The 51890-nt window shown below is 67.1% G+C and carries 67 protein-coding genes, 3 tRNA genes and 1 CRISPR repeat array (2 of these 71 only partly in view); of the genes, 17 read left to right on the top strand and 53 right to left on the bottom strand.

The features are described from left to right. Positions 1–1340 carry the 3' portion of a 2,3-bisphosphoglycerate-independent phosphoglycerate mutase gene (gene gpmI / locus NDI65_RS06420; protein WP_089781375.1) on the top strand. 235 nt of this gene lie to the left of the window's left edge, so the window shows 1340 of its 1575 coding nt (coding positions 236–1575); its start codon lies beyond the left edge, outside the window; the stop codon is at positions 1338–1340. A gap of 45 nt (positions 1341–1385) precedes the next feature. Here gpmI and NDI65_RS06425 read toward each other — a convergent pair whose 3' ends face one another. After that, positions 1386–2018: a VTT domain-containing protein gene (locus NDI65_RS06425; protein WP_089781373.1), complete on the bottom strand. Its 633-nt coding sequence runs from the start codon at positions 2016–2018 to the stop codon at positions 1386–1388. A gap of 90 nt (positions 2019–2108) precedes the next feature. On the opposite strand from NDI65_RS06425, the gene NDI65_RS06430 reads away from it, so the two are divergent. Beyond that, positions 2109–2480 carry a DUF5830 family protein gene (locus NDI65_RS06430; RefSeq protein WP_089781372.1) on the top strand — a complete coding sequence of 124 codons (372 nt, stop codon included), beginning with the start codon at positions 2109–2111 and terminating at the stop codon, positions 2478–2480. 40 nt (positions 2481–2520) lie between these two features. Here NDI65_RS06430 and NDI65_RS06435 read toward each other — a convergent pair whose 3' ends face one another. Continuing rightward, positions 2521–3660, bottom strand: a complete 1140-nt coding sequence (locus NDI65_RS06435) for a hypothetical protein (protein WP_089781371.1) — start codon at positions 3658–3660, stop codon at positions 2521–2523. A 128-nt stretch (positions 3661–3788) separates the two neighbouring features. On the opposite strand from NDI65_RS06435, the gene NDI65_RS06440 reads away from it, so the two are divergent. Continuing rightward, positions 3789–3937, top strand: a tRNA-Met gene (locus NDI65_RS06440). A 66-nt stretch (positions 3938–4003) separates the two neighbouring features. Beyond that, positions 4004–6471: a CRISPR direct-repeat array (repeat unit 30 nt; unit sequence GCTTCAATCCCACAAGGGTTCGTCTGAAAC). A gap of 213 nt (positions 6472–6684) precedes the next feature. On the opposite strand, the gene NDI65_RS06445 is transcribed toward NDI65_RS06440, so the two are convergent. Continuing rightward, positions 6685–7746 (bottom strand): hemolysin family protein, encoded by a 1062-nt coding sequence (locus tag NDI65_RS06445; RefSeq protein ID WP_089781369.1) that lies wholly within the window; start codon positions 7744–7746, stop codon positions 6685–6687. A gap of 165 nt (positions 7747–7911) precedes the next feature. On the opposite strand from NDI65_RS06445, the gene NDI65_RS06450 reads away from it, so the two are divergent. Beyond that, positions 7912–8385, top strand: coding sequence for an Lrp/AsnC family transcriptional regulator (locus NDI65_RS06450; protein WP_089781368.1), 474 nt, complete (start codon positions 7912–7914; stop codon positions 8383–8385). Positions 8386–8883: 498 nt separating this feature from the next. Here NDI65_RS06450 and NDI65_RS06455 read toward each other — a convergent pair whose 3' ends face one another. The 3 genes from NDI65_RS06455 to NDI65_RS06465 form a co-directional block, all read right to left on the bottom strand. Beyond that, positions 8884–9672, bottom strand: coding sequence for a spondin domain-containing protein (locus tag NDI65_RS06455; protein ID WP_089781366.1), 789 nt, complete (start codon positions 9670–9672; stop codon positions 8884–8886). Between the two features lie 165 nt (positions 9673–9837). Next, entirely contained in the window at positions 9838–10134 is a 297-nt protein-coding gene (locus tag NDI65_RS06460; RefSeq protein ID WP_089781364.1) for a hypothetical protein, read from the bottom strand. Between the two features lie 2 nt (positions 10135–10136). Continuing rightward, entirely contained in the window at positions 10137–10412 is a 276-nt protein-coding gene (locus tag NDI65_RS06465) for a winged helix-turn-helix domain-containing protein (protein WP_089781362.1), read from the bottom strand. Between the two features lie 237 nt (positions 10413–10649). On the opposite strand from NDI65_RS06465, the gene NDI65_RS06470 reads away from it, so the two are divergent. The 4 genes from NDI65_RS06470 (at position 10650) to NDI65_RS06485 (ending at position 13907) form a co-directional block, all read left to right on the top strand. Then, a complete protein-coding gene (locus tag NDI65_RS06470; RefSeq protein ID WP_004042510.1) occupies positions 10650–10802 on the top strand; it encodes an HVO_2523 family zinc finger protein in 153 nt (50 codons plus the stop codon). A 168-nt stretch (positions 10803–10970) separates the two neighbouring features. Beyond that, positions 10971–11990, top strand: coding sequence for a phytoene/squalene synthase family protein (locus NDI65_RS06475; RefSeq protein WP_089781736.1), 1020 nt, complete (start codon positions 10971–10973; stop codon positions 11988–11990). A 60-nt stretch (positions 11991–12050) separates the two neighbouring features. Next, entirely contained in the window at positions 12051–12788 is a 738-nt protein-coding gene (locus tag NDI65_RS06480) for a helix-turn-helix domain-containing protein (RefSeq protein ID WP_089781734.1), read from the top strand. A gap of 171 nt (positions 12789–12959) precedes the next feature. Continuing rightward, positions 12960–13907, top strand: coding sequence for a DMT family transporter (locus NDI65_RS06485; RefSeq protein ID WP_089781360.1), 948 nt, complete (start codon positions 12960–12962; stop codon positions 13905–13907). A gap of 32 nt (positions 13908–13939) precedes the next feature. Here NDI65_RS06485 and cruF read toward each other — a convergent pair whose 3' ends face one another. Genes cruF through crtI form a run of 3 tightly spaced genes read right to left on the bottom strand, consistent with a single transcriptional unit; the run spans position 13940 to position 17265 of the window. After that, positions 13940–14821: a bisanhydrobacterioruberin hydratase gene (gene cruF / locus NDI65_RS06490; RefSeq protein WP_089781358.1), complete on the bottom strand. Its 882-nt coding sequence runs from the start codon at positions 14819–14821 to the stop codon at positions 13940–13942. Between the two features lie 24 nt (positions 14822–14845). Continuing rightward, positions 14846–15766 (bottom strand): prenyltransferase, encoded by a 921-nt coding sequence (locus tag NDI65_RS06495; RefSeq protein ID WP_089781356.1) that lies wholly within the window; start codon positions 15764–15766, stop codon positions 14846–14848. Continuing rightward, complete coding sequence (gene crtI, locus NDI65_RS06500; protein ID WP_089781354.1) at positions 15763–17265, bottom strand: phytoene desaturase family protein; 1503 nt, start codon at positions 17263–17265, stop codon at positions 15763–15765. The genes NDI65_RS06495 and crtI overlap by 4 nt, the downstream gene beginning before the upstream one ends. 95 nt (positions 17266–17360) lie before the next feature. On the opposite strand from crtI, the gene NDI65_RS06505 reads away from it, so the two are divergent. Together NDI65_RS06505 and NDI65_RS06510 are read left to right on the top strand one after the other, a co-directional pair. Continuing rightward, positions 17361–18053 carry an SDR family oxidoreductase gene (locus tag NDI65_RS06505; protein ID WP_310893489.1) on the top strand — a complete coding sequence of 231 codons (693 nt, stop codon included), beginning with the start codon at positions 17361–17363 and terminating at the stop codon, positions 18051–18053. Between the two features lie 75 nt (positions 18054–18128). Then, complete coding sequence (locus tag NDI65_RS06510) at positions 18129–18950, top strand: ZIP family metal transporter (protein ID WP_310893490.1); 822 nt, start codon at positions 18129–18131, stop codon at positions 18948–18950. Between the two features lie 19 nt (positions 18951–18969). Here the strand turns inward: NDI65_RS06510 and NDI65_RS06515 are convergent, their stop codons facing one another. The 3 genes from NDI65_RS06515 to NDI65_RS06525 all read right to left on the bottom strand — a co-directional run bounded on the left by NDI65_RS06515 (position 18970) and on the right by NDI65_RS06525 (position 21711). After that, on the bottom strand, positions 18970–20280 hold the full coding sequence (locus NDI65_RS06515; RefSeq protein ID WP_089781350.1) for a phosphoribosylamine--glycine ligase: 1311 nt from the start codon (positions 20278–20280) through the stop codon (positions 18970–18972). Between the two features lie 61 nt (positions 20281–20341). Further along, positions 20342–20713 carry a hypothetical protein gene (locus tag NDI65_RS06520; RefSeq protein WP_089781347.1) on the bottom strand — a complete coding sequence of 124 codons (372 nt, stop codon included), beginning with the start codon at positions 20711–20713 and terminating at the stop codon, positions 20342–20344. Further along, the gene (locus NDI65_RS06525) at positions 20701–21711 is read right to left on the bottom strand and encodes a PGF-CTERM sorting domain-containing protein (protein WP_089781345.1); all 1011 of its coding nucleotides are present in this window, start codon (positions 21709–21711) and stop codon (positions 20701–20703) included. Before NDI65_RS06525 ends, NDI65_RS06520 begins: the two co-directional genes overlap by 13 nt. Positions 21712–21874: 163 nt before the next feature. Between NDI65_RS06525 and NDI65_RS06530 the strand changes: the two genes are divergently transcribed. After that, positions 21875–22033: a DUF1059 domain-containing protein gene (locus NDI65_RS06530; protein WP_089781343.1), complete on the top strand. Its 159-nt coding sequence runs from the start codon at positions 21875–21877 to the stop codon at positions 22031–22033. A 50-nt stretch (positions 22034–22083) separates the two neighbouring features. After that, positions 22084–22485 carry a universal stress protein gene (locus NDI65_RS06535; RefSeq protein ID WP_089781340.1) on the top strand — a complete coding sequence of 134 codons (402 nt, stop codon included), beginning with the start codon at positions 22084–22086 and terminating at the stop codon, positions 22483–22485. A 30-nt stretch (positions 22486–22515) separates the two neighbouring features. Here the strand turns inward: NDI65_RS06535 and NDI65_RS06540 are convergent, their stop codons facing one another. The 31 genes from NDI65_RS06540 to NDI65_RS06690 all read right to left on the bottom strand — a co-directional run bounded on the left by NDI65_RS06540 (position 22516) and on the right by NDI65_RS06690 (position 41779). Continuing rightward, entirely contained in the window at positions 22516–23208 is a 693-nt protein-coding gene (locus tag NDI65_RS06540) for a hypothetical protein (protein WP_089781733.1), read from the bottom strand. Positions 23209–23309: 101 nt separating this feature from the next. Beyond that, entirely contained in the window at positions 23310–24551 is a 1242-nt protein-coding gene (locus NDI65_RS06545) for a TIGR00300 family protein (RefSeq protein ID WP_089781338.1), read from the bottom strand. Between the two features lie 93 nt (positions 24552–24644). Continuing rightward, a complete protein-coding gene (locus NDI65_RS06550) occupies positions 24645–25136 on the bottom strand; it encodes a hypothetical protein (RefSeq protein WP_089781336.1) in 492 nt (163 codons plus the stop codon). Between the two features lie 69 nt (positions 25137–25205). Then, complete coding sequence (locus tag NDI65_RS06555; protein ID WP_310893491.1) at positions 25206–26147, bottom strand: alpha/beta fold hydrolase; 942 nt, start codon at positions 26145–26147, stop codon at positions 25206–25208. Continuing rightward, entirely contained in the window at positions 26144–26500 is a 357-nt protein-coding gene (locus NDI65_RS06560) for a hypothetical protein (RefSeq protein WP_089781332.1), read from the bottom strand. Before NDI65_RS06560 ends, NDI65_RS06555 begins: the two co-directional genes overlap by 4 nt. Before the next feature lie 88 nt (positions 26501–26588). Beyond that, positions 26589–27323: a hypothetical protein gene (locus NDI65_RS06565; protein WP_089781330.1), complete on the bottom strand. Its 735-nt coding sequence runs from the start codon at positions 27321–27323 to the stop codon at positions 26589–26591. 168 nt (positions 27324–27491) lie between these two features. Continuing rightward, entirely contained in the window at positions 27492–28961 is a 1470-nt protein-coding gene (gene secY / locus NDI65_RS06570; RefSeq protein ID WP_089781328.1) for a preprotein translocase subunit SecY, read from the bottom strand. Between the two features lie 3 nt (positions 28962–28964). Beyond that, positions 28965–29462 carry an uL15m family ribosomal protein gene (locus tag NDI65_RS06575; RefSeq protein WP_089781326.1) on the bottom strand — a complete coding sequence of 166 codons (498 nt, stop codon included), beginning with the start codon at positions 29460–29462 and terminating at the stop codon, positions 28965–28967. Next, positions 29459–29923 (bottom strand): 50S ribosomal protein L30, encoded by a 465-nt coding sequence (locus tag NDI65_RS06580; protein ID WP_089781324.1) that lies wholly within the window; start codon positions 29921–29923, stop codon positions 29459–29461. The genes NDI65_RS06575 and NDI65_RS06580 overlap by 4 nt, the downstream gene beginning before the upstream one ends. Beyond that, positions 29923–30567 (bottom strand): 30S ribosomal protein S5, encoded by a 645-nt coding sequence (locus tag NDI65_RS06585; RefSeq protein WP_049920563.1) that lies wholly within the window; start codon positions 30565–30567, stop codon positions 29923–29925. Before NDI65_RS06585 ends, NDI65_RS06580 begins: the two co-directional genes overlap by 1 nt. After that, positions 30564–31118, bottom strand: coding sequence for a 50S ribosomal protein L18 (locus NDI65_RS06590; protein ID WP_089781322.1), 555 nt, complete (start codon positions 31116–31118; stop codon positions 30564–30566). Before NDI65_RS06590 ends, NDI65_RS06585 begins: the two co-directional genes overlap by 4 nt. Beyond that, on the bottom strand, positions 31118–31573 hold the full coding sequence (locus NDI65_RS06595) for a 50S ribosomal protein L19e (RefSeq protein WP_008095301.1): 456 nt from the start codon (positions 31571–31573) through the stop codon (positions 31118–31120). The genes NDI65_RS06590 and NDI65_RS06595 overlap by 1 nt, the downstream gene beginning before the upstream one ends. Further along, positions 31573–32280 carry a 50S ribosomal protein L32e gene (locus NDI65_RS06600; protein WP_089781320.1) on the bottom strand — a complete coding sequence of 236 codons (708 nt, stop codon included), beginning with the start codon at positions 32278–32280 and terminating at the stop codon, positions 31573–31575. Before NDI65_RS06600 ends, NDI65_RS06595 begins: the two co-directional genes overlap by 1 nt. Next, complete coding sequence (locus NDI65_RS06605; RefSeq protein WP_004974940.1) at positions 32280–32816, bottom strand: 50S ribosomal protein L6; 537 nt, start codon at positions 32814–32816, stop codon at positions 32280–32282. Before NDI65_RS06605 ends, NDI65_RS06600 begins: the two co-directional genes overlap by 1 nt. 4 nt (positions 32817–32820) lie before the next feature. Beyond that, the gene (locus NDI65_RS06610) at positions 32821–33213 is read right to left on the bottom strand and encodes a 30S ribosomal protein S8 (RefSeq protein WP_004042581.1); all 393 of its coding nucleotides are present in this window, start codon (positions 33211–33213) and stop codon (positions 32821–32823) included. 3 nt (positions 33214–33216) lie between these two features. Further along, positions 33217–33393 (bottom strand): 30S ribosomal protein S14, encoded by a 177-nt coding sequence (locus tag NDI65_RS06615; RefSeq protein WP_004042587.1) that lies wholly within the window; start codon positions 33391–33393, stop codon positions 33217–33219. Then, positions 33390–33908: a 50S ribosomal protein L5 gene (locus tag NDI65_RS06620; RefSeq protein ID WP_004969589.1), complete on the bottom strand. Its 519-nt coding sequence runs from the start codon at positions 33906–33908 to the stop codon at positions 33390–33392. The genes NDI65_RS06615 and NDI65_RS06620 overlap by 4 nt, the downstream gene beginning before the upstream one ends. After that, positions 33905–34648 (bottom strand): 30S ribosomal protein S4e, encoded by a 744-nt coding sequence (locus NDI65_RS06625; RefSeq protein WP_089781318.1) that lies wholly within the window; start codon positions 34646–34648, stop codon positions 33905–33907. The genes NDI65_RS06620 and NDI65_RS06625 overlap by 4 nt, the downstream gene beginning before the upstream one ends. Further along, positions 34645–35001, bottom strand: a complete 357-nt coding sequence (gene rplX, locus NDI65_RS06630) for a 50S ribosomal protein L24 (protein ID WP_042663563.1) — start codon at positions 34999–35001, stop codon at positions 34645–34647. Before rplX ends, NDI65_RS06625 begins: the two co-directional genes overlap by 4 nt. A 1-nt stretch (position 35002) precedes the next feature. Next, a complete protein-coding gene (locus NDI65_RS06635; RefSeq protein ID WP_004042597.1) occupies positions 35003–35401 on the bottom strand; it encodes a 50S ribosomal protein L14 in 399 nt (132 codons plus the stop codon). Further along, on the bottom strand, positions 35401–35745 hold the full coding sequence (locus NDI65_RS06640) for a 30S ribosomal protein S17 (protein ID WP_042663561.1): 345 nt from the start codon (positions 35743–35745) through the stop codon (positions 35401–35403). Before NDI65_RS06640 ends, NDI65_RS06635 begins: the two co-directional genes overlap by 1 nt. Then, entirely contained in the window at positions 35736–36167 is a 432-nt protein-coding gene (locus tag NDI65_RS06645) for a ribonuclease P protein component 1 (RefSeq protein ID WP_042663560.1), read from the bottom strand. Before NDI65_RS06645 ends, NDI65_RS06640 begins: the two co-directional genes overlap by 10 nt. Continuing rightward, the gene (rpmC, locus tag NDI65_RS06650) at positions 36167–36379 is read right to left on the bottom strand and encodes a 50S ribosomal protein L29 (RefSeq protein ID WP_004062417.1); all 213 of its coding nucleotides are present in this window, start codon (positions 36377–36379) and stop codon (positions 36167–36169) included. Before rpmC ends, NDI65_RS06645 begins: the two co-directional genes overlap by 1 nt. Continuing rightward, positions 36380–37300, bottom strand: coding sequence for a 30S ribosomal protein S3 (locus NDI65_RS06655; RefSeq protein ID WP_089781315.1), 921 nt, complete (start codon positions 37298–37300; stop codon positions 36380–36382). Beyond that, positions 37300–37761 carry a 50S ribosomal protein L22 gene (locus tag NDI65_RS06660; RefSeq protein WP_004042608.1) on the bottom strand — a complete coding sequence of 154 codons (462 nt, stop codon included), beginning with the start codon at positions 37759–37761 and terminating at the stop codon, positions 37300–37302. Before NDI65_RS06660 ends, NDI65_RS06655 begins: the two co-directional genes overlap by 1 nt. Positions 37762–37764: 3 nt before the next feature. After that, positions 37765–38187 (bottom strand): 30S ribosomal protein S19, encoded by a 423-nt coding sequence (locus tag NDI65_RS06665; RefSeq protein ID WP_004042610.1) that lies wholly within the window; start codon positions 38185–38187, stop codon positions 37765–37767. A gap of 2 nt (positions 38188–38189) precedes the next feature. Then, positions 38190–38915, bottom strand: coding sequence for a 50S ribosomal protein L2 (locus tag NDI65_RS06670; RefSeq protein WP_042663556.1), 726 nt, complete (start codon positions 38913–38915; stop codon positions 38190–38192). A 2-nt stretch (positions 38916–38917) separates the two neighbouring features. Continuing rightward, complete coding sequence (locus NDI65_RS06675) at positions 38918–39169, bottom strand: 50S ribosomal protein L23 (protein ID WP_004974911.1); 252 nt, start codon at positions 39167–39169, stop codon at positions 38918–38920. Continuing rightward, the gene (gene rpl4p, locus NDI65_RS06680) at positions 39166–39912 is read right to left on the bottom strand and encodes a 50S ribosomal protein L4 (RefSeq protein ID WP_089781313.1); all 747 of its coding nucleotides are present in this window, start codon (positions 39910–39912) and stop codon (positions 39166–39168) included. The genes NDI65_RS06675 and rpl4p overlap by 4 nt, the downstream gene beginning before the upstream one ends. A 3-nt stretch (positions 39913–39915) precedes the next feature. Beyond that, positions 39916–40932, bottom strand: a complete 1017-nt coding sequence (locus NDI65_RS06685) for a 50S ribosomal protein L3 (RefSeq protein WP_089781311.1) — start codon at positions 40930–40932, stop codon at positions 39916–39918. Between the two features lie 4 nt (positions 40933–40936). Next, the gene (locus tag NDI65_RS06690) at positions 40937–41779 is read right to left on the bottom strand and encodes an RNA methyltransferase (RefSeq protein WP_042663552.1); all 843 of its coding nucleotides are present in this window, start codon (positions 41777–41779) and stop codon (positions 40937–40939) included. 289 nt (positions 41780–42068) lie between these two features. Here NDI65_RS06690 and NDI65_RS06695 point away from each other — a divergent pair. Then, positions 42069–42139, top strand: a tRNA-Gly gene (locus tag NDI65_RS06695). 12 nt (positions 42140–42151) lie between these two features. Beyond that, positions 42152–42222, top strand: a tRNA-Gly gene (locus NDI65_RS06700). Positions 42223–42468: 246 nt separating this feature from the next. On the opposite strand, the gene NDI65_RS06705 is transcribed toward NDI65_RS06700, so the two are convergent. From NDI65_RS06705 to NDI65_RS06725, 5 genes are all read right to left on the bottom strand, one after another. Continuing rightward, positions 42469–42759: a hypothetical protein gene (locus NDI65_RS06705; RefSeq protein WP_089781309.1), complete on the bottom strand. Its 291-nt coding sequence runs from the start codon at positions 42757–42759 to the stop codon at positions 42469–42471. A gap of 170 nt (positions 42760–42929) precedes the next feature. After that, positions 42930–43184 (bottom strand): hypothetical protein, encoded by a 255-nt coding sequence (locus tag NDI65_RS06710; RefSeq protein ID WP_089781307.1) that lies wholly within the window; start codon positions 43182–43184, stop codon positions 42930–42932. A 71-nt stretch (positions 43185–43255) separates the two neighbouring features. Then, a complete protein-coding gene (locus NDI65_RS06715; protein WP_042663550.1) occupies positions 43256–43540 on the bottom strand; it encodes a hypothetical protein in 285 nt (94 codons plus the stop codon). Between the two features lie 38 nt (positions 43541–43578). Beyond that, complete coding sequence (locus tag NDI65_RS06720) at positions 43579–44637, bottom strand: YhjD/YihY/BrkB family envelope integrity protein (RefSeq protein ID WP_042663549.1); 1059 nt, start codon at positions 44635–44637, stop codon at positions 43579–43581. Between the two features lie 59 nt (positions 44638–44696). Beyond that, positions 44697–44864: a hypothetical protein gene (locus NDI65_RS06725; RefSeq protein ID WP_157837735.1), complete on the bottom strand. Its 168-nt coding sequence runs from the start codon at positions 44862–44864 to the stop codon at positions 44697–44699. A 111-nt stretch (positions 44865–44975) separates the two neighbouring features. Between NDI65_RS06725 and NDI65_RS06730 the strand changes: the two genes are divergently transcribed. From NDI65_RS06730 to NDI65_RS06740, 3 genes are all read left to right on the top strand, one after another. Beyond that, the gene (locus tag NDI65_RS06730) at positions 44976–45290 is read left to right on the top strand and encodes an MTH1187 family thiamine-binding protein (protein WP_042663548.1); all 315 of its coding nucleotides are present in this window, start codon (positions 44976–44978) and stop codon (positions 45288–45290) included. A gap of 120 nt (positions 45291–45410) precedes the next feature. Beyond that, positions 45411–46343: a methenyltetrahydromethanopterin cyclohydrolase gene (gene mch / locus NDI65_RS06735; RefSeq protein WP_310893492.1), complete on the top strand. Its 933-nt coding sequence runs from the start codon at positions 45411–45413 to the stop codon at positions 46341–46343. Then, positions 46340–46831, top strand: a complete 492-nt coding sequence (locus NDI65_RS06740; RefSeq protein WP_089781302.1) for a hypothetical protein — start codon at positions 46340–46342, stop codon at positions 46829–46831. The genes mch and NDI65_RS06740 overlap by 4 nt, the downstream gene beginning before the upstream one ends. Positions 46832–46870: 39 nt before the next feature. On the opposite strand, the gene NDI65_RS06745 is transcribed toward NDI65_RS06740, so the two are convergent. From NDI65_RS06745 to NDI65_RS06765, 5 genes are all read right to left on the bottom strand, one after another. Further along, on the bottom strand, positions 46871–48475 hold the full coding sequence (locus NDI65_RS06745) for a GTP-binding protein (protein WP_089781300.1): 1605 nt from the start codon (positions 48473–48475) through the stop codon (positions 46871–46873). A gap of 143 nt (positions 48476–48618) precedes the next feature. Continuing rightward, positions 48619–49200, bottom strand: a complete 582-nt coding sequence (locus tag NDI65_RS06750; RefSeq protein ID WP_310893493.1) for a J domain-containing protein — start codon at positions 49198–49200, stop codon at positions 48619–48621. A gap of 90 nt (positions 49201–49290) precedes the next feature. Then, positions 49291–50088, bottom strand: a complete 798-nt coding sequence (pyrF, locus tag NDI65_RS06755; protein ID WP_089781726.1) for an orotidine-5'-phosphate decarboxylase — start codon at positions 50086–50088, stop codon at positions 49291–49293. 72 nt (positions 50089–50160) lie between these two features. Next, the gene (locus tag NDI65_RS06760) at positions 50161–51093 is read right to left on the bottom strand and encodes a hypothetical protein (RefSeq protein WP_089781728.1); all 933 of its coding nucleotides are present in this window, start codon (positions 51091–51093) and stop codon (positions 50161–50163) included. A 39-nt stretch (positions 51094–51132) separates the two neighbouring features. Beyond that, on the bottom strand, positions 51133–51890 hold the 3' portion of the coding sequence (locus tag NDI65_RS06765; protein WP_089781730.1) for an MFS transporter. Its footprint extends 436 nt past the window's final position; 758 of the gene's 1194 nt are visible here — the last part of the coding sequence; the start codon falls outside the window, past its right edge; it ends in the stop codon at positions 51133–51135.

A 51890-nucleotide genomic window follows, 5' to 3' on the forward strand; every position in this document is an offset into this window, starting at 1 on the left:
TCGGCGACAGCATCGACGACGGCTCGTTCTTCGAGAACGAGGCCATCGCGGCCGCCTACGACCACGCCGACGAACACGACGGGCGCGTCCACCTCATGGGCCTCGTCTCCGACGGCGGCGTCCACTCCGACCAACAACACCTCCACGCGCTCATCGAACTCGCCGCCGAGCGCGGCGTCGAGGCCGTCACCCACGCGTTCACGGACGGCCGCGACACCAGCCCCACCGGCGGCGAGGCGTACCTCTCTGACCTCGAAGCCGTCGCCGACGAGCAGGGCACCGGCGGCGTCGCCACCGTCTCCGGGCGCTACTACGCCATGGACCGCGACCAGAACTGGGAGCGCACCAAGCGCGCCTACGACGCCATCGTGGAGCGCGAGGCCGAGTGGACCGCCGACACCGCCGTCGACGCCGTCACCGAGTCGTACGACCGCGGCGACACCGACGAGTTCGTCGAGCCGACCGTCGTCGACGACGCGCCCGCGCTCGAAGACGGCGACTCGGTCGTCTTCTTCAACTTCCGCGCCGACCGCGCGCGACAGCTCGTGCGGATGCTCTGCGACATCGAACCCGTCTGGGAGTTCGAGACGACGCCGCCGGAGATTCTCATGACGACGATGACGCAGTACGACAAGACGTTCGACGTCTCTGTCGCCTACCCGCCGGAACAGCCCGAGGACACGCTCGGCGAGGTGCTCGCCGAGGAACACATGACGCAGCTTCGCATGGCCGAATCGGAGAAGTACCCCCACGTCACCTACTTCCTCAACGGCGGCCGCGAGGTCGAGTTCGACGGCGAGATTCGGGAAATCGTCGAGAGCCCCGACGTGCCGACCTACGACCTCCAGCCCGAGATGTCCGCGAGAGAGCTCACCGACACGGCCATCGGTATCATCGAGTCCGACGACCCGAACGTGATGGTGCTCAACTACGCCAACCCCGACATGGTCGGCCACACCGGCGACTACGAGGCCGCCATCGAAGCGGTCGAGGCCGTCGACGAACAGCTCGGGCGGCTCGTCGAGAGCGTCCGCGCCCACGGCGGCCACGTATGTATCACGGCCGACCACGGCAACGCCGACGACATGGGCACCGAAGACGACCCTCACACGGCCCACACGTTCAACCCCGTCCCGTTCGTCTACCTCGCGGCCGACCGCGACGACGAGGCGACCGCGGAAAACGACGCCGAGGGCGAGCACGCCGACCCCGACCACCCGCTTTCGGGCGGCCGGACCGTCCGCGAGGGCGGCTCGCTGTGCGACATCGCGCCGACTATCCTCGAACTCGTCGGCGTCGACCAGCCGACCGCGATGACCGGCGAGTCGCTGTTAGAATAGGTCGCCGTCGCTCGCGGACTCTCCGTTCTCTCTTTCCGAGTCACCCTACGCGCCCGAGCCGCTTCGATAGCGACGGTACGCGGTCGGCACGAGCATCGACACGCCCGCGACGGCGGCGAGGACGACGAACTCCGGGCGGACGGCCGCGGCCAGCGACTCGGTCGTGAGCGTCTCGACCGACGCGCCGGCGACGACGCCCGCGACGGCCCACGGGAGTTCGCCGACGGCGGTTCCGAGCGCGAACGCGCCGAGTCGGACGTTGGCGACGCCCGCCGCCACCGACACCACGTCGGAGGGAATCGGAAGCAGACGGCTCGCGGCCACGCCCCGCACCGAGCCCGTCTGTTCGACCGTTCGCTCGCCGACGTCGGCGAGTCCGGTCGCCCCGCGGTAGCGCCGCGCGAAGAGGAACGGCGGGACGCTCGTGAGGACGATGAGCGCCAGCGCGAACGGCACGCCGACCGGGCCGAGGCCGTAGCCGACGACGAGCGCGAGGAGCGTCGTCGGCCACGCGAGAAGGGGTCTCACGAGCGCGAGCGCGCTCGCGACGACGACGAGTCGCACGGGGTCGGCGGCGACCCACGCCGCGCGAGCGATGACGGCGTCTGGCGACGCGAACAGCAGGCCGGCGACGACGGCCGCGAGCGCGAGGCCGGCGGCGAGACGCGGACGGGGCACGGAAGCTCTGGAGTCGGTCGTCGCGCCGCGACCAAACGCTTTGTGCTTCGGAGGGCTTTAGCCCGACCCCGTTCGATTGGCTCCCGAACCGTGACCGAGCCCACACGCGACGAGCGCGTCGAACTCGCGCTCGACCTCCTCGCGCACCTCGAAGCCGACGAACTCTCCCTCGCCGAGGTCGTCGACCGCATCGAGACGGTCACCACGGACCCGACGCTCACGCGCGACATCCTCGACGCGGCGGAGCTTCGGGGCATCATCGAGCGCGACGGCGGCCGCATCCGTCACAACCGCGGCGGCACGTTCGTCCGGTTCGAGAGTCAGGTCGTCCAGCGCGAGGGCGACTTCGACTGCCGCCGCTGTGGCGCGTCCATCTCGACGGGCCACTTCGTGCGGTTCGAGTCGGGCGAACTCGGGCCGTTCGGCTCGTCGTGCGTCAGAAAAGTGCTCGGTCGGGAGTGACTCGCGGGGGGCCGCGACCGGCCGGTGGCCGGGGGTCGCGTTACCGCCCGCGGCGGAGTTCTTCGATGAGCTGTTCGACCAGCTCCTGCTGGTAGCGAATCTGCTCGCTTTGGGCCTCGACGACCTCGCGGAGCGACTCGATTTCGGCGGCGAGTTCGGCGTAATCGGCGTCCGAACCGGCGCCTCCGGCCGCCTCGGACTCGGCGGCCGACTCGAATCCCGACCCCTCGAACCCGAGGTCGCCGGCGTCGGCGACGTTGTCGGCCGACTGCTCAGTGGCCGGCGATTCGGTGGCCGACTGGGTCGTCGCGGCCTCGGCCGCCTTCGCTTCCGCCACCGCGCCGGTCGCGGACGTGGCTTCGACCGACTGGTTCCGGGCGGCCCGCTGGGCCGGTTCGGCTGGCGCGTCGCCCTCGGAGCGGGTGGCGTTCGCCGGCTCGTCGGACAGCTCGCCGGGGTTCGCGCTCAGCGGGTCGGGGCCCGCGCCGAAGTCGGTGTTGTCGCGCTCCGTGTCGGAGGATTCGGCGTTCGCCTGCGCTTTTTCCATCTGGACGCGGAACTCTTCGAGGCTGCCGACGCCGTGGTAGTCACACAGCGCCCGCGCGAGTTTCTCGCGGACGAGCCGCGCCTGCTCGTTGGGAATCTTGAACCGCTCTTGGCGACCGTCGACGGTGAGCACGACCGTCGTGGCGACGCTCCCCGACTCGAATTCGAGGTCGGTCACGTCGGCGAAGCGGTACGACTCGTAGTCCTCGTCCCAGACCGCGCTCCCGATGTGCCGGACGACGCGGGCGTCGGTGATGACGAACGTGAGTTCGCTGAACCGGAACGCCTGAACGAGGCGCTCGCCGTCCTCGTCGGTCACGCCGGCGGCCGCGAGGACGCCCTCGACGATTGGCTGGAGCGCGTCGTCGAGGCGCTTCGTCGACAGCGAGAACGTCTCGCTCCCGTCGAGGCCGTAGTCCAGCGATATCTTCGCTTTTCGTCGCCCCTCCTTGACGGACAGTCGCTCGGCGGCGTGCGAGAATTCGTCGACGGACTCGTCCGAAAGGAGGCCTTCGGCCCGATAGACGAGCGTCCGCGTCGGAGTTACAAACAGTTCGTCCTCGCCCCCGAGGTGGACGCGGGTCACCACGTCTTCCTCTCCGAGGACGGACTGGACGATCTCCGGTTGGCTCATGCGTGTGTGCATCCGGTGTTGGGACATAAATCCGCGGGTGATGACTCGAATCGAGTGGCGTGGTGACTCGCCCCGCGGTCGTCGAAGATGAGAAGCTTAAATACAACCAGCACACAACGGGAAGTTGAGCCCGGGTGGCTTAGCTGGACATAGCGCCGCACTCATAGGGTTTCACAATCGGTGCGGAACGCCTTGGAAGCCTCCGCCCCCCGCGAGGTCATGCCGGCCTCGCACCTGGGACATGCGGAGATCGTGGGTTCGGAGCCCACCCCGGGCATTCTTCGATTCTGGTACGCGGTCGACTGATACGAGAGTCGTAACGTCGTCTCCCGACGTTTCACTCGTTTTAACCCCATACGGGTTCGTCTGAAACGTGCGGTGCAAAGTGCACCTCTCCACACGAGTCACAGCTTCAATCCCACAAGGGCTCGTCTGAAACCGCCGCCTCGTGTTCGATGCGCGCGAGTCGGGACTCCGGGCTTCAATCCCACAAGGGTTCGTCTGAAACCCCTGCATACAATGAGCATGATATCGGGGAAAAGTTCGCTTCAATCCCACAAGGGTTCGTCTGAAACCCGTAGAGTGCTACCTCAACGACGACGTCTCCACGCGGCTTCAATCCCACAAGGGTTCGTCTGAAACGCCAGCGACATCGTCGGTCGACGCGTCGGGACCGATGCTTCAATCCCACAAGGGTTCGTCTGAAACCCGGCAGACGACGTCGGAGCGGACCGACCGCGAGCAGCTTCAATCCCACAAGGGTTCGTCTGAAACTCGACGCAATCGACGCCCGTCTCGACGAGCTGGAGGGGGCTTCAATCCCACAAGGGTTCGTCTGAAACCGTGCCCGACGAGCGCGCCCGCGAGACGCTTCGCGAGCTTCAATCCCACAAGGGTTCGTCTGAAACGACGTGGCGCGCATCTGGAAGGCCCTCACCGGCGGGCTTCAATCCCACAAGGGTTCGTCTGAAACTCGACGGACACGTCGTAGAAGTACGCGAGCACTTCGCTTCAATCCCACAAGGGTTCGTCTGAAACAGTAGTGCTCTCCACCGACGTAGGGCGGGTCCATGTAGCTTCAATCCCACAAGGGTTCGTCTGAAACCATTGACTCGGCGCGCTCGACGATGACCTCCGGCTTCAATCCCACAAGGGTTCGTCTGAAACATGTCGGCGTCCTCGAAGTCGAGGGATGCAACGAGGCTTCAATCCCACAAGGGTTCGTCTGAAACACGCGAGCGTCTCGAACGCGACGACGACGACCGGGGGCTTCAATCCCACAAGGGTTCGTCTGAAACGTTTGAACGAGAGGTACAGCTCTCGTTCGCCGAAGTCGCTTCAATCCCACAAGGGTTCGTCTGAAACGTCGTCTCGACGACGACCGTGGAGGTCACGACGCCCGCTTCAATCCCACAAGGGTTCGTCTGAAACCTGAGCTTCGCCGGCAGTTCGACGCGCTCGTCTGTGCTTCAATCCCACAAGGGTTCGTCTGAAACCTTGTCGACCATGTCGCCGAGCCAGCGCCCGAATGGCTTCAATCCCACAAGGGTTCGTCTGAAACCAGTGTTCATTGACTGTCGTTGTGATATTCCCATCGCTTCAATCCCACAAGGGTTCGTCTGAAACTCTCCGTCCCGGCATTCAGAACACCCCCAAGAGGCGGGCTTCAATCCCACAAGGGTTCGTCTGAAACTCGGCTTAGCACGACGTACGATTAACCGCACGATTCGCTTCAATCCCACAAGGGTTCGTCTGAAACTTGGGAGTTCGCCTTCTACAGTCGCCGCTTCTTCGAGCTTCAATCCCACAAGGGTTCGTCTGAAACCGAATGCTATCAGGGTCAATCGCTTGCAATCTGTCCGCTTCAATCCCACAAGGGTTCGTCTGAAACTAGAAGCCGGGAAAACGATTGAGACGTACCACTCCGAGCTTCAATCCCACAAGGGTTCGTCTGAAACCATACTCGGTTTGACCTCCCGATGGTTCGTAGGGGCGGCTTCAATCCCACAAGGGTTCGTCTGAAACGACGCGGCCGAAGAGCGACCGCTGGCGATGTCGGCTTCAATCCCACAAGGGTTCGTCTGAAACACGTCTCTTGCCACGTCTCGCCCGCATAGTCCGCCGCTTCAATCCCACAAGGGTTCGTCTGAAACTAAAGGCACCGCGTCGGTTCCAGACAGACTCTTAGGGGCTTCAATCCCACAAGGGTTCGTCTGAAACGAGAGTCAGCTGACGCTCAGCGGTCAGAGGTCACGAGCTTCAATCCCACAAGGGTTCGTCTGAAACACCAATAGCCGTGTCTGTCCAATTGCACACTTGTAAGCTTCAATCCCACAAGGGTTCGTCTGAAACACGACCTGACGCCAATCGACGCTTCGGTCGAAGACGCTTCAATCCCACAAGGGTTCGTCTGAAACGCGTCCTGTTGGGGCTGGTCTGCCCCGCGGAGGACGCTTCAATCCCACAAGGGTTCGTCTGAAACTCGGACGGGTCGGATGTGTCGACCGTCGTGTCCACGCTTCAATCCCACAAGGGTTCGTCTGAAACCTTCAGCGCCCGCGTTCCGTTCTCGTTCTCCCCGAGGTAGCTTCAATCCCACAAGGGTTCGTCTGAAACCCCTTGACCATCTCCGAGGTCTGCATCGTCATCAGCGGCTTCAATCCCACAAGGGTTCGTCTGAAACGCGTCCACGTCGAGAGCGTCCCCGAGGGCTGGTCGCTTCAATCCCACAAGGGTTCGTCTGAAACGCCGCTGGGAGGCAGGCGACCAGATTGACTACGAGCTTCAATCCCACAAGGGTTCGTCTGAAACCCGTCCGAATTCACGGGGGTAGGCGGCTGTACATGGCGAACTCACATCAACGTTTCCGTCGACCCCCAATTCCCCCGAACCCCCCGGGGGGTCGACGGAACGACGGTTCAGCACCGGCGGTTGAGAGCCACTTCCGCGGATATGCGTCATGCGTCCGTCTCGTCAGTGAGCCTCGGCCGAACGCTGAAAAAACCGAAGGCGGAGTCGACGGCGCTAGTCCAGCGGGTCGTCGAGTTCGCCCATGACCGCTTCGAGGGCGTCGGTGGCGGTGAGGAGGCCGACGACCTCGCCGTCTCGCAGGACGAGTGCGAGTTCCTGGTCTTCGGCTTGGAACTGGTCGAACGCGTCGCTGACGTTGGTGTCGGCGGCGAGCGTCATCGTCGGCGCGGCGATTTCCTCGAACGAGCGCTCGCCGGCGCGGAGCGCCTCGAAGTTGTCGATGATGGAGGGCGCGTAGACGACGCCGCGGAAGTCGGTGAGCGAGTCGCCGACCAGCGGGAAGCGGGTGTGGGGGGTGTTTCGAATCCGGTCGAAGTTCTCGCCGGGCGTCGCCGTCGTCGAGAGCGAGACGATGTCGTTGCTGGGAATCATAATCTCGCTGATGGAGAGCTCGTCCACGTCGAGCGCGTTGAGCACCTCGTCGCGGCGCTCCTCGGGGAGTTCGCCCTCTTCGAGCAGGGAGTGCAGGCGCTCGCGGAGTTGACCGCGGGACTCGATGACGTCGGTCTCGGTTTCGAGCCACGCGCCCGACATCTCGATGCCGAAGAGCTTGAGCGTCCACTTGGCGACCCAGTCGCCGAACTTGATGATGGGCGAGATGGCGACGTAGAACCAGTGGAGCGGCGTCGCGCCGTAGCGACAGACCATCCGGGAGCGCTCGACGCCGAGGTACGTCGGCGTCTGCTCACCGTGGGTGAGGTGCAGGAGGTTGATAATCAGGTAGGCGATGAGCGCGCCGGCTCCGATGGTCGCGAGCGTCGTCCCGGCGAAAAGCGGTTCGAGTAGCGGTTCGAACAGCGCCGCCAGCGCGGGCTCGGCGACGATACCGACGGCGATGCTCGACGCCGTGATCCCGACCTGACAGGTCGTGAGATACAGTTCGAGTTCTTGGGTCATCTCCCACGCGCGTTCGAGTCGGGAGTCGCCGTCGACGAACTCGGATTCGGTGAACTGCCGCGCACGGGTCAGCGCGAACTCGATAGCGACGAAGAAACCGTTCGTGAGGATGAGTAACGCCCCCGCGACGAGGCGTATACCGATCTCTGTTGGGTTCATCTGTGTCGGTGTCCCGTTCGTTCGGGTTCGACCCGTTAGAAAGCATCGGCCGTCCGGAAATACATAAGTTACTTTATCGGGAGTTGCGTTTTATCTGGATTTAATTGCGGTTCTGATGAAGACGAGCGAGAAAGTTAATGCCGCAGCGGACACAGGAGCAACTGAATGACGAGTCGAGAACTCGACGCGCTGGACAGGCAGATACTGTACACCCTGCAGGCGGAGGCGCGCCGCACGTCGTCGACCGACATCGCCGACGAACTCGACGCCTCGGCGAGCACCGTCCGGAACCGCATCCAGCGGCTCGAAGCCGACGGGGTGCTCCGCGGCTATCACGCCGACGTGGACTACGAGCGGGCGGGCTACCAGCTGTACACGCTCATCGTCTGTACGGCACCGATTCCGGAGCGCGAGGAACTGGCCGAGGCCGCCGCCGCGGTCCCCGGCGTCGTCGAGGTACAGGAGGTGATGACCGGCGAGCGGAACGTCATGGTCCGGGCCATCGGCGTCGACGGCGACGACCTCAGCCGAATCGGCGAGGAGTTGGACGAACTGGGGCTTCGCGTCTCCGACGAGGACCTGATTCGGAACACCCACCGCCGGCCGTACGCGAAGTTCGGCGACGGGGGCGGCGAGTAAACCGGCCGGGGGGCCGACGCGCGAAACGCCGCCACTCGGGTTCGATACCGGTCCCCAATCGTTCGGTAGACGAAACGAGCCCACGGGCCGTGACACGCCGTCTCAGTGGCGAATGCGCTCTCATCGATACCCGATAACGCGGTTCCCGAACCACCGGTACAGCTTTGACAGGTGATAACGAACTGGTAATCGCCGTTGTCAGAGACCCTCCCGTTCGCGTCGGTCTCTCGCCGACCGGACGCCCCCCACCCCCACCACCATCACCACCAGAGCGGTTCAACGCGCTCCGACAACGGGTAGTCGCAGCTGAAACAGCATCGCGCGGCCGAGTCTCCCGCACTCGCCGCGTGGTACGCTACGTGGTTTCGCCGGACGGCCGCCCCCGGTCGTTCGCTTCCGACGGCGTCCACGACTCAGTTTTCCGTGCTCCGCTGTACTCGTGAGCCGTGAGCGACGCGCCCACGGCGGCCGACGAGGGTTGTGCAGGCCGCGACCGGCTCAGTCGAGTCGCTCGACCTGAATCAGCGCGACAGGGTCGTCCCAGCCGTAGACGGTCGGGTCGAGGTCGCCGTCGCCGACGATGCCGGCGTGGGGCGTGACGACCCCGTCCTCGGCGAGGTCCGGGTCGCTCGTTCCGGTTCCCTCGGTCCCGGAGTCGATGCCGTAGAGGGCCTGCGCAGGGGGGACCATGTCGCCGTACGCCTCGGTGTTGACTTCGGTTCCGGCGTCGTAGCTGGCCGCGAAGTACGACCGCGACTCGTTGACTCGCTCCGGGAGCGGCACGGTGTCGAGGCCGGCGAAGCCGTCGTTCGTGCCGATGAGCATGCTGACGAACGAGAGGTACGCGCCGCTGGCGTCGGTCTCCAGTTCGAGCGTCGCGGTCGCGGGGAACATCTCGCTCGCCGGGAGTTCCTCGGGGACGAGCGGCGCGTCACCGACCGCGATGCCACGAACGTCGTCGGCTTCCTCGGCCAACTCGCCGAGCGGGCCGAGATTGCCGTTCTCGGCGACTTCCCTGATGGCGTCGCTCGCCGGGTCGCCGACGGCGAACAGCTCCACGCTTGCGCGGTGGGCGACCACCGCCGGCGGGGTGAACGGCTGTCCGGTCGTGAGGTTCGCCACCGTCACGCGGTAGGTCCGCGCGGACTGGGCGTTTCCGTTCCCGTTTCCGGCCGATTGGCCCGGGAGGCTCGCGCTACCCAGACAGCCGGCGAGGGCGGCCAGCACGCCCGCGCCGGTCAGTCCGAGTACGGTTCGTCGCGTCGTCGGAGTCGTCGTGTCTCTCATTGGTCTCACGTGTGGTCGGTGCCACGAGAACGAAGACGCGAGACCGGCTAAAGGCGGTTTTTCGAGATTCGGGGAGACTCCGTGACGAATCGGGGTCGAGTCAGTACCAAATTCGGGCGGGGTGCGAGCGGGACGGGTCTGGCGCGTGCGATACCGCCGGGGTGCTCACCGGACCGTCACGTAGGTCAGGAACGCCAGCGCGACGAGTTGGAGGCCGCGGAGGACCAACACGGCCTGCTGGACGTGGGGGTCCCCGGAGTAGAGGCTCTGCATCGTGAAAAAGAAGTAGAGCGCGACGGCGTTCTCGACGAGCATGACGACGGCGAACGCGAGCAGGCCGAGGACGAGCGAGGTGCGGAACGTCCGGTAGTTGCGAATCCACACGGCGGTCAGCGCCGCGAGGAGGAGGATGTTCACGCCCGAGAGGGCGCTCGCCGCCACGATTTGGGTGTCCATTGCCATGATCAATCGAGCTGTGTCGCGATCTCTTCGAAGGTGTCGCGGTACCGTTCGAACTGGTCGGTGAGGAAGTACAGTCGCCCGTACTTGTCGCCGCCGGCCTCGACGACGCCGTGGGATTCGAGAGCGTCGAGGTGGTGTCTGACGGTCTTGTAGCCCACGTCGAGTTCGTCGGCGAGGCGGTTCGCGTTCTGCGGGCGCTCCGAGAGGACGCGGATGATGCGGACGCGGTTCTCGCCGCCGCGGGTCGCCGTGAGCAGATACCAGAGCGCCTTTTCCATCGACTGTTCGTTTGGTTGATTGGTCGAGCGCGGTATTATTCTCGCGGGTGCCGTTCGACGCGACGAGTTCGACTCGGCGACGACCGCACATGAGCGTTGTTCCAGTTCCGTACCAAATTCGGGTGGAGTCCGGACGCATCGAGGCCGCCTCGCCACTGGGCCGAGCGAGGCCGGGCCGACTGAGGACCCCGACGACGGCAGTAAGGGATATGTCGGTCGCGTCCTACGAAAACTCGTATGGACGACGACGCCGGACGGAACGCGTGCGCCATCGAGTCCCCGAAGGGCAGACCCTGCCCCTTCTGCGGCACGTCGATGGACCACCGCCACTGCAAGTACGTCTGCCCGGAACACGGGGTCGTCTACGACTGCAGCGACACGTTCTGGTAACGAATCCTGACAGGAGACGCTCGAAACGGGGCCGCCGCGAAGTCGGCGGGTTCGCGGGTTGATTTCACGACGGCACGAAGCGTTATGTCGGCGGCGACCGAACTAATGACTGTCCTCCCCGGTCAGCTCAGTTGGTCCCGAGACGGGCGCGGCCACGAACACGAAACGATGCTCAACGAATCACAGGTCGAGGCGGGAAAAGACATCCAACAGCGGACGGGAAAGACGTTCTACTTCGCGACGCGCCTCCTTCCGGAACGCGTCAGACACGCCACGTACGTCCTGTACGCGTTCTTTCGCGTCGCCGACGAGGTCGTCGACGCCGAGCAGACCGCGCCGCCGGCAACACAGCGCGAGCGCCTCGAACGCCTCCGCGCCGAGGCGCTCGGCGAGACGGAGACCGACGACCCCGTCCTGTCGGCGTTCGCCGAGCTCAGAGAGCGCTACGGCATCGACCCCGACGACGTGAACGTCTTCATCGACGCGATGGAGTCGGACATCGAGAAGGACCGCTACGAGACCTACGAGGAGTTAGAGACGTACATGGACGGGTCGGCGTCGGCGGTCGGCCGGATGATGACCGCAGTCATGCGGCCCGACGACCCCGAGGCGGCGCTCCCGCACGCGACGGCGCTCGGGCAGGCGTTCCAGATGTCGAACTTTCTCCGCGACGTGGGCGAAGACGTGGTCGAACGCGACCGAGTCTACCTGCCGCGGACGACGCTGGACCGCCACGGCGTCGATACCGAACAGATTCTCGCGCTGGAGTTCGACGAGCGCGTCGCCGACGTGATGCGCGACGAACTCCGCCGAACGGAGTCGCTGTACCGCGACGGCGTCGCCGGCATCGAGTACCTCCCGGCGGACTGCCAGTTCCCGGTGTTGCTCTCGGCGGTGCTGTACGCCGACCACCACCGGTCGATTCGAAAGCTCGGCTACGACACGCTCACGACGACGCCCGAACTGAGCTTCGGGCGAAAGCTCGCGCTCCTCGCGAAGACCGCGGCGTACTGGGCCGTCTGGCGCGACCCCGTGGCCGTGTTCAAGGCCGTCAGCGTCGTCCCCTACCCCGACGACGACGAACTCGACGCGGAGTTCGGCCCCGGTTCGACGCCGGCCACCCGCGCTCGGCGGAGCGGGCGCGTCTCTGGGTGGCTCCGGTCGCTGAGCCGCTGGGGCTCCGACTGAGCCACGCGCGATTTTTCCGCGACTGAAACGATTTACTGGATGGCCGACAGAGCCCACGGCATGCATCGCGTCACCCTCGACACCCGGTTAGACGACTGTCCGCTGGGACGGGTGACCGCCGCGCACGACGTGACGCTGACCACGCCGTACTGGAATCTCTCGCCCGAGACGGGACGGTGCGACCTCTGGGTCGAAGCCTCGTCGCCGGGGCGGGCCCAGTTGGAGTCCGGCATGCGCGCGCTCAGAGACGCCGACGGCGTCGCCCGCTTCGAACTGAAGCGGAAGCGCGGGTCGAACGCGACGGCTCACGTCGTACTCGAAGAGACGGTCGCCATCGAGACGGTCATGGCCAACGGCGGCGCGGTCATCGCTCCGTTCCGCGACAGAGACGGCTGGGAGCGGTGGCATCTCGGCTTCGCCGAACCCCGCGCCGCGGCCGCGACCCTCGACTCGCTCGACCGCCGCTACGAACTCGCCGTCGTCGAGCAGGCCCCGCTCGGCGGGTCGGCCGCGGCCGACGTCTTCCGGAACTTCGACGAGGCCGCGACGCTCCTCGACGGCTGTGCCCGGCTCACCGAGGCCGAGTCGCGGGTGCTCCGCACGGCGGTCGAACACGGCTACTACGAGACGCCGCGAGGGGAGTCGCTCGCGTCTCTCGGCGAACGGTGCGGCGTCTCCGACGTGGCCATCTCGAAGACGCTCCGGCGCGCGGAGCGAAAGCTCCTCGGGGCCGCCGTCTCCGCGCTCGCCGACCTCGACACCGACCGGCTGAACGTCGGGGGCGGCGACGGACGTTAGCATACTAACCGTCGGCTACTCCGGGGTCGCGGGCGTTCGTTTCGGTAATGAGCGCACACGCCGACGCGCCGCGTTCGACCGTGGACCGGACGTCGCCGGCCCCCGACGTACCGCCGCGAACGACCGCAATCGACGCCGCCACGCCTCCGTCTCGCGGGTTGACGCGCCACCATGGTCGGTGAGTCGCCTCTCGCCGGTCGGTACCGAGACGCCGCCCTGTTCGTGTTCTTGGCGGCGATATGGGGCGGGACCTACCCCGCGGTGACGGTCGGGCTGGAGTCGTTCCCGCCGATTCTGTACGCCGCGCTCCGGCTCGACCTCGGCGCGGCTCTCCTGTTGCTGTACGCGGGGTGGCGCACCGACTACTGGCGGCCCCGCACGCGACGCGACTGGGCGGTCGTCGCGGCGGCCGGTCTCCTGACGCTCGGCGGGTACGGCGTCCTCCAGAACATCGGCCAGCAGACCGTCCCGAGCGCGGTCGCGTCGGTGCTCGCGGGGCTGATTCCGATACTGACTATCGGGTTCGCGAAACTGTGGCTCCCCGACGAGCGGTTCGGCCCGGTCGAACTGCTCGGCGTCGCCGTCGGCTTCCTCGGACTCGTCGTCATCACCGACCCGGACCCGTCGAACCTCCTCGGGGGGAACGCCGTCGGACAGGCGATACTGGTGCTGGCCGCGGCGTCCTTCGCGCTCGGCGGCGTGCTCACCCAGCGAATCGAGAGCGAGATGCCGTTCGCCGCGCAGACCGCGTGGGCGATGGTCGTCGGCGCCGCCTTGAGCCACCTCGCCAGCGCCGCGAGTCCGACGGAGTCGCTGGCGCAGGTTGACGTGTCGCTCGCGGGCGTCGCCGGCCTCGTCTACCTCGGCGTGTTCGTGAGCGCGGTCGGCTACCTGCTGTACTTCTCGCTTCTCCCCAGACTCGGCTCCGTCGAACTCAACCTCATCACCTACGTCATCGCCGGATTCGGAACCGTCTACAGCTGGTTCCTGTTCACCGAACCCGTGACCGCGACCACGCTTCTCGGGTTCGGCCTCGTCCTCCTCGGCTTCGCCTTGCTCAAGTGGGAGCGAATCGGGGCCGCCTACCGAGGGCGTCGGCGCGGCGTCGAATCGGACTGAAAACAGCCGCTTGAGAACACCGACGCTCAGGATCAGGACCGCCACGGCAACCGCCGCGGAAGCCGCAGGAGCCGCGAGTCGAACCGGTCCGTCTTGAGCAGTCCGACGCCGAACAGCGCCGCGACCGCGACGGGAACCCAGTTGCCGAACCACGCGTTGATGCCGCCCCAGAGGATGACGAAGCTCACGAGGTCGTCGAGCATGAACTCCGTGCGGTCGAGGCGGGCGAGAAGCGCCTCGCGGTCGAACGACCAGTCGAGCGCGACGACGGCGACGGTCGCGCTGACGACCCAGCCGGCGTAGTTCGAAAGCGGGACGCCGTAGAACAGGTGCGCGTCGTCGGCGAGGCGGTAGTACTCCCAGAAGCCGAGCGCGACCGCGCCGGGGTCGAGCACCACGTCCATGGCGAGGACGGCTGCGATGACGACGCCGAGGCGGACGGCCCCGTTGCGGGCGCGGTCGCCCAGCAGGAGCAGACACAGCAGGTAGGCGTTCATCACGAGCGGAATGAAAAACACCGGCAGGCCGACCGGGACCCCGGCGACCGTCGGCCCGAGGTCGACGCCGTAGTGGAACCAGCCGTAGGGCCAGCCCGTGGTGACGCCGGTGTACTCGATGGCGTAGGCGTAGGCGGTGAGCGCGCCGACGCCGAGTGCGGCCCGCCGCGTCACGAGCGGGAGGACGCCCACGACGAGCGGCGAGCGCATCACGAGCGTCCCGAGGAGGATGAGAAACGCGTTGAACGCCAGCGGGTCGGGGAGCCAGCCCATCGCGCTGGCGACGAGGAGCACCGCGCCGTTCAGCGGGAAGAACACCGAGATGGTAAAGCGGTTGTCGCGCACCAGCCGGTCGAGCGCGTCCTCGGCCTCGTCCCGGGTGGACGGCAGGCGCGCTCGCAGGTCGCTCTCGCTCACGGACGCACCTCCGGGGACTCGCCTTCACCCATAGACGAGCCTCCAGAGCGCCCCGAGGGTGATGAGCATACCGACGACGGTGTTGATGACGGGGTACCACCAGTACGCCCGGTCCACGTCGACGCCGGCGGCGACGATGCCGAAGACGACGACCGGATAGGCCGCCAAGAGCGCGCCGAGGCGGGGGTCGACCGCGGCGAAGGCGACGGCGGCGAGCGCCCACGTCGCGGCGCAGTACCAGTAGGTCCGGCGCTCGCCCAGGGCCGTCGCAGTCGTCCGAATCCCGGCCTCGCGGTCGGGTTCGATGTCGGGAATCGCGGAGAACGTGTGCATCCCCATCGTCCAGAGCCACGCGCCCGCGACGGCGAGCATCGGGGGGTTCGACCCCGAGACGGCCGCGTAGGCGGCGACGCCCGGCAGGACGTACAGCCCGTTCGACACCGAGTCGAGAAGCGGCGTCGTCTTGAACCGAAGCGGCGGCGCGCTGTACTCGACGGCGAGGAAGAAGTGCGCGGCGAGCCACGGCCACGCCACCCGCGGAACGAGCGCGAACAGGCCGAGTCCGAGCAGGCCGCTGGCGGCGACGACGGCGGTGTTCACGGGGTCGCCGCGCCAGCGGGCCTCGCGGTCGTCCTTCTTGGGATTCGCCTCGTCCACGTCGGCGTCGAACACGTCGTTGACGCCGTAGAGAAAGACGTTCGCGGGGACGAGGAAGTACGCGAACAGGGCGAGCGGTTCGAGGCCGAACAGGTCGCTCGGGGCGCTCGCGGCGGCCGCGACGCCGACGACGACGGGGCCGGCGAGATAGAGCCAGAATCGGGGGCGCGAGAGGACCGCGAGGTAGACGAGGCGGTCCCGCAGACCGGTGTCTGTTCGTCCGTCGCCCTCTCGTTCGCCGTCGTCAGCGTCTCCGGTCTCGGTCTGTGCGGCCATGTCGGCGCTCACCTCGCGTCGTCGGCCATCTCCTCGACGGTGAGCTGGCCGCTGATGAGACACATCGGGACGCCGATGCCCGGCGTGGTGAACGAGCCGGTGAAGTAGAGGCCGTCGACCGCCTCGGAGCCGTGCGGCGGGCGGAGCAGCGCCGTCTGGAACAGCGTGTGCGCGAGACCGAGGGCGGTGCCCTGCGTGCTGTTGTAGCGCTCCTTGAAGTCGTTCACGCAGAACGACTCCTCGACGACGATTCTGTCGCGCAGGTCGACGCCGGTGTTGTCGGCGATGTCGTCGAGGACGAGATCGCGGTACGACTCGCGCTGTTCGGGCGTGTCCTCCAGTCCGGCCGCGATTGGGACGAGCGCGAACAGGTTGCTGTGGCCCTCGGGTGCGACCGAGTCGTCGGTCTTCGACGGCACACAGAGGTAGTACGCGGGGTCGTCGGGCCACGACGGGTCGTCGAATATCGTCTCGAAGTGGTCGTCCCAGTCGGTGGGGAGGACGAGCGTGTGGTGGGCGAGTTCGTCCACGTCGCCCTCGACGCCGAGGTAGAGCAGGAACGCCGAGGGGGCGTACGTTCGGGAGTCCCAGTAGTCGGCGTCGTACTGGCGCTTTCTCTCCGGGAGGAGTTCCTGTTCGGTGTGGGCGTAGTCGGCGTCGGAGACGACCTGGTCGCAGAGGAACTCGCGGCCGTCCTCGGTGCGGACGGCGAAGCCGCCGCGGCGACCGGCGATTTCGGCGACGGGCGAGTCGGTGTGGAACTCGACGCCCAACTCCTCTGCGAGGTCGACGATGGCGTCGACGACGCCCGCGAGGCCGCCGTCGGGGTAGTAGACGCCCATGTTGAAGTCGACGTGGCTCATGAGGTTGTAGAGCGCGGGCGTGTTGTTCGGCGCGCCGCCGAGGAACACCAGCGTGTACTGCATTATCTGCTGGAGCTTCGGGTGGTCGAAGTAGTTCTCGACGTGGTCCTGCATCGAGCCGACGAGCGACAGCCCCCACGAGTACCGGAACACGTCGAGGTCGATGTAGTCGGTGAGGTCCGGGCGGTCGGTGTAGACGAAGTGTTCCATCCCGATGCGGTAGTTCCGCTCGGCCTTCCGGAGGTAGTCGTCGAGCCTGTCGCCAGCGCCGGGTTCGTACGACTCGAAGGTGGCCTTGTTGGCCGCCACGTCGGGGAGCATGTCCACGCGGTCGCCGTCCTTGAAGAAGATGCGGTAGTGCGGGTCGAGCCGCGTCAGTCCGTAGTAGTCCTCGGGCCGCTTGCCGAAGTAGGCGAAGAATCGCTCGAACACGTCGGGCATGAGGTACCACGACGGCCCCATGTCGAACCGGAAGCCGTCGCGTTCGAGCGTGCTGGCTCGGCCGCCGAGCTGTTCGTTCTTCTCCAACAGCGTCACGTCGGCGCCGGCGTCGGCGAGGTAGCACGCTGTGGAGAGACCGCCGAAGCCGCCGCCGACGACGACGACGGACTCCCCGGCGAGGGAGTCGAGAGCCGAGACAGAATTCATGTCCGTTCGTACGGACGTAGAGGGGATAAATCGACTGACCGAACCGACCGCCGACGGGGGGTAGCTTTAGGCTCGGTCCCTCCTTACGGCCCCGCATGAACGACACCACCGCGGTGGTCACGGGTGCGAGTTCCGGCATCGGCGCGGCGGTCGCGCGCGCCCTCGGTCGCGCCGGCGCGACGGTCGTCGTCTGCGCCCGCGACGCCGACGCCCTCCGGGCTGTCGTCGACGACATCGAGGGCGGCGGCGGCACCGCCAGCGCCGTCCGCGCCGACGTGCGCGACGAACTCGACATGGAGCGCCTGATGGAGACGGCGGCCCGCTCCGGCGGGGAAATCGACGTGCTCGTCGCCAACGCCGCCGTCGCCCACGGGACGCCCGGCGAGATGCCCGCGCCCGAGGAGTCCTACGCGGCGTTCGACGACACCCTCCGAACGAACGTCCGCGGCGTCTTCGCGGCGGTCAAAGAGGCGCTCCCGCACATGGCCGACGACGGGCGAATCCTCGTCCCCTCCGGCTCCGTCGCCCGCGAGGCGAAGCCCGGAATGGGCGCGTACGCCGTCTCCAAGGCGGCCGCCGAGGCGCTCGTTCGGCAGTTCGCCGCCGACTGCGACCGGACCGTGACGGTCGTCGACCCCGGCCTCGTCGCCACCGACCTCACCGGCGGACAGGGCCGCGACCCCGACGACGTGGCCGACCTGTTCGTCTGGGCGGCGACCGACGCCGACCCCGCCGAGTTCGACGGCGATATCGCGGACCTCAAGGCGTGGAAGCGGGCGACGCGCTGAGGTCTCTCGCCGTTTCGACCCCCGCGCTCCGCCGGAACCGCGCCCCTTATTAATCCGAACCATTTCGTTCATAATATGAACCGTTCGACGGCCATCGGCGCGGGGAGCGTCGTGGCGCTCGTCTCGCTCTCCGGGTACGCCGCGAGCGCCGAGGCGTGGGACCTGCTTATCGTCTCGTGGGCCGCTTTCGGCGCGATGGCGTTCGCCGCGCCGCTCGGCGCGCGGAGTCGGGCCGAACACGCCGAGGGACTCGTGTGGGGCTACGGCCTCGCCAGCGGCGCGATGGTGACGAGCGCCGCGGTGTTTCTGGTCCCGCAGGCGCTCGGTCACCACCCCCAGTTCGGCGGCTTCGGCATCGCGTTCGGTATCCTCACTGGCTTCGCCGCCCATACCGTCGGCCATCGATTCGCCCACATGGACTTGCCTATCGACCGCACCGTGGCGGAGCTCTCGGCACACGCGGTCTCCGCGGGCGCGATTATCGGCATCGTCTACGGCAACATCGACGTGGGCGTCGGTCTCGGCCTCGCCATCGTCTCGCACAAGGGCCCGGCCGGTTACGCCGCCGCCCGCCGGCTCTCGGGACAGGACCGGTCGGTCGCGCCGTTGCTCCTCCCCGCGGCGGGCCTCGGCATCGCCGCCATCGTCTCCAGCGCCGTGTCGCTCCCGGCGACCGACGCCTTCCGCGGCCTCGTCTTCGGCTTCGCCTCCGGCGTGTTCCTCCACGTCGCCATGGACTTCCTCCCGCGCTGTGAAATCGGGAGCGAGATTCACGAACTCCTGTCTGTCGAAGACGGCCACGCTCACGAGATTCTCGACCGCCTCAGGTTCCACGCCGCGCTGAGCACCGCCGTCGGCGGCCTCGCCGTCTTCGCCGCGTGGCTGGCGCTCAGTTGATCGGGTCCCGACGAATCGACTACTCGTCGGCCGGGCCGAGGTAGCCCCACGCGAGCAGTCGGTCGCCGTCGCCGCTTATCCACCGCTCCCCGATGTCGTCTCGGTAGTACAGGTTCGGGATGACGATGTCGTCGACGCGGTCGTACGCCTGTCTTCTCGCCTCCTGCATCGTCTCGCCCTTGCCGGTGACGACGAGCGGGATACCGCTCTCACCGGCGGCGCGCCACTGCCCGTCGACGAGCTTCGCGTCCTCGATGTGGACGCCCTCGCGGCTGTCGGTCTCGAAGACGACCGCCGCGTTCCGCGAGTTCTCGTCGTAGGTCTTCTCGTCGGTGAAGGGGAACGGCGGCAGGACGATGCGGACCGCGATTTGGAAGCCGTTGTGGACCGAGAGGTCGGGGTCGTTGCCGTGGGCGAGGTCGTAGAAGAACTGCGCGGTCGACGACTCGAACGACTCCTCTTGGAGCGTAATCGTCGGGTAGCCGAACCGCGGGGTGAACTCCAGCGGTGAGATGCCGTGTTCGTTGACGATGCAGTTGATGTCGATGCTCCCGACGTAGCCCTCCGCGGCGAGCCACGGTTCGAGCCGGCCCAGCGTCTCCTCGAACAGCCGATTCCGCCCGGCCCAGAACATCGACGTGCCCATCTCGCCGGTCGAGGGGCCGATGTTGCCCGGAAACAGCTTCTTGTGCTCGAAGTTGAAGTTCACCGGGTCGACGAACGTCTCCCCGTTGAAGAAGCCGCAGACCGCGATTTCGACGCCCTCGACCTTCCGCTGGAGCTGAAAGCCCTTCATCCGGTGGCCCCACGCCTCCTTATACGCGCGGAGCACCTCGACCACGTCGCTGCCGTCGTCCTCGTTGCCGACGTAGAGCAGGCGCTTCACGTTCTGGACCTCTCCGAGCGGCTTGATGACGTAGGGCGCGCGGTTCCGCCGGACGTACTCGATTCCCTCGTCGAAGTCGCGGAAGACGCGCTGTTCGACCGTGTTGACGCCGTGTTCTTCGAGCACCTCCATCGCGTAGCCGCGATCCTCTTCGAGACGGTCGGTGTTCGGCGTCCCGCCGACGACGGCGTGTCCCTCCTCGCGGAGTTCCTGCGCCAGCGCGCCGGTCCCGATGTCGGAGCCGACCCAGATGTCGTCGAAGACGACGACGTCGGCCCAGTCGACCTCCGCGCGCCAGTCGTCGGTCTTCGGGACGAAGCCGTCGCCGATTTCCCTGTCGCGCTCGGCCTCGATGTAGTACCGCACGTCGTGGCCCTCCCTGTGGACCTGCCACGCGAGGTCGGTGATGAGCGCGGCGTCCGCCGACACGAAGAGGAAGTTCATAGCCGACGACTCGGGCGGCGGCCTGAAAACTGTGTGGTGGTGAGCTACCCCTCGGCGCGGCTCAGTCGCTCGTCAGCCGGCGAAGCTGGACGGAGACGCCGAGCGCCGCCCCGAGGAGCAACACGAGGTTGAACGCCGCTTGGAACGGCGCGCGGTACTCGGGGTTCACCCACGTCGTGATGGTCTGACTCGCGTTGAGGTAGAACTGTAGCGCCGCGATGAGCGCGAGCAACAGCAGTCCCGCGAGGACCGCGTAGTCGAGGTAGCGGCGCATCCGCTCCGCGAACTCGCGGTTCTCGCTTTCCTCGTCGTCGGCCGGGTCCGTGGGCTCTCGAAGCCTGTCCACGCCGGTCGCGTCGTCGTCGGCCGTCGGTGGCTCGTCGGTCGTCGACCGCTCCGTCTCCGTCCGCGTCTCGTCGCTCATTGCGACCACCTCCGGGCGACGAAGACGGCCGCGAGCAGTCCCACGACCGCCAGTATCGGGCCGAAGCCGGGTGCCGACGAGGAGGTCTCGACGGGTTCGTTGTCGGTCTCTCGCGGCGCGTCGCCGCCGTCGCCGTTCTCGAAGTCTTCGACGCGGAGTTCCACGTCCTCTCTGGTCTGGTTCACGCTAATCGTCCTCGTTGGGTTCAGGTTCGCCGCGCCGCGAGCGGTGTCGATGACGACTCCGTCGCGGAGCAACACGGCGTCGATGTAGTAGTTGTAGTCGTTCGGCACGCTCGCCGACGCGTCCACCGTCTCGGTCCGACCGGCCTCGATGGTCCCCGCGTCGACCGTCGTCCGGGAGGCGACGATGTTGGACTCGGCCTGCCGGAGGACGAACAGCACCGAGAGCTCCTCGGCCGGGTCGTCGCCGGCGTTCGTCAGCGTCGCCGTCAGGTCGAGCGTCGTCCGGTCCTCGCCGGTCTCCGCGATGGCGAACGACACCGGCGGGAGCGCCTCGCTGTCGGTGAACGAGGTGGTCGACCGGAGGTACGGCGGCTTGATGGCCGAGACGCCGCGGACGCTCTTTCGCGCCTCGTCGACCCGCTCGTCGTCGCTGTAGAGGACGACCTCGACGTCGTAGCCGCCCTCGCGGGGCACCGTGAGGTTGGTCGTCGTCGCCGTCTCACCGTCCTTCGAGAGCGTCCCGACGTCGAGTTCCTGCGTCGTCGTCAGCAGTCCCGACTCGGCGTCGACGGCGCGGACGAGCACGCTCACGTTCTCCGTCGGGTTGCCTCGGTGGTCGATTCGCGTCTCGATTTCGAGCGTGACCGTCTCCCCCGTCGCCTCCCCGGCCGCGATGGAGACGCCGGCGACGTCCACCGGGCCGGGACGGACGGGCCCGTCGTCGGTCGGGTCCGCGACGACCCCCGGAACGACGGCGGCGGCGACGAGCGCCACGACGACGACGCCGACCGCCCCGGCGGTGAGGAGGGCGTTTCTTTCCATACCCGAGTGACATTTACGATCCGGTATATGTTTTGTCCCCGATGGGTTCGGAGAGCGGCTGACGTGCCGGCGACGACACGGTTTCAGGAATCCGCCCGCCGGCGGGAGTGTCTCGGCGGGGGTGAACACACGCTTTGGCTCCGGAGCGCGTATCTGTACTGCTATGTCGAAGGCGATGCAGCAGGCGACGTGTTCGTGCGGGTTCAGCGTGACCTCGGAGAACAGAAACGAGGTGGTGAAAGTGATTCAGGGACACGCCCACGACGAACACGGGAAAGCGATGACGAGAGACGACGTGCTGGCGATGATGCGGCCGGCCTGACGAGCGCGGTCGGGCGTGGATTTTTATAGGACGGCGTAGCGATATGGGGCATGGCAACATACGTTATCGGGACGAACTCGGTCCACACGAGCGCCGAAGTCTGCGACTATCTCTCGCGGCGAATCGACGCCGGCGACGTGCTCCACGTCGTCAACTCCCACCGCGGCGGCGACGAGACCGACAGCGAGGACGTCCGCGACGGCGAGGACGCCCTGAACGTCGTGACGTCTCGGCTCGGCGACCTCGTGGACGTGGAGACCCACCAGTACATCCGCGGCAACGACGCCGCCGACGACATCCTCCAGTGCGCCGACGAACAGGACGCCGACGAAATCGTCATCGGCATCCGAAAGCGCAATCCGACCTCGAAAATCGTCTTCGGGAGCACGGCACAGGACGTGCTTTTGAACTCGAACATCCCGATGGCGGTCGTCCCGCTGGAAAAAGTCTGATCGTCGCGTCCGAAGTCGCCCGCGGCCGCGCTAGTCTCCGGCTCGGTACTCGACGAGTTCCATCTCGAACGCCGGAGTTTCGTCGCCCTCCTCCTCGTAGAACGCCACGTAGCCCGGCAGCGGGCTCTCCGGCGTGACGCAGCTCTCCCAGAAGACGCTGCCGTTCGTCCGGACGACGAAGTTCGCACATTCGAGGCCGGCGTAGGTCGATAGCGCTTCGACCTCGAAGCTCACGGTCCCGTTCGCGCCCGAGGACTCCCAGCTGTCGCCGACGCTGAGAGTCTCGCCGTCGACGCCGCTGTAGTACGGCGAGTCGAACCCGAGGGTGGCGACCGACCCCGACGGGCTTCCGGCGAGTTCGCCGTACACCTCGTCCGGCGGCGCGGTCACGGTCTGCTCGCTCGTCCCGTTTGGCGTGACCAGTCTCGTCCGAACCGTCACCTCGTCGTCGGTCGCGGAGACGACCTCCCACTCGTAGGTGGCGGTGCCGTCGATGTTCGAGCTCTCGATGTCGTAGCGGTAGTACTGCCCGGTCCGGTACTGCTGGTCCCACGTCCCGTTAAACGTGACCGAGGAGCGTTCTGCGGCGGCGTCACCGCTCTGGTCGGTCGACTCGGCGGCGGCCGTCGTCGCGTCCGTCGCCGGTTCGGTCGCGGTCGTGGCGTCGCCGCCGACGCCGCCCCCGCACCCGGCGAGGAGAATCATGACTGCGGCGAGGAGCACTCGCGCTGCTTTGGGTTGCATACAGGACACGAGAGACCACCCGGGGTCATAATAGACACGTCAGACGGCGCACCGCGGCGGAACGGGCGGGGGCGACCCGGTCAGTTGTCGTCGTCGGCTTCGAGCACCTTCTCGGCGAGCGTCGGCACGAACGTTCCGATGTCCGTGACCATGCCGATGGCCTGCGAGGAGCCGCGGTCGAGCAGTTGCGTGACGGTCGCGGGGTTGATGTCCACGCAGACGGTCTTGGCCGTCGAGGGCAGGCAGTTGCCGACGGCGACCGAGTGCAGGAGCGTCGAGAGCATGAGCACCATGTCGGCGCGGTGGGCCTGCTCGCGGATGGCGTTCTGCGCCTCGATGGTGTCGGTGATGGTGTCCGGCAGCGGGCCGTCGTCCCGAATCGACCCCGCGAGGACGTACGGCACGTCGTGTTTCACGCACTCGTACATCACGCCCGATTCGATGAGTCCCTCCTCGACCGCCTCGGCGATGCCGCCGGCGCGGATGACCTCGCTTATCGTGTAGATGTGGTGTTTGTGGCCCTTCCGGGGGTGTTCCATCGTCTCCATGTCCATCCCGAGGGAGGTGCCGTACAGCCCGCGCTCGATGTCGTGGGTGGCGAAGCCGTTGCCGGCCGAAATCATGTCCACGTAGCCCTCGCGGACGAGGTCGGCGAGGGCGTCGCCGCCGCCCGAATGGATGAGCGCCGGCCCGGCGACGACGAGGACGTTCCCGCCGTCTGCCTTGGTCTCGCGGAGCGCGTCGGCGACCTCGCCGATGAGCGACTCCGAGGGGCGCTCCGAGGAGACGCCGCCCTGCATGAACCCGAAGGGGCCGGAGGAATCGCGGGGGCGCTCCGGCGGCTTGACGCGAATCCCCGCCTCGTCGGTGACGACGAGGTCGCCCTCCTCGATGCCGTTGAGGACCTTCGTGTAGGCGCGCGGGCCGTCGTCGGTCTCCTCGACGACTATCGCGCAGTCCATCTCGATATTCTCGACCGGGAGCCACTCGCCGCGATACCGAACGTCGGTCGGGTGGTTCGTCGTCGAGTAAAATCCCACGGGGACGACCCGGTCGGCCGGCGAGGCCTCGACGCGGGCGTCGACGGGGTCCGTGAGGTTCGCGCCGATCTGGTGGAGCTCGTGCAGTATCTCCTGGAGCGTCTCGCGGTCGCCCGCGGTCACCGACATCCGGCAGTAGGACGGCTCGTCTTTCTGCCGCCCGACGTCGAACTGCTCGACGTCGAAGTCGCCGCCGAGGTCCATCACGATACCCATGGCCTGTTGCATCATCCCCGAGTCGATGATGTGGCCGTCGAGTTCGACCGTGCGCGTGAACGTCATCGACGGAGAGACGAGAACGGTGGCAAAGTGGGTTACGGACGCACGGACCAGACGACGCGGAGAAAAAGACGGATTCGGACGTTCGGGACGGGCTCAGAGGAAGAAGCTCTTGAACGTGTTGGCGACGGTCCAGACGACCTGGTCGACGGGGTGTCCGCGCTCGCCGTTGACGCGGATGCGGTCGTCGGAGAGGGCGCTTCGCACCTCGGACATCGGCTCCGGCGACTCGGCGATGGTTTCGAGCGTCCCTCGGTCCGTCGTGATTCGGGTCGACGCCTCGCTGTCGGGGCCGGTCGACAGGTCTTCGATTCGCATGTCGTCTCGCACCGACGCCGAGAACACCCGGGTCTCGCCCCCGTCTTCGACGTAGACGTTCACCGTCCGCCCCGCGACGAGACTCCGGGCGAACGAGACGTCTAACTCTTCGATGTTGTCGTTGTACAGCGCGACCCCCTCTTCGAGAAGCCGCTGTGTGTCAGCGTCGCTCGGCGTCTCCGACTCCTGTGCGAACGCCGGCGCGGACGCGCCCCCCGCGACGAGCGCGACGACGAGTAACAACGAGACGAGACGGGTGGATGTGGACATTTCTATGCAGTATAGGCCGGGTGAGGACATAATGGTTCGCGCGAGGATTCAACGGGTTGACGACTTCCGTCAGCGAACCGTTCGGAGGAACGACAGGAGGTGGCCGAACGTCTGTTCGAACGCCCGGTCGTAGTGGTCGAAGTGGCCCGCGGGGAGTTCGACCAGCGTCGCGTCCGAAAGCTCGTCCGCGAGGTCGGCGACCGCGTCGGCGGGTGCGAGGTCGTCGCGCGTCCCGGCGACGAGGAGGGCCGGACAGGTGAGCGCCCCGGGGTCCGGAAGCGCCCGGTACCGGAGCAACGAGAGGAACAGCCGCGCAGGCGTCTCGTCGCGCCACGCGCTCCCCGGCGGCACGAGGTCGCGGTAGGCGGCGCGCACGCCGGGGTCTTCGAAGACGGCCATCGACGACCCGTCGCCGACGACGGGGACGCGATGCGGGCCGACGAACCGCGACTGGAGTCTGTCCCGGACGCCGGCCGCGAGTGCGGCGAGCGTGCCCTTGACGCCGCGACCGCGCGTGACCGCCTTCCCGTCGAGCATCGGGTTCTGGGCGACGACGGCGGCCACACGGCCGTCTTCGGCCGCCGCGCGGAGAGCGTAGCCGCCGGAGAGCCCCGCGCCCCAGAGCACGACCGAGCGCGAGTCCACCTCGTCGCGCTCGCGGAGGCCGGAGAGCGCCGCGTGCCAGTCGGCCACCTGCGCGTCGGGCGCGACGAGGTTCCGGGGCTCGCCGTCGGAGTCGCCGGTGTTCCGATAGTCGAAGAGGAACGCCGCGTAGCCCGCCTCGGCCAGCCGCTCCGCGTAGGTGCGGAGGCCGAAGCGACGCTCCGCGGCGAGTTCGCCGGCCATGACGACCACCGGCGGCGACTCGACGCCGTCAGGGCGATAGAGCCAGCCCGCGCAGTTCGTCCCCCCGCTGTCGAACGTCAGCGAAACCCGGGAGTACTCGAAGTGCGAGGGTCGACGCGGGCCGCGCGCGGCCGGCGGCTCACCGCGGTGTCGCCACGCGCTCACGCGTCGCCCCCCTCGTAGAGGCTGTCGAGGACGCGCTCGGACAGCTCCTCGTCGTCCAGCGCGTAGTCGTTGTACGCGCGAATCCAGTCGGCTTCGAGCGTCCACGTCGCCTGCACGTCGCCCTCGCTTCGAAGGACCGTCGCCTCGACGGTCCTCGGTTCGAACTCGTCGTCTTGGGCGAGGTCGAGGAAGGCCGTGACCGCCCGGCCGACTTCGCCGTGGTCGGGTTCGACGTCGGGGAACGCCGTGAGATAGGTCAGCGAGACGGAGTCGTCGAGCGAGACGGACTCGACGCTGATGCCGTTGCCGCGGAGCGCCTCCTCGACGGCGGCCGCCGGTTCGAGGTCGTTCATACCACGGGCTACGACTGCCGGCGGCTAAACGTTTGCCGCGAGACAGGACGCTCGCCCGTCTCGGTTCGACACGTGTTACCGCGTGTCGTCAGTCCGCGCTCGCGTCGGTCCGGCGGAGCGCGTCGCGGAGCGAAAACAGCGGCTCGATGTCGCCGGCGGCGTAGTCGACGAGGAGCCGAGTGAGTTCGGCGTGCGTCCGCGTGTGGTCGAGCCCCGCGACGACGCCCTCGACGTAGGCCTCCCCCAGCGCCTCGCCGACGTGCGCCCCCTTGACGTGGCCGTCCTCGACGCCGAGGCGTTTGAGGTAGCCCGCCGGGAGGTCGTAGTCGTCGTACCAGACGGTCGGCTGGTCGACGCCGGCTTCCTCGCACGCCTTCCACAGCGCCGGGATGTCGCGGTTCGCCCGGACCGCACCCGGGTACGCCTCGGCGGCGAGCGTCCCGAGGTCGAGGTGGTCGGCGAACAGCGCGTCGATTCGCCGCGGCGCGTCCGCCCAGACGCCGGCGTCGGCGACGCGGTCGGCCCACGCGCGGAGGTGGTGTTCGTCGAAGTACTCGCCGTTGTAGGTGACGACGCCCCCGCCGCGGGCCTCGCACCACTCGACGACTCGCCGGAGGAGGTCGGCGGTGTGGGCGAGCGACCAGTCGCCGTCGCGGAGGAGCACCTCGACTTCGACCTCGGGGTCGGCGTCAGTGACGCCGTCGCCGACGCGGTGGCCCAGCCCGACCGCGACCAACTCGAAGTCGTCGGTGTCTCGGAAGTCGCTCGGCGGGCCGTTCGGGCTGGCCGTCTCGATATCGACCGCGAGTCGCCCCTCGTGCATACCCCGACTGTCCCCCGCCGGGAGTCAAAAGTGACCGGATTGCCGACGGCGCGGGCGGCGTCCGTCGAGGCGGGCGCGCCGCTATCCAGTCGAGCGCGGTAAAAATGAAGTGTTGTAGAAGTGACGTTCGCCGCGGCGCGCGGCGGCCGTCGAGCGCGTCGGCCCTCGCTATTCGGAGCCGAACATGTTGCGCATCATCGGGTGCATCTCCATGAGCTGTTCCTCCGCGATCTCCTCGTACAGCTTGTACGTGATGGAGACCGTGAGGAGCAGCCCCGTCCCGGAGACTGCACCGATGGTGCCGAGCATGTTCGCCATGACGGCGAGCAGGCCGACGAGCGCGCCACCGATGACGGTCACCTGCGGGATGTACCGCTCCATGACCTTCTCGATGACCTGCGGGTTGCGTCGGAACCCGGGAATCTGCATCCCGGAGTTCTGAATCTGTCGCGCGGTCGATTCCGGACCCATGCCCGTCGTCTCGACCCAGAAGATCGCGAACACCGCGCCACCGACGATCATGAAGACCAGGTCGATGAGCACGCGGATGGCGATGTCGAGCGGGTCGGCCGACGTGAGGCCGAGGAACCACATCCAGTCGGAGCGCGACTGGATGGGCGCGAGGTAGTAGAACAGGCCACCGGTGACCTGTCCGCCCGTGTACTGGCCGAGCCACGTGGGCATGCCGACCCACGAGTTGTTGAGGATGCGCCCGAGGAACTGGATGTTCGCCTGCAGGGCGCGAACGAGGATCATCGGCAGGACGCTCGCGTAGATGAGCTTCACTGGGAAGCGACCGCGAGCGCCCTTCACGCGGGCGTGCGAGAGGGGAATCTCGACGCGGACGCTCTCGGCGTAGACGACGATGCCGAAGATGAGAAGCGTCGTGATGAGCGCGAGCAGCTGTCCCTGACCGAGGAAGATCGTCGACAGCAGGTCTCTCGGCGAGGCCGGCAGTTCGATGGCACCGGTGACGATACCGATCCACGTCGGGAACAGCCCCGACGTGCCGCCGAGACCCTGCCAGCTGAACAGCCCACCGACGAGCTGCTGGCTGACGCCGGCGATAATGAACAGGCCGACGCCGGAGCCGACGCCCCACTTACTGACGATTTCGTCCATGAACAGGATGAGGACGCCGCCGACGGCGATCTGCGCGAAGATGAGACTCCGAACGCCGAACGTCCCGATGCCGAGCGACGTCGCTACGGCCTGGTCGGCCGGCAGGAAGTTGCCGGCGAACACCATCGGCAGCCCCGTCAGGCAGATCATGACTCCGACGAGGAGCTTCTGGAGGCCCTGATAGAGGACCTGATCGCGCGGGTTGTTGTCCGTGTCGAGCCCGAGCAGGTCAGCACCGCCGAGCAGTTGCAGGACGATGCTCGCCGTGACGATGGGGCCGATGCCCAGTTGGAGCACCGAGCCCTGCTGGCCGGCCAGGATGGACCGGAACTGACCGAACAGGTCGTTCGCGGTCGCGGCGTCGAGGCCGAACAGCGTCACGTTCGTCAGGAAGAAGTACAAGACGAGGATGCCGCCGGTCCACCCGAGCTTCCGGCGGAACGGGACGTGTCCCTCCGGTCGGGCGACTGCGGGCATCCGCGAAAGCACTGGTTCGGCGGCGTCCTTCCATCCCATGATTTATTCCTCGTCGTCTTCGTCGGCGTCGGCCGATTCCTCGGCCTCGGCCGCTTCTTCAGCGCGTTCGGAGAGTTCGGCGTCGCCGCCTGCCTCTTCGATGAGTTCGACGGCACCGGCCGTGAAGGCGTCGGCGACGACGTGCAGTTCGTTGCGGACCTGCCCGCCGCCGAGCACCTTCACGACGTCCGCTTCCCAGCCGTCCTCGGCCACGTCGCGGGCGTCGATGGTGTAGGTGTCGCCGTCCTTCTCGGCGACTCCGTCGGCCGCGAGGAGCGCCGCGTCCTCGTCGAGCTTCTGGATCTTGACTTCGGCGACGTCGTCCTGCAGGACGTCCGGTCGCTTGAAGCCGTGCTTGCCGAGCGGCTCGTAGTTGTGGAACTCGTGTTTGTCGCGTCCGGCGCGGCCGCGACCGCCGCGGTGACCGGCGCCACGCCGGTTCTTGTGGGTACCGCCGCTGTGCGTGCGCGAGCCGCGCTGTCGTCGCTTCTTGGACGTCATCGCATGTCCTCCAGGAGCTCGTCGATCTGTTCGGTGCTGTGCTTTCCGAGCTGACCGCCTTCCTTGGTGACGTGCTTCTGTCCGCGGTGGCCGCCGCGCGGCGGGTGCAGACGGAGCACGGGGGAGACGCCCTGCGCTCGCAGCGTCGTCTCCTCGTCGACGATGGCCTGCGCGAGCGCGGCCACGTCGTCGTAGTCGGTGTTCTCGGAGACCCACTCGTCGGTGATGTCGGCGTCGCCCTCCTCGGGCTCGGCGCGCGTGCTGATGAGGGTCTCGACGACGTCGACGCTCGGCTCACCGTGCGCGACGAAGTCGTTGACCTTCGAGATCATCCCGCGGTAGGCGTCGGTCTCCGGCACGAACGTCGCGTGGTTCACGCGGTGGATGTTGAGCATCGAGAGCGTGTCGCGGACGTCCTGTGCGATGTTGACCTCACCGCGAAGCTGAACGATAGCCTGCATTATTCGCGCACCTCCTGACGGACTTCGCGAGCGCGCCGCGGCGTGCGGGACTGCGACGCGTTCTTGAGCGCGTTGTAGGTCGCCTTCGCGAGGTTGACCGTGGTTCGGGTGTTCCCGTCGCTCTTGGTCCAGGCGTCCTGGATACCGGCGAGTTCGAGGATGTTGCGAACGGTCTCTGCGGCCGCGAGGCCGAGGCCCTGCGGAGCGGGGATGATGCGGACCGTCACGGAGCCGGCCTTCCCCTCCGCCTTGCGCGAGAGGGAGTTGAGGCCGCCTGCGCGGTCTTCCCACGACCCCGAGCCGCGGTCCACCTTGATGATGTTCAGTTTCGCCACCTCGATGGCTTTCTGGATGGCACCGCCGACCTGGTCGTCGCGGGCCTCAGCGTAGCCGAGGTAGCCGTCACGGTTCCCGACTGCGACGACACACCGGAACTTCACCCGGCGGCCGGAGTCGGTCATGCGCTGGACCATGTTGATGTCGAGCACCTCGTCGTCCAGTCCGGGAAGGAGCTGGTCGACGAGCTGGGGTTCCTTGAGCGGAAGTCCCGTCTCGAGCGCCTGGTCCATCGACGTGACGTCGCCGTTCTGCACCATGCGGCCGAGCCGCGTTCGCGGCTCCCAGCCGTTGTTATTTCTGCTCATTCGTCCTCCTGAAGGTTCCCGAGCACTTCGTCGAAGTGGTCGGGGAGGTTCGTGGCATCGAAGTCTCCACTGTAGAGCGGCTCGTCGAGCTGCTCCGCGTACTCGGCGATGTGGACACCGCGGTTGCGGTCCCAATCAGCGAGTACTGTGTCGTTGTGGGGGATTTCGAGGCCAGCGTCGATAGCACCCTCCTGCACCGCGAAGACCTTGTTACCGGGCGTGGCCGTGTTGAGGCCGATGTCGAGGACCGCTTCCTCGACGCCGGCGGCCAGCGCCCGCTTACCTGCCAGATACCCCGTGAGGTACGCGCTCGGGAGGTTGCCCGTGGGGGCTTCCCAGCCGTACTCGTCGAGGTCGGCAGAGGTCGCTGCAGCGTGGGTCTCGTCGCCCTGCGGGCCCGGAGTGACCAGCTGCGCCCTGACGTGCTTGTTGCTCACGCGAGCAACGAGGCGGGGCTTGCCCGATTTCAGCAGGCGCAACCTTTGATGGTAATCGGTCCGGACTTCGCGGCGACGCCGCATCGGAACCTTGTATCGTGGTCCGGTCGCCATTATTGAATCTCCACCTGGTAGTTGTTCTGAATGTACGCTTCGAGCCGGTCCACGCTATCGAATTCGCCACCGGACGCCTTGTTGTAGAGCGAGCGGTACTGGGAACGGTCGAGCGTTCCGTCCTCGCGAAGCTCCTTCAGGCGACGGCGCTGGGCGCGGATTCGGCTGACCCATGCGTCTTTCTTGTTCTGTCGAGCGCCGGAACGGCCCTTGCGGGAGCCGGCACCCTTGCGGTGACCGTAGGAACGCTTGGCGGCGCGCTCGCGTGCGCGACCCTTCGAGTTGCCCTTGGCGTCCTTGGCGCGAATCGTTCCCTCGTCGACGAGTTCACGGATGTCTTCGCGCGTGATGGCCTCCGCGATTTCGGCCTGTTCCTCGGGGTCGAACCAAACTCGACCCTTGCCGACGTCGAGGACGTCGGCCGCCATTCGCTTCTGCGCTTTGAGGTCCGTCATCAGTTGTCCACCTCGACTTCGACGTAGGTGGGGTTGAGGACGCGAATCTCGCGGTCCTCACACGCTTCCTCGATGCGCTCGCGCTTGCGCGCGCCGACCGAGGAGGCGATGCGAACTGCCTGCGTATCGCCGTCGATGCCTTCGAGGTCGTCCGTGTTGAACACGCGGACCTCCTCGAAGCCCGACGGGTGAAGGCCGCGGGCGGCCTTCGGCGTGCGGTAGCCCGCCTCGACCTTGGGGCCCTTGCCCTTGATGCCGATACGCTGCTTGGAGAGACCACCACGGGGGCGACGCCACGACGTGGGCGTGCGCTTCTTCTTGTGGTAGTCCTGCCGGTTGAACTGCGGCTTGCCCTCGCGGCGCTTCTGCGCCAGGGCCTCCGCGGTTTCGTCGTCGAGCTGGGGCTTCTTGTCCGCGTGACCGCGGGGCTGAAGCTCCGTCTCGACCTCTTCGGCTTCCTCTTCCTCAGGCTCGGCTTCGGACTCGTCTTCGACTTCGGCCTCGGCCTCGTCGGAGACCTCGAGGCCACCGACGTCGGCTTTGATACGCGCGGCGAGCGCGTTCCCGATGCCGTCGGCCCCGGCCAGTTCGGACTGGCTCGCGGCCTGTACGTCGTCGACGCTCTCGAAGCCGGCTTCGCGGAGCGCGTCGGCCTTCGACGGGCCGACGCCGCTGATGTCTTCGAGTTCGGTGATTTCTTCCGACATTAGGCATCACCAGTCTGCGGTTTCTGGGTGATGTACACGCCGTCGGTGAACACGCGAGTGTCCTTGTCCTTGACGCGGGTGAGTTGTTCGATGTCGGCGGCGGTCTGCCCGACGTCCTCCTTGTTGGAGCCCGTCAGGGTGAGTTCTTCGCCGTCGACCTGTACGTCCGTGTCGCCGCGAATCTGCGCTCGTCGCGGGGACTTCTCGCCGAGGAAGTTCTTGATGACCACGTCGCTCCCTTCGACGCTAACCTGCATCGGGAAGTGAGCGTAGTGGACTTCCATCTTGTACTCCCACCCCTCGGTCGCGCCGTGAAGCATGTTGTTCACGTGGCTCTCGAAGGTACCGATGGTCGCGTTGGTCTTCGCGTTCTCGACGTCGCTCTCGATGACGATAGCGTCGTCTTCGGCGGAGACCGAGACGTTCGGGTACCAGAGGCGCTTGGTGACGCTTCCGTTGGGGCCCTCGATGGTGAGCTCGAGGTTCTTGACCTCGGCGGATACCTCGTCCGGGATTTCGATTTCTATTCGGCTCATTGTTCTAGTAGACGTAGGCGATGATCTGGCCACCGATGCCCTTCTCGCGGGCCTCGTAGTGGCTCATGACGCCGTGGCTCGTCGTGACGATGAGCGCGCCGTAGTCACGGGCGGGGAGGAATCGCTTCTCCCATTTCTCGAAGTCGTCGGCCCCGGCGGAATACCGGGGCTTGACGACGCCACAATCGTTGATTGCGCCTTTCAGTTCGACCTCGAACAGACCGGCCTTGCCGTCGTCGACGAACTCGAAGCCGTCGATGTACCCGCGGTCGTAGAAGACCTCGAGGACGGAGCCGATGATGTTGGAGGCGGGCTGGATCTCGTGGGACAGGTGTCCGACGCTCTCGGCGTTGTCCACACCGGAGAGCGCGCTACTGAGTGGGTCGTTGTCAGCCATTGCTTATCGGTACTTCTTGAATCCCATCTCGCGGGCGATCTCTCGGAAGCACTGGCGGCACAGGTTGATGTCGTACTTGCTGACAAGTCCCTGTTTTCGACCGCAGCGCCGGCACTCGTTCTCCTGGCCGGTGCGGCGGGACGCGTGCTCGCCCGTCTGTTCTGTTTCGCTATCGCTCATTCTTCAACCTCCACGTCGAACGTGGACTCGATGAACGCGACGGCGTCCTCGACGGTCATCCGGTGGGACGACGGAATCTGCCGGGAACGCTTGTCGCGCTTTTTCACTCGGTAGCCGGGGCGGACGAGGTTGACCGTCACGTCCAGCCCGTAGATACCGATCTGCGGGTCGTACTCCTGGCTCGGGAACTCCGTGTGCTCTTCGACGCCGAAGCCGAAGTTGCCAGTCTCGTCGAACGACGAGACCGAGAGGTCCGCGATGGGGAGCGCGGTTTCGAGGAATTCGACGGCGGTGTCACCACGGAGGGTGACCTTCGCGCCGACGGGTTCGCCGCGACGAACGCCGAAGTCCTGCGAGGCGCGGCCGGAGATCGTGCGAACGCTCTCCTGACCGGTGATCTCTTCGAGGATGTCCTCGGCCTTGGCGAGTTCGCGACCACCTTCGCCGACGCCCATGTGGACGACGACCTTCTCGATGCGCGGGTCGCGCATCGCGTGGAAGTCAGCCTCGCTCATTCGTCATCACCGCCGTCAGTAGCCTGACGTGCTTCGGACTCGTCGTCCGAACCCGTGAAGTTCTCGTCGATGACGACGACGTACTGTTCGACCGTCTCGAACTCGCCGTCTTCGGTCTCGACGACAACGGAGTTGTTCCCGCTGCCGGGCGTGACGATTATCTCTGTAACCTCGCCGATTTCGCCGGCGTGCTGCCCGTTGACAGCCGTGACGAGCGCGCCTTCCTCGTAGGGGAAGTGCGCGACGACGTCCTTCGTCTCGTTGTCGACGACGATGGAGTCCTTGCCGCTGTACTCCGAGGCGTCCTCGACGACGAGGGTCGCCCCGTCGTGGAGCGTCAGCTGGAAGTCGCCACCGGTGACCTGCGTCTTGCCCACGATCTTGCCGAGCCGGCTGGATGCCGAATCGGCGTCGATGGGCGTCAGCGCCAGGCGGCCTCCCTCGTCGGGGAAGACGCGGTAGTACTCCTCTCGCTGGACGAACGCCAGGATGTCGAACATCCCGATGGGACGGCGGACGTCGGAGGCCACGTCGCCGTTGACCAGAATGCTCTGGTGGTTGAGGGCGTACTGGGCCTCCTTCTTCGAGTCAACGTAGCCGAGCACGTCGCGCAGGACGATGATGAGGGGAACCCCCGCCTCGCCGTGCGGACCCGCTCCGGCCTTGACCGTGAACGTGCCTGTCTTGCGCTCGACCGGCCAGGACTTCGGTACGGACAGTCGCTTCTGGTGTCGAGTCATTCGTTATCCTCCTTGAGTCGGGCCTCGCGCACGTCGTCTTCGAGGTCCAGTTCCGTCACGCGGACGTTACTGGCCTGAAGGGGGCGTGGGGCCTCCTCGCCGTCGGCTTTCTCAACGGTGACGCCGTCGACGTAGATGACGGCGTCCCTGAGGTCGACCTCGGTGACTTCGCTTTCTTCGCCGGCGAAGTCGCCGCGGAGCACCTCGACCGTGTCGCCCGCGTTGACGCGGACGTTACGGCTGCCGTACTCCTCGCGGAGTTCGGCCGACAGCGGTGCGCGGACCTGCTTTTGCCGCTCGTGGAGCGGCGCGTCGCGAATCTGGGTTCGCTGTTTGCGCGGTTGTCGAGTCATACTATACAATCATCGTAGCCGTCGATGCGATACTCCCGAAGCGCTCGGCGACTTCGCGTGCGACGGGACCCTTGATTTCGGTCCCGCGAGGCTCTTCCATCTCGTCGATGATGACGGCGGCGTTGTCCTCGAACTTCACACGCGTGCCATCGGGCCGGCGGATAGATTTCCGCTGGCGGACGATGACCGCTTCGAGCACCTGGCGGCGCATCTCGGGGGTACCCTTGGTGACCGAGACGGTCACCTTGTCCCCGATACCTGCCTTGGGGTGGCGGTTCTTCGTGCCGGAGTAACCCGCGACGCTGATAATCTTCAGTTCACGAGCGCCGGTGTTGTCGGCGCACGTGACCAGCGAGCCACGGGCGACACCCTTGGTGATGTCCGCTTTGAGCGCTTCCATCACTCGTCACCTCCGATAATCTCGACGACGACGTGGGATTTCGTCTTCGAGAGAGGTCGGGTCTCCGCAATCGTTACTTCGTCACCGACAGCGACGTCGTCGAGCACGCCCGGCACGTGTGCCGGGATGCGGGAACGTCGCTTCATGTAGCGGTCGTACTTCGGAACGAATACGTCGTACTCCCGCTCGACGATGACGGTCTTTGCCATGTCCGTCGAGACGACTGTCCCCTCCAGGGTCTGACCCCGGACGGAGAGCGAGCCGTAGAACGGACATTTTTCGTAGTCGTAAGCCTCGGAATCGTCAGGTTCCGGAGGCATTGGAACGTCAAGTCCTATCGCCATTTCGAGTCACCTGTAGTTTCGGTGCGCAGGGCGGGTCGTGAGAGCAGTTGTGCGCCATCCACCGTAACGTAGGCCACGCCCTCGCAATTCCCGGAACGGGAAGCCGCCGATGATGAGTCGGCGAGCCGATCAGACTGACTGGCATCAAATCCGCCAGTAGTATCCGACCGAAGTTTGGACGCGGTCCCCGACGCCTTCGAGGCGTCGGCGGCTTCATCTGTACGCGGAATTTCGAATTCGAAGGTCGCCCCTCGCTTTGGCACCTGCCGCACCCGAGAGCCGTCGTCGACCATGAACGTGTGCATCGTTTCGACGACGATGCGACCGGCTATCCCGACGAGGTCGGGGTTCGCCGCGTCGACGACCTCCACGTGGAGGCCGTTGAGTTCGTGTCGCACGAGGGTCTCGGGTGTCAGTGGCATTATTCTTCGTCGAGGTCGCCTTCTTCGCCCTGAATCGTCTTGATTCGGGCGATGGTCTTCTTCAGTTCAGAGACGCGGCCGGGGTTCTCCGGCGCGCCACCCGCGGCCTGCACGGCCTTCGCGTTGAGCAGCTCCGTCTCGAGCTCTTCGAGCTCTGCGGTGCGCTCTGCGGGCGTCATGTCGCGAATCTCTTCGGTGTAGAGGATCGCCATTTATTCTTCCTCCGTTTCGTCGTCGTCTTCGTCTTCCATCTCCGCGACGAGGTCGGCCGCCTCTTCGGCGACGTCTTCGTCGAGTTCCTCGTCGTCGTCGACGACTTCCTCGACTGCTTCGTCGTCCTCGTCGTCGGCTTCGTCGTCGACGACTTCCTCTTCGACCGCTTCGACGGCCGCTTCCTCAACGACGTCTTCGTCGACGGCGTCCGTCTCGGCGTCGGCGTCGGCCTCCTCGGAGACGTCCGGAACCTCTTCCGGCTCCTCTTCGAGGAGGTCCTCGACGCTCTCGGTCTCTTCGATCTGTTCGACCGCGTCGGGGTTGGCGTCTTCCTCGACTTCGAAGTCGTCGGGGAGGCGCGCACCCGGCGGGATGATCTTGACCGTCACGCCGATGGTTCCGAGCTTCATGACTGCGACGCCCTGGCCCTCGTCGACGATCTCCTGTGCGGGCTCGCCGTTGTGCTTGATGTAGCCGCGGTTGAACTTCTCCACGCGGGAGCGAGCGCCCGTGACCTTGCCGGAGAGGACGATTTCGGCGCCGAGTGCGCCGGCGTCCATGATGCGGTCGATGGTCGTGTGGCCCGCCTTACGGAAGTACCAGCCGCGTTCGAGCGCGTTGGCGAGGCGGTCGGCGACGATCCGGGCGTTGAGGTCCGGTTCGTCGACTTCCTGCACGTCGATCTGGGGGTCATCGAGGTTGAATCGCTCTTCGAGTTCGCGGGTGACCTTACGGATGTTCTTCCCGCCTTTCCCGATGACCATCCCGGGCTTTTCGGCCTTGAGCACGATCTGGGTGCCCATCGGCGTCTTGGCGACGTCCATGCCGCCGTAGCCCGCTCGACCGAGTTCTTCCGCGAAGAACTCGTCGATCTGGGACCGCTGCAGTCCGTTCTCGATGAATTGGTGTTCGTCAGCCATTATTCCTCGACCTCTTCGATGATGAGTTCGACGTCACAGATTGGGGTGTTCCACGGGTCCGCCCGACCGAAGGCACGGGGCTTGCGACCCTGACGCTCGCCGACCTTGTGGGCGGCGACGTGCTTGATCTCCATGGCCGGTCCGTCGAAGCCCTGTTCGGTCGCGTTGTTGCGAACGTTTTCGAGGAGTTCGAGGAACGCCTTGGACGCCTTCTCGGGGTACCGACCCGCGTCCCAGCCGTCGATGTCGCTTCGGTGACCGACGCCGGAGTTGTGCTGCTTGAACGGAACCGACCGCTCGCCGTCGATGACGGCTTCGAGGTACTCCTCTGCGTCGGCGACGGGCATCCCCTTGATGGCGCGGGAGATGGCCTTGCTGTGCTTGATGCTGATGGGCCGGTCCCGGAGCATACCCTTGGCCGTGGTGTCCGGGTCGGCCTCGACGCTGTAGTTGATTCCCATGGTTTACTTGAGGGGCACGAACTTCGAAGACCGGGTCGCGCCGATACCGGCCTGACCGTGCTCGACCGAGCTACGGGTCAGCTGGAACTCGCCCAGGTAGTGTCCGATCATCTCGGGCTGAATCTGGGTGCGCTCGAACTCCTGACCGGTGTAGACGGCGAAGGTGAGACCGACGAATTCGGGGAGAATCGGCATGTCGCGCAGGTGCGTTCGAATGGGCGCGTTTGCCGTCTCCTCTTCCGTCTTGTCCTGAGCCTTCGCGAGCAGCTTCTCGTGCTCGGCCGACAGGCCTCGGGTGATGGTTCGCCGCTGACGAGCGGGGAGCAGTTCCGCGACCTCGTCGAGCTCCATCTCCTGCAGCTCGTCGAGCGTGTAGCCGCGGTAGGTGAACTCACCTTCGCGGCCGGTGCGGTATTGCGTACTCATGGTTACTTACCTCCCTTGCCACCGCGACCGGTGCGTTTGGAGGCGATGTCACCGACCTTCCGGCCCGGCGGAGCGTTCCGCGAGACGGACTTCGGCTGACCGGGGTGCTGCCGGCCGCCGCCACCGAACGGGTGGTCGACGGCGTTCATAGCAACACCACGCACGCGCGGCCACTTGATACCGCGCGCTTTCATCTTGTGGTACTTCTTGCCTGCCTTGACGAACGGCTTCTCCGTGCGGCCGCCACCGGCGACGACGCCGATGGTGGCTCGGCAGTTGGGGTTGAGGCGCTTGACCTCGCCCGACGGGAGCTTCACGATAGCGACCTTGCGGTCGTGCGAGAGCAGCTGCGCGCTCACGCCGGAGGCGCGGGCGAACTTCCCGCCGTCGCCGGGCTGGTGTTCGACGTTACAGACGGGGACACCCTCGGGAATCTCGGCGAGCGGCAGCGTGTTGCCGGGCTTGATTTCGGCGGAAACGCCGATCTGAAGCTCTTCGCCGACAGAGATGCCCTCGGGCGCGAGAATCATGCGCTGTTCGTCCTCGAACTCCACGAGGGCGATGGGCGCGCTGCGTGCGGGGTCGTGCTCGATGCCGACGACCGTGCCCGTGATGGTGTCTTTGTCCTCGGACTTCTTGTGCGACAGTTCGGCCTTGTAGCGGTGCGACGGCGCCCGGAAGGTGGACGTACCGCGACCGCGACGCTGGCCCTGAATTCGGCGTCCCATGGTTAGAACACCCCGATACGCGACGCGACTTCCTGCGCGTCGTCGTCTTCAGAGAGACGAACTGTTGCTTTCTTCTTACCTTTCATCGTGACCTGCGTGTTGACCTTCTCGACGGTCACGTCGTAGCGCGACTGGACTTCGTCCTTCACGTCGGACTTCGTCGAGTCGATGTGGACGATGAACTGGAGCTTGTTGTCGAAGTCCATCTGGTTCATCGCCTTCTCCGTGACCAGCGGGTGTTCGATGATGCTCATCGGTCTGCGACCTCCTCAAGTGCGCTTTCGGTGAAGAGGGTGAGGCGACCGGCGTGGGTGCCGGGCGCGAGGTCCTCGGCGGAGACGTTCGCCGCGGTGGCGACGTCGACGCCGGCGAGGTTGCGAGCCGCCTTCGAGGGCTCGTCGGCCGTCACGAAGAGGATGGACTTCGGACGGGTGTACTTGCGACCGCGGAGCTTGCCCTGGCCGCTTTTGACCTTCTTGTTCTCCTCGGAGCGCTCGATGTCGTCGTAGACGCCGAGCGACTGCAGGAGGTCGACGACCTCCTGCGTCTTGACGAGGTCCTCGAAGTCGTCGGAGACGACGAGAGGGAGCTCGACGTCGTCGTCGAAGCGGTGACCGCGCTCGGCGACGAGCTCGGAGTCCGTCGTGGCGGCGAGCGCCGAGCGGACGGCGAGCTTACGCTCCTTCGTGTTGATCTCCTTCCCCTGGTCCTTCTCGGCCTTCGGCGGGTGAGCGCGACGGCCGGAGACGGCGTGCGGGACGCGTCGGGCGACGCCGTTCTGGCGTGGGTCGTGGGACATCCCACGGCCGCTGCCCATGGACTCTGCCGGGGTTCGAAGTCCGGCGTAGGGGTCGGCACCGTACGGCTGTTTTCGGTTTGCCTGCGCGGCGATGACGGCACGCTTGATGAGGTCCGGACGGTAAGCCGTCTCGAAGACCTCGGGCAGGTCGATGCTGCCCGCGTCGTCGCCGTTCAGGTCTCGGATAGTTGCCTGCATGGTTTAACCCTGGTTCGATGCGGTAGAGACGTAGCGCACCTCGGGGTCGAGGCGCGGCTGGTCGTTCGGCCGGATGGCCGGGCGGAACCGCAGGAGGCGCTTGTTGGGGCCCGGGAGCGAGCCCTTGATGAGCGCGTAGGAGCCGTCGACCTCGCCGTAGTTGACGAAGCCACCTTCGACGGAGGCGTCGTCGCCCTCACCGAGGTCGATGAGGCGCTTGTTGAGCTCGGTGCGCTGGTGGTAACCAGTCTGACCGAGCTGCGGAACCGTAGAGCGGACACGGGACGGGTTCCAGGGGCCGAGGTTGCCAATACGGCGTCTCCAGCCCTGGCGGGCGTGCTTGCCCTTACGCTTCTGGACGCCCCATCGCTTGACGGGACCCTGCGTACCCTTACCCTTCGTGACACCCGCGGCGTCGAGGTACTCGCCGGCGCGGAACACGTCGGACATCTCGTGTTCGCCGCCCTCGGAAACGAGGTCGAGGGCGAAGTCGGCGCGCTCCACCATGGAGCCGCCGCCGACGCGAGTCTCCATCACGTCGGGTTTCTTCTTGGGCACGTTCGCGAGCTCGGAGGGCACCGTGTGCGTGATGACGCGGAGGTCATCGACTTCGCCGGCCTCGACGGCCTCGCGAAGCGCGTCGGCGTCCGAGTCGAACGTGTCTTCTGCCGGCAGGTCGAGGACGCGGTCGAGTTCGTCGTGGAACTCGCCCGCCCAGACCTCGGTCTGCGGCTTCATACCGTACGGCGTCTGCTCGTAGGCGCGAAGGGCGACGGCGCGCATCGGCGGCGTCTCGACGACGGTCACCGGGACGGACTCCTCCATTCCTTCGCGGGGGGAGTCTGCCTCGTCGTTGACCATCATCACGTGGGTCATACCGGCCTTGTAACCGGCGAAGCCCTGCAGCGCTGGGGAGCCGTCGTCGGACGGCCACGACTTGATGCGTGGAACCTCCTTGACTGCTCGCTTGCGCGGGCTGAAGCCCATCGAGCCTTTTCGTGGTCTGCTTGGTTGTGGCATGGATTCACTCCGTGAGTGTCAGGGAGGCGAGGGAGGCGAACATCGCTTCCTCCGTTCGCACGACCTCGCTGCCCTGTCGCGGAATCGTATTGAGCCAGAGGTCGAACCCCGGACCAACGGAAGGTTCGACGTCTGCAACATCCTCGGGAGGCATCCCGAGCATGTCCGGAAGCCCACGGCCCGGCGACCCGAAGACGACGGTCATGCCGCCGGCATCGGTGATGCGGGCCGTCAGGTCGCCCAATCTGGGGACCGACAGCGGTTCGCCATAGCGAGACGTGGCGATTCGCACGCCCGCATCTGGCCTGCCGAGTGCTTCCGTGAGGTCCATGCGGGATACGTCGAAGCCCGGGAGGGGCTCGTCGACGATCCGCGCACGGACCGGTTCTCGCGAAGAGATCCTGACAGCGACGCGCTCTCCCTCTGTGAGGTCCATCCCGGGAGGGACGAACAGGGAGATCGGGTGTTGCATTCCGCAATTGACCCGAACGCGGTCGTCAGGTCCGACCTCGGTCACGATTCCTTCTCGCAACGCGGGCGACTCGTCGGAGTCGTCCGCGGTCGTAGACGCGACGAGAACGGGGGGCAGGATACCAGCGTAGCGGAGTTCGTCGCGCTTGCCCCAGACCTCCTTGCGGAGGTAGGGGGGCGTCGCGGCGTACCGAAGTACGGTTTCGACGAACTCGCCGCCCCACTTGTTCTCGCCGTCTTCGTCGGGGAAGACGACGAGTTCGTTCGCCCGGAAGACCGCCGCCGCGCGGGCGACGTAGCCGAGTTTGCGAGTTGCCTCGCGTTGATCTTCGGCTTCCCGGACGAGTGAGGACGGCACGAGTACGCTGAGTTTCATGCCGGGTTCATCCTCGTCTCGTCTAGACTGTGGCGTTTGTACCGGGGGCCTACCTAAAAGAGTAGCGAATCCATTCTGGGGTGATAGAGCGTCCCACGACCCAGTTTGCGGGGGATTGGCGAACGTCGCGTGGTACATAATTACACGGTCGCCGACAGGTCGCCGAAGGCGAATCTCACGTGGTAGCAGGTGGCGCGCCGTCGCCCGATTTCTCCCCCGTTTCGCAAGTCTTATTTATCAACCCGACACTATCGAGTAACGCAGCAGCACGCCACGATACACGCGGAATGCGCTGGTAGTGTAGTGGTATCACGTGACCTTGCCATGGTCACAACCTGGGTTCAAATCCCAGCCAGCGCACATCCACCACATGCGTCGGTAGTGTAGTGGTATCACGTGACCTTGCCATGGTCACAACCTGGGTTCAAATCCCAGCCGACGCACTTCTACAACGAACCTACCTTCCGAGCGACCGCTGTGCGTGTCGCTCGGACTGTGAGTTGTGAATGCGGGACGCTGGGATTTGAACTAGCGAGCGAACGCGAGTGAGCGAGTGGAGTTCAAATCCCGTCTCACCGACTCGACCGCCGTCTCGCCGGTGCTCCTGAGTTCACCTCACGGCGTTCGGTGAACTCCCAGCCGACGCAGTTCTCCGAACGCAACTCACTCAGCGACGCGTCTCCGAGGACTCACGATTCGTCCCGCGCCCGCCACCACCAGACCATCGCTCCCACGCCGACGACGAGGACGACGACGGCGAGCGCGTCGAGAGCGTAGTTAAGGGGCGTGCCCGTCGGCACGGTCCCGGACTGGGTCACCTGCAAGAGGGCGTACGAGAGCCACGTGAGACACATCCCGACGAGGAGAACCGTCCGCGTGCCGGAGAGCTTCCCGCGCCGATACTGCACGGCCGTGCCCGCGAGGAGCAACAGGTACGCGACGAGCAGGGGAACGCCCCCGAGGTCGGCGAGCACGCTCATGATTCGGTCGGGAACCTCACGAGGGCGATGAGGTCGGCGGCGACGACACCGGTCACACGCGCAGTTCGGGAGGGCAGACGAACCATACGCCACGTCCGCAGGGAGTACACTAAGTAGTTGACACTAATGCCCGAGCGGACCGTCCCGGCCTCGCACGCGTGGGCGGAGAATCAATATCCGAGCGTGTCGACCGTCTCGATTCGCTCGATATCGTCGAGTTCGCACAGGTCGGAGACGGCCGACTCGGCGAGCGAGACTACGACGCCGCCGAACCGGAGTTCGCGTTCGAGACTGCCGCCGAGCGACTCGACGCGGGTTTCGAGCGTCTCGCGGGCGTCGTCGTCCACGGGTTCGACGCGGAGTGCCGCGACTTCGTCGTCGAGGGGGTCGTCGCGCATACGACGGACGGGGTGAGAGAGATACATATCCGGGGGTTGTCGGGCGGCGGGAAAACGGTCGCGGTCGGTCTGTGTCGGACCGCGCTCGGCCGAGGCGGTCAGTCCTCGGTGAAGTAGAACAGCGCCTCGCGGCCCGCGCCGCAGTCCGGGCACGACGACGGGAACGCCGTCAGCGCGCCGAGTTCGCCGCAGTCGTCGCAGCGCCAGACGAGTTGCGCCTCGCCGAAGTTCTTCCCGGGCAGTCGCCGGTGTTCGACGACGGTCGGCGGTCGAACCGCCCGAGAGGCCGTCTCGGCGGTCGTCTCGGCGGCTTCCCACCGCGCTCGTTCGTCGTCGAGCGGTCGCGCCGGCTCCGTCGGTCGGGCAGGGGTCTTTATTGCCATAGTGTCGCATACGCACGCCAGCCCCATAACGCCCGTCGTCACTCCTCGTGACTGTCAGGCCACGAGGACCATCGAAGCTCCAGTCTGACGGGGCCCTCCGGCAGGAACCGGTTGGTTTCGGTGTCGGTGACGACCCGTTCGGGGCGGGGGAGCGTGACGGATTCGTCGCCGACGCGGAGCGTCAGGTCCTCGTCGGGAGCGGCCGCTAGGAGGCGGTCGAGTCGCTCGATGGCCGCGGTCACCTCGTCGCGCGTCACAGCGTCGGTCTGCGAGTCGAGGGGGACGCCGCCGAACAGCGGGCGGACGTTCACGTCGCGCGAGCGGTTCGAGAGCACCGCGTTGACGGCCGCGCCGAGGAGGATGACGAGCCCGCTGAAGTAGAGCCACGTCAGGAGGACGAGAATCCCGGCGACGACGCTCGATTCGGGTTCGCGGCTGCTGAACTCGACGTAGAGTCGGAACAGCGACTCGAAGGTCGTCAGCCCGACGGCGGCGACGAGCGTGCCGGGGACGACCTCCAGATAGGTCACGTCCTCGTCGGGGAAGATGTAGTACATCGGGTAGAACGTCAGAAAGAGGACGGCGACGAGGAGGCCGCGGTAGACCACCCAGCCGAGCGTCCCGTCGAGCGCGGGGAGGGCCGACTCGATGAGCGCGCCGGCGATGACGGCGAGGGCGACCGTGACGAGCACGATGATACCGTCGGAGAGCTGGTCGGCGAACGTGTTCGCGGCCTCGGACTCGTAGATGTCCGAGAAGGCGGTGTCGAGGCCGCGGAAGATTCGGAGCGTCCCCCACACCAACACGAGCACGCCGATAACCGAGAAACTGGCGAGCTGACTCGACGCTTCGAGTTCGGCGATGATGACGTCCCCCGCGCCGGGGGTCAGGACCGTCTGGATGACGCCGATGACGCTCTGGCGTAGGTCGCTGTCGCCGGTGGCGGAGACGGCCGCGAGGACGAGCAGAAACAGCGGGAGCAACGAGACGAACGCCCCGTAAGCGATGCTTCCGGCCATGAACGTGAGTCGCTCGGTGCGGACCTCGTAGAGGATGGCCCGACCGAGCGTGAGCGCTCGCGCGACGCGTTGATTCATGGGCGCTGATACGTCGGCCGACGAGAAAAGCGCGATGCGCGGTCGGGCGGCGGTGACGACTACCGACGGGCGGCGAAGACGGCGACCGCGAGGCCGAGGACCGCACCCGTGACGGTCCACTCCGCCGCGTAGCCGACCGCCTCGCCGACGGCCGACCCGAGGGTGACCCCGCCGACGACGTTCGCCCCCAACACGAGCGCCAGCCGAGTTAGTTCACTCTGAAACATACATGAAACTGTGGCTGTTCGCGGAGATAGCCTCGTCGGTTCGGACGCCTCGAACGGTGCGACGAATTCGCACACCTCGATTTTACTACCACGTGGTCCGTGGTGTCGGCTATGACAGTCATCGCCATGCTGAGCGTCGCGCCGGTCGTCGAAGGGAGCATGTCGGGCGAGGTCGCCAAGGCGGTCGCGGCCCTCGACGACTTCGCCGTGTCCTACGAGACGAACCCGATGGGGACGGTCATCGAGGCCGACGACATCGACGAACTGCTCGCGGCGGTCGGCGCGGCCCACAAGGCGGTCGACGGCGACCGCGTGAGCACGTTCCTGAAGATAGACGACAAGCGAACGAAAGACCAGACGGCCGCCGACAAGGTCGACGCCGTCGAAGCCCACCTCGGGCGGGAAGCGAGGAGCGACCGCGAGTAGCTTCGCGGGCCGCGGCGACCCGCCGCGCGGGTCCGCCGTGCGAGGCGCGAGACACGTCCACGCGGCCCGGAGGGTGTGCGACTGACAAACCCTTTAGCCGAAGGCGCGCAATCGCCTCGCATGGACAGCATCAATCGGATGGCCATCGAACTGGTCGACGAGGCGCTCGACTTCGCCGGGGAACTCGGCATCGAGGGCTACGAACTCGACTCGGGTGCGACGGTCATCGACTTCGGCGTCGACGCCGACGGCGGTGTCGAAGCGGGGATGCTCCTCGCGGAGATTCAGACCGCGGGTCTCGCCACGGTACAGACGCGGATGGGGGATGTCGCCGGTACGCCCCGCCCGCACGTCGAACTCTCCACCGACCGCCCGGCGCTGGCCCTCCTCTGCTCGCAGAAGGCCGGCTGGGAGCTCACCTTCGACGACTTCGACGGCCTCGGCTCCGGCCCGGCCCGCGCGCTGGTCGGCGAGGAAGAGGAGTTCCACCACCTCGGCTACTACGACGAGTTCGACCTGACGGTCCTCGCCGTCGAGAGCATCGACCTCCCGAGCGACGAGGTCGCGGAACACGTCGCGGAGACGACCGGCCTCGAACCGAGCGCCGTCTTCCTGCCGACCTACGCGACCGGCTCGCTCGTCGGCAGCGTCACGGGCGCGGCGCGCGCCGCCGAACTCGCCGTGTTCAACCTCTTCGAGGCGGGCTACGACCCGACGAACGTCCTCTCTATCAACGGTTCCGCCCCGCTCGCCCCCGTCAGCTACGACGAGAGCGTCGCCATGGGTCGGACGAACGACGCCGTCGCCTACGGCGGCCGCGTCCACGTCACCGTGAGCGAGGACTACGACGACTTCGACCGCGCGATTTCCACGGCCGGGTCGGACTACGGCGTCCCGTTCGAACAGCTGTTCGAGGACGCCGACTGGGACTTCGGCGCGGTCGACCCCGACGTGTTCGGCCCCGCGCAGGTCACGGTCGACGTGGTCGACGGCCCGACGTACACCCTCGGCGAGACCGACGAGGACGTGCTCGCCGACTCGTTCGGACTGTGAGGCGCAAGCCCGTCCCGCCCGCACCGGGCTCCCTCGACCGACTGTGGGACGCCCACCGCGCCGTCCCGCTGATTCCCGGCTCCGAAGACGACTGCTGCGGCCGGGTTGCGAACCGACTCGACGTGACGCCCGACGAGGGCCGCGACTGGCTCGTGTTCTGCCAGTCGCTCGGCCTCGCCCGCGAGGTGAGCCGCGGCTTCGAGCGCGTCCGCGACGACCCCGACGCGGACGACCTGCGGAGCGCGTTCGAGGGGAACGTCTTCGGCGCGCGCGAGGCGCTCGACGCCCTCGGCGACGAACCGAAGTCGGCGGACGCGGTGTTCGACGCGTTCGAGCCGACCGTGCCGAACTGGGAGCGTCACCGCGACCCCGACGGATGGGAATCGCGCTGGCGCGGCAGGGTCGCGCGGCTGCTCGACTGGGCGGTGCTGTTCGGCGCGGCGGAGAGAAAACCGGACGGCTACGTCGCGGTCGGAGAGTCGGTCTGACCGCCGACGGGGACGACTCGCGCCGCCGCCCGTGCTATTCTAGTCGACCTTCGTCACGGTGCCGACGCCCTTGGACCGGCCCTCGCGGAAGACGAATCGCTGACCCTCCTCGACGAAGTACGAGCGGAATTTGAACTCGATGCGGGTCGTGCCGGTGTCTCCGGGGAGGAGTCGCCCGCCGTCGGGGTGGAAGACGGCCGCCTCGGAGACGGTTTCGAGGTGGACGACCGGCTCGTAGCCCTCCTGAATCCGCGTCGGGTGGTTGAGCACCATCACGTCGGCTTCGAACTCGCGGACGGCGGTGGGCTCTGCGTCGCCCGGCAGGAGCACCATCCCGCGTTCGATTTCGGACTCGCGGACGCCCTTGAGGGCGATGCCGACGATGCGGCCGGCGTTGGCCCGGTCGACCCGGTGGTAGTGCATCTCGATGGAGCGGACCTCGACCTCGCGGAACTCGCCGTCGGACATCGGCCCCAAGAGCAGTGTGTCGCCGGCCTCGACCGCCCCGGAGTTGACCGTGCCGGAGGCGACCGCGCCGACGCCCGTGACCGAGTAGGTCCGGTCGATGTACATCTTGAAGTCGCCCTCGGCGGCGCTGCGCTTCGGCAGCGACTCGAACAGCCGGTCGAGGTCGTCGAGGCCGTCCATCGTGACCGCGCTCGTCGGGAACAGCGGGACGACCGACTCGCTTATCTCCTCGACCGCGGCCTCGACGCCGTGGCGCTCGACGCTCAGGGGCGTCCGGCCCACGTCGCGGAGGAGCCGCTCGACCTCGCGTTCGACCTCGGCGGCGCGCTCCTCGGAGACGGCGTCGATTTTCGTGATGGCGACGACCGTCGGCAGCTCCATGGCGAGCAGGATGCCGAGGTGTTCGCGGGTCGTTCTCGTCGGGCCGTCGTCGGCGGCGACGACGAGCAGGCCGTAGTCGAGGCGCTGGCCGACGAGGCCGCGAATCGTCGTCCGGAGCCACGGCTCGTGACCGACGGTGTCGACGAACGAGACCAACCGGTCGGCCTCCTGAACGATCTGCGCCCGGTCGGACTTCCGGTGGGGGTTTCGCATGTGAACGGGTCCGTCGTCGGAAAAGCCGTAGACTGCGTACGAGAGGTCGGCCGACAGGCCGCGTTCGACCTCGTGGGGCTGCACGTCGAGGAACGACCGCGTGCTTCCGTTGCCGTTGTCGGCCTGTCCCGTCACGAGCGACCCGACGAGCGTCGATTTGCCGTGGTCGACGTGACCCGCGGTGCCGACGACGATGTGGTCGTCGTCGACGTCGAGCATCGCGCCCTCGCGGATGGTCGCGACGCCGACGAGGCCGCGTTCGGCCCCGTCGCCGACGCCCCACGTCTCCACGTCTTCGATGTGCGCGCCGGCCTCCTCGGCCAGAAGCGACAGCACGTCCATCGTCTCGGAGAAGTCGTCCGGCGGGATGCCGGCGATGCCGCCGTCGTCGGTGACGCCGACCACGTAGGTCGCCACGCCGTCGCCGGAGAGCACTCGGTGTCTGAGTTGGGCAGCGAGCGACTCCATCCGGCCGTCGGACAGGTGAACGGCGCGGGTGAGGCGTTCTTTGAACTCGACGTTTCCGCCTTCTTCCTCACCGCGCTCAAGGGCCTCGTCCAAGAGAGCCCGATCCGCGCTCATGGACTCGGGTAGGAAACCGACCGTGAAAACGCTTTCCGCGGTAGCGATTGCCATGAGAACGTACCGCAATCGAGACGGCGTCGGGAGCGGACGCGACCGTCGAGGCCCGTGCGGGCCGAATGCGAAACGAAACCGAGACGCGCTCAGTCGCTCAGTCGCTCGTAGGCCCGGTTGACGCGCTTGAACGCCTCCTCGTCGCCGGTCTTCGAGTCCGGATGGGTCTCCTTGACGCGCTTCCGGTAGGCCGCTTTCACCTCGTCCTCGGAGGCGTCGTCGTCGAGGTCGAGCGTGTCGAGGGCCGTCTGCCGACTCATGCTGCGCCGCGACGGGCGGACGCTCGGTCCGTCGCCGCCGCGAGTTCGCTGTCGTCGGCGGCCGTCGCCGCCGAATCCGCCGTCTGGACCGAACCCCCCGGCGCGCGGTCCCTCTCGGGGGTCGCCGCGGGGGCTCGCGCCGAACCCGCCGGTCTCCCGGCGGTCGCTCCGCCGTCGCTCCGACCGGAAGCCGAACCCGCCGCGCCCGGCGTCGGCGCGGACGCGCGTCCGGCGGAACCGCTCTTCGAGGCGTCCGCTGACGTGGGCGTACATGAAGTACGTCGTCGCGCCGAAGGGGAGGGCGACGAACAGCAACAGGAGCTGTCGGTAGGCGAACGCCAACACGACGAGGAGCATGGTGATGCCCGCGAACACCGCCGCGAGCCCCATGACGAGTCGGTCTCGGTCCACGGGCGCAGTTAGGGGCCCACGGTGGTAAACGTCTCGCCGGGCCGCGACCGCCGGACGGAGCGGCCGGGAAAGTCGACTGTCTGCGTCGCCTCAGCGGTACTGATTCAGCCGCTTTTTGAGGCGCTTTGCGGCCTGTCCGGCGGCCTTGTCGAACTCCTCGCCGCGGTCCTCGCCGGCGAAGATGATACCGCGCGAGGAGTTCACGAGGCCGACGCCGTCCGCGAGGCCGAACTCGACGGCGGCCTCGGCGTCGCCGCCCTGCGCTCCCACCCCGGGGACGAGAAACGGCAGGTCGGGCACCTGCTCGCGGAGGTGTTCCAGTTCCTCGGGACCGGTCGCGCCGACGACGAGGCCGACGTTCCCGTGTTCGTTCCAGAGGTCGCAGAGCGCCGCGACGCGCTCGTAGAGGGGTTCGCCCGAGTCGAGTTCGAGCGACTGGAGGTCCGAGCCGCCGGGGTTCGAGGTGCGGCAGAGGACGAACACGCCCTTGTCCTCGCGGGCGAGGAACGGCTGGATGGAGTCGCGGCCCATGTAGGGGTTGACCGTGATGGCGTCGGCGTCGTCGAGCAGGTCGGCGTACTTGCGGGTCGTGTTGCCGATGTCGGCGCGCTTAGCGTCCAAGAGGACCGGCACACCCTTGCCGTGGGCGTAGGCGATGGTCTCGCGCAGGGAGCGCCAGCCGTCTTCGTCCTCGTAGAACGCCGCGTTCGGCTTGTACGCCGCGGCGTGCTCGTGGGTCGCGTCGATGATGCGGCGGTTGAACGCCCACCGCGGGAGGTCCTCGTCGAGCAGGTGGTCGGGGATGCGGTCGATGTCGGCGTCGAGGCCGACGGAGACGACGCTGTCTGTCGCCTCGATGCGGTCGCGGAGGTCGTCGAAGAAGGCCATTGCCCGCGAGTGCGACGACCGAAAGTAAGGGGTTTTCCCTTCGCCCCGCGCCGCGTCGCCCCCGGACCCGGCTCAGAGGCCGGCCTCGAAGAGGAAGACCACCGCGTCGCCGCTCACGAGCAGCGAGAGGTACGCGAGCGCCGGGACGACGAGCGAGACGGTTCGGTCGTAGGCGACGGCCGCGAGCGCGAAGACGGCGACGTGCGAGAGGACGAAGACGCCCCCGGCGAGCGAGTCGACCGCGAGGAGTTCCTCGCCGACGGCGACCGTCGAGACGACGGCGAGCGGCGCGTACCCGAGCGCCCGTCGCCCCCCGGTCGTCGCTCGCGTCGCCGCCGCGAAGGCGACGCCGAGGCACGCGAGGAACACCGCGGCGCGAACGAGGTGTTCGAGCGCCGGGAACACCACGACTCCGCGGTTCGCGCTCAGGAACGCGAGCGAGGCGGTCGCGGTCGTCACCGCGAGCGCGCGCCGGCCGTCGAGGGCGCGCGCGAAACTCCGCTGGACGAGCACCTGCGAGACGACGACGAGGACGGGAACGCCGACGAGCGCGGCGAGCGCGGAGACCGGCGCGACGGCCGCGAGGGTCGCGTCCGCGCCGTAGCCGGTCTTCGTCAGCGACCCGTACGTGACGCCCGAGCGGAGGCCGACGACCTTGGTCGCGGCCACCAAAAGCGCCGGGGCCGCGGCGGCGACGGCGACGACGCCGATTCCGCGGTCGGCGACCGCCGGGAGCCTGACGCCGAGTGCGATATCGCGGACTCTCGCGTACGCGCCCGCGTAGAGCGCGAGGGCGCAGACGAGCGTCCCGCCGGTGACGACCCCGGCGACGACGAACCCCCGCGACCGGAGGAGGTCGGGCGCGACGCCCGCCAGCGACTCGCGGACGGCGAACTGCAGGAGCGCGACGCCGAGCAGGAGGGCGGCGACGACGGCGGACTCGACCGCGCCGGAGCGACCGCTCGCGGCGGCGCGGGCTGTCCTGGAGGGCGACGGTACGCGCATGCCCTCCCATCGCCGGCGAGCGACCGTAATACTACTGCGTCACACGGGTCGCTCGACCGTCCACAGGAGGCCCGCGCCGACGACGAGCACCCCGCCGAAGAGCGCGAGCGCGCCGGCCGGCGAGAGGGCGTCGGCGACGGCCCCGCCGGCCAGTTCGAACGGGACGACCGCGAGCGAGTAGAGCATCCCGGCGGCCGAGAGGACGGTCGCGCGCCCGACCGAGTCCACCCGGTCGTTGACGTACTGGTTCCCGAGGACGGACGAGACGTTCGTGACGCCGCGGGCGACCGCGAACGCGGGAAAGGCCAGCGGCCCGAAAAGGGGGACCGACGCGTAGGCGACCGCGAGCACGAGCGGCGAGGCGAGGAACCACCGGCGGACGCCGACGCGGGATTCGACCCAGCCGGCGCGGAACGTCGCGGCGGCCGCGACCAGCGAGAACAGCGCGTAGGCGGCGCTGACGGCGGTGTTCGTCGCCGACGCGGGGACGCCGAGGTCGAGCGCCACGTCGCGGAGAATCGGCTGGTCGAAGATGTACACCATGTTGGCGACGCCGAACAGGAGCGCGAAGTAGGCGACGAAGCCGCGGAGCGGCGGGCGCGAGAGCTTCTCGCGGATGACCCGGAGCGCCGCCCGCGGCGTGAAGTCGCCGCCGTTGGCTCCGGTCTCGGGGACCGACAAGAGAATCGGGACGCCCAGCGCCGTCACCGCGGCGGTGGCGAAGAAGGGGACCGCGTAGTTCGTCGCGTCGGCGAGGAGGCCCCCGGCGAGGGTCGTCACCGCGCCGATTGCGAGGC

The sequence above is a fragment of the Haloferax sp. S2CR25 genome (genome assembly GCF_031624535.1).
GTDB classification, from domain to species: domain Archaea; phylum Halobacteriota; class Halobacteria; order Halobacteriales; family Haloferacaceae; genus Haloferax; species Haloferax massiliensis.

What these genes read in the sequence shown, in the direction of transcription:
- NDI65_RS06435 (WP_089781371.1), bottom strand. Translation starts at nt 3,660, where the DNA reads ATGAGCCAACCGGAGATCGTCCAGTCCGTCCTCGGAGAGGAAGACGTG.
- NDI65_RS06445 (WP_089781369.1), bottom strand. Translation starts at nt 7,746, where the DNA reads ATGAACCCAACAGAGATCGGTATACGCCTCGTCGCGGGGGCGTTACTC.
- NDI65_RS06450 (WP_089781368.1), top strand. Translation starts at nt 7,912, where the DNA reads ATGACGAGTCGAGAACTCGACGCGCTGGACAGGCAGATACTGTACACC.
- NDI65_RS06455 (WP_089781366.1), bottom strand. Translation starts at nt 9,672, where the DNA reads ATGAGAGACACGACGACTCCGACGACGCGACGAACCGTACTCGGACTG.
- NDI65_RS06460 (WP_089781364.1), bottom strand. Translation starts at nt 10,134, where the DNA reads ATGGCAATGGACACCCAAATCGTGGCGGCGAGCGCCCTCTCGGGCGTG.
- NDI65_RS06465 (WP_089781362.1), bottom strand. Translation starts at nt 10,412, where the DNA reads ATGGAAAAGGCGCTCTGGTATCTGCTCACGGCGACCCGCGGCGGCGAG.
- NDI65_RS06470 (WP_004042510.1), top strand. Translation starts at nt 10,650, where the DNA reads ATGGACGACGACGCCGGACGGAACGCGTGCGCCATCGAGTCCCCGAAG.
- NDI65_RS06475 (WP_089781736.1), top strand. Translation starts at nt 10,971, where the DNA reads ATGCTCAACGAATCACAGGTCGAGGCGGGAAAAGACATCCAACAGCGG.
- NDI65_RS06480 (WP_089781734.1), top strand. Translation starts at nt 12,051, where the DNA reads ATGCATCGCGTCACCCTCGACACCCGGTTAGACGACTGTCCGCTGGGA.
- NDI65_RS06485 (WP_089781360.1), top strand. Translation starts at nt 12,960, where the DNA reads ATGGTCGGTGAGTCGCCTCTCGCCGGTCGGTACCGAGACGCCGCCCTG.
- crtI (WP_089781354.1), bottom strand. Translation starts at nt 17,265, where the DNA reads ATGAATTCTGTCTCGGCTCTCGACTCCCTCGCCGGGGAGTCCGTCGTC.
- NDI65_RS06505 (WP_310893489.1), top strand. Translation starts at nt 17,361, where the DNA reads ATGAACGACACCACCGCGGTGGTCACGGGTGCGAGTTCCGGCATCGGC.
- NDI65_RS06510 (WP_310893490.1), top strand. Translation starts at nt 18,129, where the DNA reads ATGAACCGTTCGACGGCCATCGGCGCGGGGAGCGTCGTGGCGCTCGTC.
- NDI65_RS06515 (WP_089781350.1), bottom strand. Translation starts at nt 20,280, where the DNA reads ATGAACTTCCTCTTCGTGTCGGCGGACGCCGCGCTCATCACCGACCTC.
- NDI65_RS06525 (WP_089781345.1), bottom strand. Translation starts at nt 21,711, where the DNA reads ATGGAAAGAAACGCCCTCCTCACCGCCGGGGCGGTCGGCGTCGTCGTC.
- NDI65_RS06530 (WP_089781343.1), top strand. Translation starts at nt 21,875, where the DNA reads ATGTCGAAGGCGATGCAGCAGGCGACGTGTTCGTGCGGGTTCAGCGTG.
- NDI65_RS06535 (WP_089781340.1), top strand. Translation starts at nt 22,084, where the DNA reads ATGGCAACATACGTTATCGGGACGAACTCGGTCCACACGAGCGCCGAA.
- NDI65_RS06545 (WP_089781338.1), bottom strand. Translation starts at nt 24,551, where the DNA reads ATGACGTTCACGCGCACGGTCGAACTCGACGGCCACATCATCGACTCG.
- NDI65_RS06550 (WP_089781336.1), bottom strand. Translation starts at nt 25,136, where the DNA reads ATGTCCACATCCACCCGTCTCGTCTCGTTGTTACTCGTCGTCGCGCTC.
- NDI65_RS06560 (WP_089781332.1), bottom strand. Translation starts at nt 26,500, where the DNA reads ATGAACGACCTCGAACCGGCGGCCGCCGTCGAGGAGGCGCTCCGCGGC.
- NDI65_RS06565 (WP_089781330.1), bottom strand. Translation starts at nt 27,323, where the DNA reads ATGCACGAGGGGCGACTCGCGGTCGATATCGAGACGGCCAGCCCGAAC.
- secY (WP_089781328.1), bottom strand. Translation starts at nt 28,961, where the DNA reads ATGGGATGGAAGGACGCCGCCGAACCAGTGCTTTCGCGGATGCCCGCA.
- NDI65_RS06575 (WP_089781326.1), bottom strand. Translation starts at nt 29,462, where the DNA reads ATGACGTCCAAGAAGCGACGACAGCGCGGCTCGCGCACGCACAGCGGC.
- NDI65_RS06580 (WP_089781324.1), bottom strand. Translation starts at nt 29,923, where the DNA reads ATGCAGGCTATCGTTCAGCTTCGCGGTGAGGTCAACATCGCACAGGAC.
- NDI65_RS06585 (WP_049920563.1), bottom strand. Translation starts at nt 30,567, where the DNA reads ATGAGCAGAAATAACAACGGCTGGGAGCCGCGAACGCGGCTCGGCCGC.
- NDI65_RS06590 (WP_089781322.1), bottom strand. Translation starts at nt 31,118, where the DNA reads ATGGCGACCGGACCACGATACAAGGTTCCGATGCGGCGTCGCCGCGAA.
- NDI65_RS06595 (WP_008095301.1), bottom strand. Translation starts at nt 31,573, where the DNA reads ATGACGGACCTCAAAGCGCAGAAGCGAATGGCGGCCGACGTCCTCGAC.
- NDI65_RS06600 (WP_089781320.1), bottom strand. Translation starts at nt 32,280, where the DNA reads ATGTCGGAAGAAATCACCGAACTCGAAGACATCAGCGGCGTCGGCCCG.
- NDI65_RS06605 (WP_004974940.1), bottom strand. Translation starts at nt 32,816, where the DNA reads ATGAGCCGAATAGAAATCGAAATCCCGGACGAGGTATCCGCCGAGGTC.
- NDI65_RS06610 (WP_004042581.1), bottom strand. Translation starts at nt 33,213, where the DNA reads ATGGCTGACAACGACCCACTCAGTAGCGCGCTCTCCGGTGTGGACAAC.
- NDI65_RS06615 (WP_004042587.1), bottom strand. Translation starts at nt 33,393, where the DNA reads ATGAGCGATAGCGAAACAGAACAGACGGGCGAGCACGCGTCCCGCCGC.
- NDI65_RS06620 (WP_004969589.1), bottom strand. Translation starts at nt 33,908, where the DNA reads ATGAGCGAGGCTGACTTCCACGCGATGCGCGACCCGCGCATCGAGAAG.
- NDI65_RS06625 (WP_089781318.1), bottom strand. Translation starts at nt 34,648, where the DNA reads ATGACTCGACACCAGAAGCGACTGTCCGTACCGAAGTCCTGGCCGGTC.
- rplX (WP_042663563.1), bottom strand. Translation starts at nt 35,001, where the DNA reads ATGACTCGACAACCGCGCAAACAGCGAACCCAGATTCGCGACGCGCCG.
- NDI65_RS06635 (WP_004042597.1), bottom strand. Translation starts at nt 35,401, where the DNA reads ATGGAAGCGCTCAAAGCGGACATCACCAAGGGTGTCGCCCGTGGCTCG.
- NDI65_RS06640 (WP_042663561.1), bottom strand. Translation starts at nt 35,745, where the DNA reads ATGGCGATAGGACTTGACGTTCCAATGCCTCCGGAACCTGACGATTCC.
- NDI65_RS06645 (WP_042663560.1), bottom strand. Translation starts at nt 36,167, where the DNA reads ATGCCACTGACACCCGAGACCCTCGTGCGACACGAACTCAACGGCCTC.
- rpmC (WP_004062417.1), bottom strand. Translation starts at nt 36,379, where the DNA reads ATGGCGATCCTCTACACCGAAGAGATTCGCGACATGACGCCCGCAGAG.
- NDI65_RS06655 (WP_089781315.1), bottom strand. Translation starts at nt 37,300, where the DNA reads ATGGCTGACGAACACCAATTCATCGAGAACGGACTGCAGCGGTCCCAG.
- NDI65_RS06660 (WP_004042608.1), bottom strand. Translation starts at nt 37,761, where the DNA reads ATGGGAATCAACTACAGCGTCGAGGCCGACCCGGACACCACGGCCAAG.
- NDI65_RS06665 (WP_004042610.1), bottom strand. Translation starts at nt 38,187, where the DNA reads ATGAGTACGCAATACCGCACCGGCCGCGAAGGTGAGTTCACCTACCGC.
- NDI65_RS06670 (WP_042663556.1), bottom strand. Translation starts at nt 38,915, where the DNA reads ATGGGACGCCGAATTCAGGGCCAGCGTCGCGGTCGCGGTACGTCCACC.
- NDI65_RS06675 (WP_004974911.1), bottom strand. Translation starts at nt 39,169, where the DNA reads ATGAGCATCATCGAACACCCGCTGGTCACGGAGAAGGCGATGAACCAG.
- rpl4p (WP_089781313.1), bottom strand. Translation starts at nt 39,912, where the DNA reads ATGCAGGCAACTATCCGAGACCTGAACGGCGACGACGCGGGCAGCATC.
- NDI65_RS06685 (WP_089781311.1), bottom strand. Translation starts at nt 40,932, where the DNA reads ATGCCACAACCAAGCAGACCACGAAAAGGCTCGATGGGCTTCAGCCCG.
- NDI65_RS06690 (WP_042663552.1), bottom strand. Translation starts at nt 41,779, where the DNA reads ATGAAACTCAGCGTACTCGTGCCGTCCTCACTCGTCCGGGAAGCCGAA.
- NDI65_RS06705 (WP_089781309.1), bottom strand. Translation starts at nt 42,759, where the DNA reads ATGAGCGTGCTCGCCGACCTCGGGGGCGTTCCCCTGCTCGTCGCGTAC.
- NDI65_RS06710 (WP_089781307.1), bottom strand. Translation starts at nt 43,184, where the DNA reads ATGTATCTCTCTCACCCCGTCCGTCGTATGCGCGACGACCCCCTCGAC.
- NDI65_RS06715 (WP_042663550.1), bottom strand. Translation starts at nt 43,540, where the DNA reads ATGGCAATAAAGACCCCTGCCCGACCGACGGAGCCGGCGCGACCGCTC.
- NDI65_RS06720 (WP_042663549.1), bottom strand. Translation starts at nt 44,637, where the DNA reads ATGAATCAACGCGTCGCGCGAGCGCTCACGCTCGGTCGGGCCATCCTC.
- NDI65_RS06725 (WP_157837735.1), bottom strand. Translation starts at nt 44,864, where the DNA reads ATGTTTCAGAGTGAACTAACTCGGCTGGCGCTCGTGTTGGGGGCGAAC.
- NDI65_RS06730 (WP_042663548.1), top strand. Translation starts at nt 44,976, where the DNA reads ATGACAGTCATCGCCATGCTGAGCGTCGCGCCGGTCGTCGAAGGGAGC.
- mch (WP_310893492.1), top strand. Translation starts at nt 45,411, where the DNA reads ATGGACAGCATCAATCGGATGGCCATCGAACTGGTCGACGAGGCGCTC.
- NDI65_RS06745 (WP_089781300.1), bottom strand. Translation starts at nt 48,475, where the DNA reads ATGAGCGCGGATCGGGCTCTCTTGGACGAGGCCCTTGAGCGCGGTGAG.
- pyrF (WP_089781726.1), bottom strand. Translation starts at nt 50,088, where the DNA reads ATGGCCTTCTTCGACGACCTCCGCGACCGCATCGAGGCGACAGACAGC.
- NDI65_RS06760 (WP_089781728.1), bottom strand. Translation starts at nt 51,093, where the DNA reads ATGCGCGTACCGTCGCCCTCCAGGACAGCCCGCGCCGCCGCGAGCGGT.